The 57,671-nt window shown below is 32.8% G+C and carries 60 protein-coding genes (1 of these 60 cut by a window edge); 26 read left to right on the top strand and 34 right to left on the bottom strand.

Annotated features, from left to right (window positions below; translation table 11 throughout):
* Positions 1 to 153: 153 nt before the first annotated feature.
* Together rplS and trmD are read right to left on the bottom strand one after the other, a co-directional pair.
* On the bottom strand, positions 154 to 504 hold the full coding sequence (gene rplS / locus GQ47_RS13220) for a 50S ribosomal protein L19 (protein ID WP_035649165.1): 351 nt from the start codon (positions 502 to 504) through the stop codon (positions 154 to 156).
* A 226-nt stretch (positions 505 to 730) separates the two neighbouring features.
* A complete protein-coding gene (trmD, locus tag GQ47_RS13215; RefSeq protein WP_035649164.1) occupies positions 731 to 1,411 on the bottom strand; it encodes a tRNA (guanosine(37)-N1)-methyltransferase TrmD in 681 nt (226 codons plus the stop codon).
* Positions 1,412 to 1,682: 271 nt separating this feature from the next.
* On the opposite strand from trmD, the gene GQ47_RS13210 reads away from it, so the two are divergent.
* From GQ47_RS13210 to GQ47_RS13170, 9 genes are all read left to right on the top strand, one after another.
* Complete coding sequence (locus GQ47_RS13210) at positions 1,683 to 2,042, top strand: hypothetical protein (protein WP_035649163.1); 360 nt, start codon at positions 1,683 to 1,685, stop codon at positions 2,040 to 2,042.
* Between the two features lie 372 nt (positions 2,043 to 2,414).
* Entirely contained in the window at positions 2,415 to 2,876 is a 462-nt protein-coding gene (gene tnpA / locus GQ47_RS13205; RefSeq protein ID WP_035649162.1) for an IS200/IS605 family transposase, read from the top strand.
* A gap of 17 nt (positions 2,877 to 2,893) precedes the next feature.
* Positions 2,894 to 3,433, top strand: a complete 540-nt coding sequence (locus tag GQ47_RS13200) for an NADPH-dependent FMN reductase (RefSeq protein WP_035649160.1) — start codon at positions 2,894 to 2,896, stop codon at positions 3,431 to 3,433.
* Between the two features lie 58 nt (positions 3,434 to 3,491).
* Positions 3,492 to 4,364 (top strand): sugar phosphate isomerase/epimerase family protein, encoded by an 873-nt coding sequence (locus tag GQ47_RS13195; RefSeq protein ID WP_035649157.1) that lies wholly within the window; start codon positions 3,492 to 3,494, stop codon positions 4,362 to 4,364.
* 3 nt (positions 4,365 to 4,367) lie between these two features.
* On the top strand, positions 4,368 to 5,276 hold the full coding sequence (locus GQ47_RS13190) for an archaemetzincin family Zn-dependent metalloprotease (protein WP_035649155.1): 909 nt from the start codon (positions 4,368 to 4,370) through the stop codon (positions 5,274 to 5,276).
* A gap of 5 nt (positions 5,277 to 5,281) precedes the next feature.
* A complete protein-coding gene (locus GQ47_RS13185) occupies positions 5,282 to 5,623 on the top strand; it encodes a cupin domain-containing protein (protein ID WP_035649153.1) in 342 nt (113 codons plus the stop codon).
* Positions 5,624 to 5,757: 134 nt separating this feature from the next.
* Complete coding sequence (locus GQ47_RS13180; protein WP_238567982.1) at positions 5,758 to 6,900, top strand: MFS transporter; 1,143 nt, start codon at positions 5,758 to 5,760, stop codon at positions 6,898 to 6,900.
* A 48-nt stretch (positions 6,901 to 6,948) separates the two neighbouring features.
* A complete protein-coding gene (locus tag GQ47_RS13175) occupies positions 6,949 to 7,881 on the top strand; it encodes a peptidylprolyl isomerase (RefSeq protein ID WP_035649149.1) in 933 nt (310 codons plus the stop codon).
* 101 nt (positions 7,882 to 7,982) lie between these two features.
* On the top strand, positions 7,983 to 8,294 hold the full coding sequence (locus GQ47_RS13170) for a cytochrome c (RefSeq protein WP_035649147.1): 312 nt from the start codon (positions 7,983 to 7,985) through the stop codon (positions 8,292 to 8,294).
* A gap of 105 nt (positions 8,295 to 8,399) precedes the next feature.
* Here the strand turns inward: GQ47_RS13170 and GQ47_RS13165 are convergent, their stop codons facing one another.
* On the bottom strand, positions 8,400 to 8,795 hold the full coding sequence (locus GQ47_RS13165) for a GreA/GreB family elongation factor (RefSeq protein ID WP_035649145.1): 396 nt from the start codon (positions 8,793 to 8,795) through the stop codon (positions 8,400 to 8,402).
* A gap of 453 nt (positions 8,796 to 9,248) precedes the next feature.
* On the bottom strand, positions 9,249 to 10,142 hold the full coding sequence (locus GQ47_RS13160; RefSeq protein WP_081909352.1) for an alpha/beta fold hydrolase: 894 nt from the start codon (positions 10,140 to 10,142) through the stop codon (positions 9,249 to 9,251).
* Between the two features lie 130 nt (positions 10,143 to 10,272).
* On the opposite strand from GQ47_RS13160, the gene GQ47_RS13155 reads away from it, so the two are divergent.
* Complete coding sequence (locus tag GQ47_RS13155) at positions 10,273 to 10,608, top strand: tRNA-binding protein (RefSeq protein ID WP_035649143.1); 336 nt, start codon at positions 10,273 to 10,275, stop codon at positions 10,606 to 10,608.
* Positions 10,609 to 10,760: 152 nt separating this feature from the next.
* Here GQ47_RS13155 and GQ47_RS13150 read toward each other — a convergent pair whose 3' ends face one another.
* The 4 genes from GQ47_RS13150 to GQ47_RS13135 form a co-directional block, all read right to left on the bottom strand.
* A complete protein-coding gene (locus GQ47_RS13150) occupies positions 10,761 to 11,309 on the bottom strand; it encodes an RBBP9/YdeN family alpha/beta hydrolase (protein ID WP_035649142.1) in 549 nt (182 codons plus the stop codon).
* 20 nt (positions 11,310 to 11,329) lie between these two features.
* Positions 11,330 to 12,160, bottom strand: a complete 831-nt coding sequence (locus GQ47_RS13145; protein ID WP_035649463.1) for an alpha/beta hydrolase — start codon at positions 12,158 to 12,160, stop codon at positions 11,330 to 11,332.
* Positions 12,161 to 12,294: 134 nt separating this feature from the next.
* The gene (locus tag GQ47_RS13140) at positions 12,295 to 12,663 is read right to left on the bottom strand and encodes a PUR family DNA/RNA-binding protein (RefSeq protein WP_026728980.1); all 369 of its coding nucleotides are present in this window, start codon (positions 12,661 to 12,663) and stop codon (positions 12,295 to 12,297) included.
* Positions 12,664 to 12,732: 69 nt separating this feature from the next.
* A complete protein-coding gene (locus tag GQ47_RS13135; protein WP_035649140.1) occupies positions 12,733 to 14,511 on the bottom strand; it encodes an ABC transporter ATP-binding protein in 1,779 nt (592 codons plus the stop codon).
* Between the two features lie 203 nt (positions 14,512 to 14,714).
* Here GQ47_RS13135 and GQ47_RS13130 point away from each other — a divergent pair, with 203 nt between their 5' ends.
* The 3 genes from GQ47_RS13130 (at position 14,715) to yajC (ending at position 17,265) form a co-directional block, all read left to right on the top strand.
* On the top strand, positions 14,715 to 15,821 hold the full coding sequence (locus GQ47_RS13130) for a Glu/Leu/Phe/Val family dehydrogenase (protein WP_035649138.1): 1,107 nt from the start codon (positions 14,715 to 14,717) through the stop codon (positions 15,819 to 15,821).
* Positions 15,822 to 16,015: 194 nt separating this feature from the next.
* Positions 16,016 to 16,927 (top strand): transcription antitermination factor NusB, encoded by a 912-nt coding sequence (gene nusB / locus GQ47_RS13125; RefSeq protein WP_035649460.1) that lies wholly within the window; start codon positions 16,016 to 16,018, stop codon positions 16,925 to 16,927.
* 62 nt (positions 16,928 to 16,989) lie between these two features.
* Positions 16,990 to 17,265 (top strand): preprotein translocase subunit YajC, encoded by a 276-nt coding sequence (gene yajC / locus GQ47_RS13120; protein ID WP_035649136.1) that lies wholly within the window; start codon positions 16,990 to 16,992, stop codon positions 17,263 to 17,265.
* A 303-nt stretch (positions 17,266 to 17,568) separates the two neighbouring features.
* On the opposite strand, the gene GQ47_RS13110 is transcribed toward yajC, so the two are convergent.
* From GQ47_RS13110 to GQ47_RS13090, 5 genes are all read right to left on the bottom strand, one after another.
* Positions 17,569 to 18,156 carry a YdeI/OmpD-associated family protein gene (locus GQ47_RS13110; protein ID WP_081909351.1) on the bottom strand — a complete coding sequence of 196 codons (588 nt, stop codon included), beginning with the start codon at positions 18,154 to 18,156 and terminating at the stop codon, positions 17,569 to 17,571.
* Entirely contained in the window at positions 18,157 to 19,434 is a 1,278-nt protein-coding gene (gene pepT, locus GQ47_RS13105; RefSeq protein ID WP_035649132.1) for a peptidase T, read from the bottom strand.
* 120 nt (positions 19,435 to 19,554) lie between these two features.
* Positions 19,555 to 20,697 (bottom strand): formylglycine-generating enzyme family protein, encoded by a 1,143-nt coding sequence (locus GQ47_RS13100; RefSeq protein ID WP_035649129.1) that lies wholly within the window; start codon positions 20,695 to 20,697, stop codon positions 19,555 to 19,557.
* Between the two features lie 101 nt (positions 20,698 to 20,798).
* Positions 20,799 to 21,791, bottom strand: coding sequence for a DUF6515 family protein (locus GQ47_RS13095; RefSeq protein ID WP_035649127.1), 993 nt, complete (start codon positions 21,789 to 21,791; stop codon positions 20,799 to 20,801).
* A gap of 86 nt (positions 21,792 to 21,877) precedes the next feature.
* Positions 21,878 to 23,083 carry an OprO/OprP family phosphate-selective porin gene (locus GQ47_RS13090; protein ID WP_035649125.1) on the bottom strand — a complete coding sequence of 402 codons (1,206 nt, stop codon included), beginning with the start codon at positions 23,081 to 23,083 and terminating at the stop codon, positions 21,878 to 21,880.
* 238 nt (positions 23,084 to 23,321) lie between these two features.
* Here GQ47_RS13090 and GQ47_RS13085 point away from each other — a divergent pair, with 238 nt between their 5' ends.
* Positions 23,322 to 24,356 carry a quinone-dependent dihydroorotate dehydrogenase gene (locus GQ47_RS13085; RefSeq protein ID WP_035649123.1) on the top strand — a complete coding sequence of 345 codons (1,035 nt, stop codon included), beginning with the start codon at positions 23,322 to 23,324 and terminating at the stop codon, positions 24,354 to 24,356.
* On the opposite strand, the gene GQ47_RS13080 is transcribed toward GQ47_RS13085, so the two are convergent.
* Together GQ47_RS13080 and GQ47_RS13075 are read right to left on the bottom strand one after the other, a co-directional pair.
* Positions 24,342 to 25,058 carry a DUF3307 domain-containing protein gene (locus tag GQ47_RS13080; protein ID WP_035649121.1) on the bottom strand — a complete coding sequence of 239 codons (717 nt, stop codon included), beginning with the start codon at positions 25,056 to 25,058 and terminating at the stop codon, positions 24,342 to 24,344. The two genes, GQ47_RS13085 and GQ47_RS13080, sit on opposite strands and share 15 nt — an antisense overlap.
* Positions 25,055 to 25,666 (bottom strand): hypothetical protein, encoded by a 612-nt coding sequence (locus tag GQ47_RS13075; protein ID WP_035649119.1) that lies wholly within the window; start codon positions 25,664 to 25,666, stop codon positions 25,055 to 25,057. Before GQ47_RS13075 ends, GQ47_RS13080 begins: the two co-directional genes overlap by 4 nt.
* A gap of 281 nt (positions 25,667 to 25,947) precedes the next feature.
* Here GQ47_RS13075 and GQ47_RS13070 point away from each other — a divergent pair, with 281 nt between their 5' ends.
* The 5 genes from GQ47_RS13070 to guaB all read left to right on the top strand — a co-directional run bounded on the left by GQ47_RS13070 (position 25,948) and on the right by guaB (position 30,893).
* Positions 25,948 to 26,814 (top strand): beta/alpha barrel domain-containing protein, encoded by an 867-nt coding sequence (locus GQ47_RS13070; protein WP_035649117.1) that lies wholly within the window; start codon positions 25,948 to 25,950, stop codon positions 26,812 to 26,814.
* A 13-nt stretch (positions 26,815 to 26,827) separates the two neighbouring features.
* Complete coding sequence (locus GQ47_RS13065; RefSeq protein ID WP_035649115.1) at positions 26,828 to 27,154, top strand: hypothetical protein; 327 nt, start codon at positions 26,828 to 26,830, stop codon at positions 27,152 to 27,154.
* A gap of 127 nt (positions 27,155 to 27,281) precedes the next feature.
* A complete protein-coding gene (locus GQ47_RS13060; protein WP_035649113.1) occupies positions 27,282 to 27,839 on the top strand; it encodes a hypothetical protein in 558 nt (185 codons plus the stop codon).
* Complete coding sequence (locus GQ47_RS13055) at positions 27,836 to 29,236, top strand: DUF5723 family protein (protein WP_035649111.1); 1,401 nt, start codon at positions 27,836 to 27,838, stop codon at positions 29,234 to 29,236. The genes GQ47_RS13060 and GQ47_RS13055 overlap by 4 nt, the downstream gene beginning before the upstream one ends.
* Positions 29,237 to 29,420: 184 nt before the next feature.
* A complete protein-coding gene (guaB, locus tag GQ47_RS13050) occupies positions 29,421 to 30,893 on the top strand; it encodes an IMP dehydrogenase (RefSeq protein WP_035649109.1) in 1,473 nt (490 codons plus the stop codon).
* 55 nt (positions 30,894 to 30,948) lie between these two features.
* Here guaB and GQ47_RS13045 read toward each other — a convergent pair whose 3' ends face one another.
* From GQ47_RS13045 to GQ47_RS12960, 18 genes are all read right to left on the bottom strand, one after another.
* Positions 30,949 to 31,779, bottom strand: a complete 831-nt coding sequence (locus GQ47_RS13045; RefSeq protein WP_035649107.1) for a hypothetical protein — start codon at positions 31,777 to 31,779, stop codon at positions 30,949 to 30,951.
* 61 nt (positions 31,780 to 31,840) lie between these two features.
* Complete coding sequence (locus GQ47_RS13040) at positions 31,841 to 32,983, bottom strand: FAD-dependent oxidoreductase (RefSeq protein WP_035649105.1); 1,143 nt, start codon at positions 32,981 to 32,983, stop codon at positions 31,841 to 31,843.
* Between the two features lie 146 nt (positions 32,984 to 33,129).
* Positions 33,130 to 34,017, bottom strand: coding sequence for a L,D-transpeptidase (locus tag GQ47_RS13035; protein WP_035649104.1), 888 nt, complete (start codon positions 34,015 to 34,017; stop codon positions 33,130 to 33,132).
* A 163-nt stretch (positions 34,018 to 34,180) separates the two neighbouring features.
* Entirely contained in the window at positions 34,181 to 34,423 is a 243-nt protein-coding gene (locus GQ47_RS13030; protein WP_035649102.1) for a hexameric tyrosine-coordinated heme protein, read from the bottom strand.
* Positions 34,424 to 34,585: 162 nt separating this feature from the next.
* Entirely contained in the window at positions 34,586 to 36,079 is a 1,494-nt protein-coding gene (locus tag GQ47_RS13025; RefSeq protein ID WP_035649100.1) for a S41 family peptidase, read from the bottom strand.
* A 39-nt stretch (positions 36,080 to 36,118) separates the two neighbouring features.
* Positions 36,119 to 36,700, bottom strand: a complete 582-nt coding sequence (locus GQ47_RS13020; protein ID WP_035649098.1) for an NUDIX domain-containing protein — start codon at positions 36,698 to 36,700, stop codon at positions 36,119 to 36,121.
* Positions 36,701 to 36,756: 56 nt separating this feature from the next.
* On the bottom strand, positions 36,757 to 38,028 hold the full coding sequence (locus GQ47_RS13015; RefSeq protein ID WP_035649096.1) for an adenylosuccinate synthase: 1,272 nt from the start codon (positions 38,026 to 38,028) through the stop codon (positions 36,757 to 36,759).
* Positions 38,029 to 38,124: 96 nt separating this feature from the next.
* On the bottom strand, positions 38,125 to 38,580 hold the full coding sequence (locus tag GQ47_RS13010) for a Fur family transcriptional regulator (protein ID WP_035649453.1): 456 nt from the start codon (positions 38,578 to 38,580) through the stop codon (positions 38,125 to 38,127).
* Between the two features lie 184 nt (positions 38,581 to 38,764).
* On the bottom strand, positions 38,765 to 39,307 hold the full coding sequence (locus tag GQ47_RS23190; protein WP_081909350.1) for a hypothetical protein: 543 nt from the start codon (positions 39,305 to 39,307) through the stop codon (positions 38,765 to 38,767).
* A 66-nt stretch (positions 39,308 to 39,373) separates the two neighbouring features.
* A complete protein-coding gene (locus tag GQ47_RS13000; RefSeq protein WP_035649094.1) occupies positions 39,374 to 41,593 on the bottom strand; it encodes a RelA/SpoT family protein in 2,220 nt (739 codons plus the stop codon).
* 160 nt (positions 41,594 to 41,753) lie between these two features.
* Positions 41,754 to 43,292, bottom strand: coding sequence for a serine hydrolase (locus tag GQ47_RS12995; protein ID WP_035649092.1), 1,539 nt, complete (start codon positions 43,290 to 43,292; stop codon positions 41,754 to 41,756).
* A gap of 17 nt (positions 43,293 to 43,309) precedes the next feature.
* Positions 43,310 to 44,101, bottom strand: coding sequence for a TrmH family RNA methyltransferase (locus GQ47_RS12990; protein ID WP_035649090.1), 792 nt, complete (start codon positions 44,099 to 44,101; stop codon positions 43,310 to 43,312).
* 167 nt (positions 44,102 to 44,268) lie between these two features.
* On the bottom strand, positions 44,269 to 45,354 hold the full coding sequence (locus tag GQ47_RS12985; protein ID WP_035649447.1) for an alkaline phosphatase family protein: 1,086 nt from the start codon (positions 45,352 to 45,354) through the stop codon (positions 44,269 to 44,271).
* A gap of 114 nt (positions 45,355 to 45,468) precedes the next feature.
* Positions 45,469 to 46,800, bottom strand: a complete 1,332-nt coding sequence (locus GQ47_RS12980) for a DUF58 domain-containing protein (RefSeq protein WP_035649088.1) — start codon at positions 46,798 to 46,800, stop codon at positions 45,469 to 45,471.
* Between the two features lie 89 nt (positions 46,801 to 46,889).
* On the bottom strand, positions 46,890 to 47,903 hold the full coding sequence (locus GQ47_RS12975) for an AAA family ATPase (protein WP_035649086.1): 1,014 nt from the start codon (positions 47,901 to 47,903) through the stop codon (positions 46,890 to 46,892).
* Between the two features lie 41 nt (positions 47,904 to 47,944).
* On the bottom strand, positions 47,945 to 49,150 hold the full coding sequence (locus GQ47_RS12970) for a DUF4350 domain-containing protein (RefSeq protein WP_035649084.1): 1,206 nt from the start codon (positions 49,148 to 49,150) through the stop codon (positions 47,945 to 47,947).
* Positions 49,143 to 49,916: a hypothetical protein gene (locus GQ47_RS12965; protein WP_035649082.1), complete on the bottom strand. Its 774-nt coding sequence runs from the start codon at positions 49,914 to 49,916 to the stop codon at positions 49,143 to 49,145. Before GQ47_RS12965 ends, GQ47_RS12970 begins: the two co-directional genes overlap by 8 nt.
* Before the next feature lie 22 nt (positions 49,917 to 49,938).
* Entirely contained in the window at positions 49,939 to 50,910 is a 972-nt protein-coding gene (locus GQ47_RS12960) for a stage II sporulation protein M (RefSeq protein WP_035649080.1), read from the bottom strand.
* Positions 50,911 to 50,930: 20 nt separating this feature from the next.
* On the opposite strand from GQ47_RS12960, the gene GQ47_RS12955 reads away from it, so the two are divergent.
* The 7 genes from GQ47_RS12955 to GQ47_RS12925 all read left to right on the top strand — a co-directional run bounded on the left by GQ47_RS12955 (position 50,931) and on the right by GQ47_RS12925 (position 57,649).
* Entirely contained in the window at positions 50,931 to 51,680 is a 750-nt protein-coding gene (locus GQ47_RS12955) for an RDD family protein (protein ID WP_035649078.1), read from the top strand.
* 154 nt (positions 51,681 to 51,834) lie between these two features.
* The gene (locus tag GQ47_RS12950) at positions 51,835 to 52,689 is read left to right on the top strand and encodes a hypothetical protein (RefSeq protein ID WP_035649077.1); all 855 of its coding nucleotides are present in this window, start codon (positions 51,835 to 51,837) and stop codon (positions 52,687 to 52,689) included.
* A 78-nt stretch (positions 52,690 to 52,767) separates the two neighbouring features.
* Positions 52,768 to 53,370 carry a trimeric intracellular cation channel family protein gene (locus GQ47_RS12945; protein ID WP_035649075.1) on the top strand — a complete coding sequence of 201 codons (603 nt, stop codon included), beginning with the start codon at positions 52,768 to 52,770 and terminating at the stop codon, positions 53,368 to 53,370.
* A 7-nt stretch (positions 53,371 to 53,377) separates the two neighbouring features.
* On the top strand, positions 53,378 to 54,325 hold the full coding sequence (locus GQ47_RS12940; protein WP_035649073.1) for a FemAB family protein: 948 nt from the start codon (positions 53,378 to 53,380) through the stop codon (positions 54,323 to 54,325).
* Positions 54,322 to 55,413 carry a DegT/DnrJ/EryC1/StrS family aminotransferase gene (locus GQ47_RS12935; RefSeq protein WP_035649071.1) on the top strand — a complete coding sequence of 364 codons (1,092 nt, stop codon included), beginning with the start codon at positions 54,322 to 54,324 and terminating at the stop codon, positions 55,411 to 55,413. The genes GQ47_RS12940 and GQ47_RS12935 overlap by 4 nt, the downstream gene beginning before the upstream one ends.
* Positions 55,414 to 55,416: 3 nt before the next feature.
* On the top strand, positions 55,417 to 56,910 hold the full coding sequence (locus tag GQ47_RS12930; protein WP_035649069.1) for an oligosaccharide flippase family protein: 1,494 nt from the start codon (positions 55,417 to 55,419) through the stop codon (positions 56,908 to 56,910).
* Complete coding sequence (locus GQ47_RS12925) at positions 56,903 to 57,649, top strand: acyltransferase (RefSeq protein ID WP_238567981.1); 747 nt, start codon at positions 56,903 to 56,905, stop codon at positions 57,647 to 57,649. The genes GQ47_RS12930 and GQ47_RS12925 overlap by 8 nt, the downstream gene beginning before the upstream one ends.
* Position 57,650: 1 nt before the next feature.
* Here GQ47_RS12925 and GQ47_RS12920 read toward each other — a convergent pair whose 3' ends face one another.
* Positions 57,651 to 57,671: the 3' portion of a glycosyltransferase family 2 protein gene (locus GQ47_RS12920; RefSeq protein ID WP_035649067.1), read on the bottom strand. The gene runs 879 nt beyond the window's last position; the window shows 21 of its 900 coding nt (coding positions 880-900); its start codon lies off the right edge, out of view — the gene reads right to left on this strand; the stop codon is at positions 57,651 to 57,653.

Genomic DNA, 57,671 nt, shown 5'->3' with positions numbered 1-57,671 from the left:
ATTATCAGATTGTTATTTCGTGCTTGTTAAATTGTCAAATCGATGATTTTGATATTAAAAAATTACAGTTTTGATATTGGTTCAAAAGAAGACATAAAAAAAACTCGTTTCAAGTAATATGAAACGAGTTTTTTATAACAGATTGATAAATGATTATCTTCTTTTATCTTTAATCTTAGCTTTTTTACCAGTAAGTTCTCTGAAGTAGAAAATTCTAGCTCTACGTACAGCACCTTTCTTGTTGATTTCAATTTTTTGTAAAGCTGGTAAGTTTACTGGGAAGATACGCTCAACTCCAATAGCTCCAGACATTTTACGGATTGTAAAAGTTTCTGTGTTACCAGAACCTCTTCTTTGGATTACAACTCCTTTGAAAAACTGAGTTCTAGTTTTTTCACCCTCTTTAATTTCGTAGAAAACTGTGATAGTGTCTCCAGCTCCGAAAACAGGGAAATCTTTTTTAGCAACGAATTCGTTTTGAACGAATTTTAATAAATCTGCCATGATAATTTTATTATTATAGTTTTATATCGAGCAACATTCACGGATCTCGCCAGAGGTTGGTCAAATTCGGGTGCAAATGTAAAAAATAATTATGAATTATAAATTGTAAATTGTAAATTATTTTAAGTTGCTGAAAAAAAGTTGTTTAAAGTGTTTTTATTTCAGGTTTTTGCTTTGTGAATTGGCCTGAAACTTGAAACCTGAAACCTGAAACTTGAAACAGAAATTAATGCCCTTCAAGCAAATCTGGGCGTCTGTTTTTAGTATGTTCAAAAGCCTTGTCTTCGCGCCATTTGTCAATTTTGGCTGCGTGGCCGCTGGTTAGTACTTCCGGAACTTTCCATCCTTTATAATCTGCGGGTCTTGTATATATTGGTCCTGAAAGCAAATTATCCTGAAAACTATCGGTCAAAGCAGAAGTTTCATCACTTAAAACACCAGGAATTAATCTAATTAATGCGTCAGATAAAACGATAGCGCCTAATTCTCCGCCAGATAATACATAATCACCAATCGAAATTTCTTTGGTAATAAAATGATCTCTGACTCTTTGGTCAACACCTTTATAATGTCCGCATAAAATAATAATGTTTTCATACATCGACATTGTATTGGCCATTTTTTGATTCAATGTTTCTCCGTCAGGTGACATATATATGATTTCGTCATATTCACGCTGACTTTTCAAGTGTGTAATACAGTCGTCAATTGGCTGAATCGTCATTACCATTCCTGCACCGCCTCCAAAAGGATAATCATCAACACTTTTTTGTCTGTTGGTGCTATAATCACGAAGATTGTGAAAATGTACTTCGACTAAACCTTTGTCAATAGCACGTTTCATAATAGAAGCCTCAAACGGGCTTCTTAATAATTCAGGTAAAAGTGTGATAATATCAATTCGCATTTCTCTTTTTCAAAAGTTTGGGTGCAAAGATACAAAGTAAATATGGAGAAATTTTAAAAATAGGAATTCAAAAAAAGAACCACTTAGTTTCAGTGAAATGTTGTGATTTGGGATATTGTATTTTTGTATTTAAGCTATTGTTTATCAAGTGGATAAATAATAATTATATAACATTAAAAAGTTTTTATGTAATTTGTTTTTCTTAATTTTAATTAGTATTACATAGTTTTTTACTTACAGAATTATTGCCTTAAATCTAAAACTTGATCTAATGAAAAATATAATTTTATGTTTTGCTGTAATGACATTATGTGCATGCGCAAGTTCCAAAAATACTGGAGATAAATGGATTGGAATGACTAAACAAAGTCTTATGAAAAGTTGGGGAACTCCAGTGAGGACTTTTGATAATGCTGCAGATGGCGAAATTCTGGTTTATGCAGATCAGGTTTATGAAAAAGGAGAAAATGAAGATTCCAGAATTGCTGGTCCGCTGCACTGGAATTATACTTATATGTATGTAGACAAAACGGGAAAAATAACTTCTTTTAGAAATGAAAAACAAAATTATTCTCCTCAATCTATTGATTCTGATAAATTAGCGGGAATGAGTTTGTTGACGGTTAAATAAATGTAGTCCCTATGGGACAAATTTTACGGCGTTAATTTTTTTCTACCAATATTTAGTTCCTAGCGGAACTATGAGAATTTTGTTTTAGAATGTATATCCTCACAATTAATATATTTCCTAGAAGGACAAATTCCTTTGTCGTCAATTATATATTTTTTTCTACCTATATTTTATTCCTAACAGAATATAGATTCAAGCTCTTCTAGTTATATTTAAAGCACAATTATACTTCAAAAGGTTAATATAAGAAAAGAAGGAAAATTCTTTATTTTTTGATAATTTTACGAAATTATATTTATTCCGTTAGGAATAAAATATGGGTAGAAAAAGAAAATTAATCAAGAATTGATGTCCCGTAGGGACTATATAATAATGGCAAACACATATACGCAAATTCATATTCATTTTATTTTCGCTGTAAAATATAGAAATGCAATCATACAGAAAAATTGGAAAGATGAATTGTACAAATATATTTCAGGGATTATTAAAAACAATAATCATAAGCTGCTAGCGATAAATGGAGTTTCAGATCATATTCATATTTTAATTGGAATAAGACCTGCACAATCTATATCAGAATTAATGAAAAGTGTAAAACAAAATTCATCAAAGTGGATAAATGAAAATAAATTTATAAACGCTCATTTTGAATGGCAAGAAGGATATGGAGCATTTTCATACAGTAAATCTCAGTTGAATGCTGTTATAGATTACATTCAAAATCAAGAACAACATCATAAAAAGAAAACATTCAAAGAAGAGTATATTAATTTTCTTGAAAAGTTTGAAGTTGATTATGATGAAAAGTTTATTTTTAAAGAATTAATTTAAAGTTTTTTAATCTGAAAATGCCTTCTCAAAAAATAAAAATCTTCGCCATAAACGGGAGTACACGAAAAAACTCCAGCAATTTTAAAATTCTAAAACATATTTCTGAAAATATAAAAGAAGAATTTGAAGTTGAAATTTTTGAAGAATTAGATCAATTACCACATTTTAATCCTGATTTAGATCAGGAAATCCCGCCAGAAAAAGTTATTCAATTCAGAAATAAAATTGCTCAGGCTGATGGTGTCTTAATTTGCACGCCGGAGTATGTTTTCAGTTTGCCCGGAACTTTAAAAAATGCTTTAGAATGGTGTGTTTCGACCACTGTTTTTTCTGGAAAAAAGTCAGGACTTATTACTGCGTCGGCTTCAGGAGAAATGGGTCACGAACAACTTTTACTAGTAATGAAAACACTTGAAGCGAAATTTGACGATGCCTCACAACTTTTAATACAAGGCATTCGCGGAAAGATAGATAACGAAGGAAAAGTTACAAATCCTGAAACCGAAAAGGCTCTTGAAAGCTTTATAACGAATTTTGAAAATCAATTTTTAAATTGAGTTGTACAGCGTTCAAATAAAAAGACTAGTTTTACTTTTAGACTTTTTCAAGATAAAAATGACAACAAGAAGAAACTTTATTATAAACACAAGCTTAGCTGCAGCTGCAGTTTTAGCTGCGCCATCATTAGCTTTTACTATGAATAAAAAAGAAATTGGATTACAGTTATATACGTTGCGTGACGAACTTCCTAAAGATGTAAAATCAACTTTAGAGAAAGTCGCAAAAGCAGGCTATACAACCGTTGAAACGTATGGCTTTTCTATAAAAGACCAGTTTTGGGGATTATCACCAAAAGAATTGAAGAAGATTTTGGATGATAATAATCTAAAGGCTGTAAGTGGGCATTATAATTTAGGAAGCTTTTTATACGATGGAAATACTGTTGAACTTATCGCGGCAATTGAAGCAGCAAAAATCTTAAAAAATGAATTTTTGACTGTTCCGTGGGTTGAGGAGCATTTTAGAAAAAGCATCGAAAATTATAAAATAATAGCTTCACGTTTAAATGAAGCTGCCAAAATGTGTAAAAAAGCGGGTTTGAAATTAGCGTATCATAATCACGATTTTGAATTTCAGAAACATGACGGCGTTACAGGTTATGAAATCTTGTTGAATGAAACCGATAAAGATTTAGTTTATTTTGAATTGGATTTATATTGGGTCGCACGATCTGGAAATGATGCTTTAAAGTTGTTTAAAGAAAATCCAGGTCGTTTTAAAATGTGGCACGTAAAAGATATGGACAAAGTAAATCAGGCATTGAATACTGAAATTGGCTCAGGATTAATCGATTTTAAACCTTTATTCAAAGAAGCAAAACAATCTGGAATGCTTCATTTTTTTGTAGAACAAGAAAATAATTATGTGCCAAATTCTTTTGAATCTATAAAAACGAGCTGTGATTTCATTTCAAAAAATCTAATTTAATTTATGAAGAAACTTCTTTTTCTGATAGTTGCAATTCTTTGTTCATGTCAATCAAATAAAAAAGAAAATTCACAGGTAAACCCGGAATTGAATTTACCTCCAAATCCCTATTTTGCAGAAATTAAAGTTAATGATGTAAAACTTCGTACGCCGGTTTTTGGTGATTGGCTTTATTCTCATCCAGAAAAAGGACAGAGTTTTGAGCAATTTATGAATACAAAACATGTTGTGCCAACAAAAGAAGAAGATATAATTTATTTGCAGCCAATCGGGAAATTCGACGAATTGCAAGTCAAACAAATTGAATTGGTTCGTCAATATTTAGAAATATTTTTTCAGTTGAAGACAAAGGTTTTAAAAGAGGTTTCAAATGATATTATTCCAAAAAATGTTAGAAGAAGTGGTGATCTTGGCCAAGAACAATTTTTAGCAGGATATATTTTAGACAGCGTTTTAAAGAAAGAAAAATATGAAAAAGGAATCGCATTAATGGCGATAACGGAAAAGGATTTGTATCCAAAACCAGAATGGAATTATGTTTTTGGGCTTGCATCTTATAGGGATAAAATCGCAGTAAGTTCGATTCATAGACTGTATGACAAAAAAATGGAAGGAGCAGATTTTAGTTTATGTTTAGAACGATTACTTAAAATTTGTTCGCATGAAATTGGACATATGTTTGGCCTGCATCATTGTATTGAGGCCGATTGTGTAATGAATGGTACAAATAGTTTGTCTGAAACAGATGAACATTCGCTTCGATTGTGTTCGCTTTGCCAAAGAAAACTAAATTCGGGGTTTAAATATGATAATGTAAAAAGGCTGAAAGAATTGGAAAAGTATTTTAAAGAAAATAACTTGGCAGAGGGATTAGAATTAATGAAAAAAGATATTGAAAAAATTAAAAAATAAATAAAATGACAACCAGCAAAGAATTTATAAAAGGAGACGAAATCGAATGGGAAGTAGTCGGAGAAGGAATTAAACGCAAAATTTTGGCTTTTGATGACCGAATTATGCTTGTAAATGTTCATTTTGAAAAGGGCGGAATTGGCGTTTTACACGATCATTATCATTCGCAGGTTACGTATATCGCAAGCGGAAAATTTGATGTAACAATCAGCGGCGTAACTCAGACTTTAAAAGAAGGAGATAGTTTTTATATTCCGCCTCACGCTGTTCATGGCGTTGTTTGCCTTGAAACAGGAATGCTTACCGATGTTTTTAGTCCGGTTCGTGAGGATTTTTTAAAATCTTAAAAATCAATGAAATTGGTGCAAAAATATCCTGATCTTAACTTGAATTTGAAAAATTTATAGATTTTTTAAAGTTTTGCTAAAGATTAGATTGGTATTTTTGCATCATGAATTTATCAAAAACTAATGTACTGTTTATGGCAGTTTGCACTGGTCTTATAGTTGCAAATCTTTATTACTGCCAGCCTTTGATTGTTTTAATTGCCAACGAATTTAAAATTCCCGAAGCCAGCGCCGGAACAATAACGTATCTTACGCAGGCAGGTTACGCAATTGGTCTCTTTTTTATGGTGCCTCTTGGCGACAAATTAGAACGTAAAAAACAAATTTTAATAACCACTTTTGCTTCGGTAATCGCACTTTTGATTGCTGCAACAGCCAAAAGTTTTCTCATTTTACAAATTGCTTCTTTATTAATCGGAATCACATCGATTGTGCCACAACTTATTTTGCCTTTGGCAGCGTCATTAAGTACGCCAGAACAACGCGGAAAAGTTATTGGAACAATTATGAGCGGTTTATTGGTTGGTATTTTGCTTTCCAGAACTTTAAGCGGACTTATTGGCCAGGTTTTAGGCTGGAGATCGATGTTTTACATTGCCGCAGGAATTTGTCTTTTAATCTTTTTTGTGATCCAAAATAAATTTCCAGTTAATAAACCACAGTTTCAAGGAACTTATGGGCAATTGATTCAGTCCTTATTTACACTAATAAAAACACAGCCAGTTTTGCGTGAGGCTACAGCAATCAATGTTTTCAGTTTTGCTCAATTTGGCGCTTTCTGGACAACTATGGTTTTGTTGCTTTCGGGTAAACCGTTTGATTTTAATAGTGCCACTATTGGTTTATTCGGAATTGTGGGCGCTTCTGGAGCTTTGGCAGCGCCTTTGGTTGGTAAAATCGGAGACAAAGGAAATTCTAGAATTGCTGTTGGTTACGGATGTTTATTGATTTTGATAAGCTTTTTAATTTTTTATTTTTCGATAGAAAGCGTAATCGGAATTGCGATTGGAATTGTATTTATTGATATAGGAATTCAAGGTGTTCACATTTCAAATCAAACCCGAGTTTATTCCTTATTGCCAGAAGCCAGAAACAGACTAAATACAGTTTTTATGTCGTTTAGCTTTTTAGGAACCGCTGCTGGATCTGCATATGGATTATTGCTTTGGAAACTGGGCGGATGGCATGCAGTTGCTATTGGTTGCGTTGGCTTATCAGCATTGGCATTTACAGTTTACGGACTTACTTATAAATCTAAAAATAGAAAGACAAATTGATAAATAATTAATTTGTAAATTTGCATTCGAATAAAAAAAAATACAACAATGGAAAACGGAATATACGCTAAATTCAATACTAGCAAAGGTTCGATTTTAGTAAAATTGACACACGATTTGACACCAGGAACTGTAGGAAACTTTGTAGCTCTTGCAGAAGGAAATATGGAAAATAAAGTGAAACCTCAAGGACAAAAATTCTATGACGGATTAAACTTTCACAGAGTAATTGCTGATTTTATGATTCAGGGAGGATGTCCTAAAGGAACTGGAACTGGAGATCCTGGATATAAATTTGATGATGAATTCATTCCAAGTTTAAAACACGATCGTCCGGGAGTTTTGTCTATGGCAAACTCAGGCCCTGGAACTAATGGTTCTCAATTTTTCATCACGCACGTTCCAACTCCTTGGTTAGACGGAAAACACACTGTTTTTGGACATGTTGTTGAAGGACAAGATATAGTTGATGCTGTAGCTCAAGGTGATGCTCTTGAAACTTTAGAAATTATTAGAGTTGGTGAAGAAGCTGAAAAATGGAACGCAATTGAAGCTTTCATTTCTTTGAAAGGTGCTCGTATGAAAAGAGAAGCAGCTTTAAAAGCAGAATCTGAAGCAAAAATGGAACAATTAGCTGCTGGTTTTGATAGAACTGAAAGCGGTTTACGTTATAAAATGATTCAAAAAGGTGAAGGAAAAAGAGCTGAAGCAGGAAAAACAGTTTCTGTTCACTACGAAGGTTCTTTAGAAAACGGAAAAGTTTTTGATTCTTCTTACCCAAGAAAAAAACCAATCGAATTCAAATTAGGAATTGGACAAGTTATCGAAGGATGGGACGAAGGTATCGCTTTATTGCAAGTTGGAGACAAAGCTCGTTTTGTAATTCCATCTGATTTAGCATACGGACCATCTGGTGCAGGAGGAGTAATTCCACCAAACGCAACTTTGGTTTTTGACCTTGAATTAATGGACGTTAAATAAGAATTTCAAAGCAATTTAGTATTGTTTTAAATAACAATCCCATATGCTACGGCATATGGGATTTTTTTATATTTACTTCAAATAAAACAAAACCAAGAGCGATGAAATCAAAAATTTTAACTTTAGCCGCTATAGCATTATTTGTAGCATCATGCGGTACAAAAAAAGCGCCTGCAACTCCTCCAGCTGTACCAGCGGTTACAGAAACTGCAAAAGCAAAGGAATTGACTCCTGAACTTGCAGCAGGGAAAAGCTTATATGAAAACAGCTGTGCAAAATGCCACAAGTTGTATGAACCAACGAAATTTACGAAAGAAGAATGGCAGCCAATTTTGGTTCGCATGCAGAAAAAAGCAAAATTAGATGATACTAATATGGCTTCGATAACAAATTATATTCACTCGCAATTGTAATAATTTGCGGTTAAACAAATAAAAAAACTATTCAGAATTGAATAGTTTTTTTGTTTTCAGACAGATATAAAAAAACACCTTCATAAAAATGAGGTGTTCAAAAAATTATGAAGTATGTACTTCTGAATTGTCAACGGCAATTATTTTTAAAGTTTTGATTCCGGCAGGCAATTCCCAGTCAACCTGATCATTTTCTTTAAAACCAATAATAGCAACACTCAAAGGCGCAAGAATCGAAATTTTAGATTGTTTTAAATCAGCAGACGATGGTAAAACAATTTGTATTTTCATTTGTTTTTGAGCTTTAACATCTTCAATAGTTACAAAAGAATTGATTCTGATAATCGACGGGTCTAAATCACTTTCTTTACTGATGACAGCGCGATCTAATTCCTGCGATAGCTGATTTGCTTCTTTAGTATTGGTTGCGTTTTTGCTTTTTAAAATTAATTCTCTTAAAAAGTTATATTCTGATTTACTAAAAGTGGGTGTTGGTTTCATATCTGTTTGAATTTATTGTTTTGTTTTTTTTGAATGATTTTTCTTCTTTTATAAATTAAAGACTGAGTTTTTTCATAACCTTGCTTGAGGTTAAATTTTTGAAATGCTTTAAATGTGGGAAAACAAAAAAATATCTGACCAAAATTGTTTTTGTCAAATAAAATAGATGTTTTAAAATGATGTAAATCCTCCGCCTGAAAGAAGAAATGAAATAGACGGAGGCCTAATTAATAAAGGCCTTACTATGTGAAATAAATACAGCAGAAAGCGGTTTTCTTGTAGAAGAAAACAGGGAAGCCGAAACTGTAAATAATTGTATAGTGTTCACAATGAGTATTTATTGCTTGTTTTGCAAAGATAAGAAACTTTTTTAAATGTTTATTTCCATTTAATATTGCAGCAATAGTATTTTTTTTGCCACTCTAGATAACTATCGGGAGTGGCAAAATTTATTTATGAATTCAGAAATTCAAGTAAGTCTTTGTTCAATCTGTCTTTTTCGGTATAAAATAAGCCGTGTGGCGCTCCTTCATAGGTAATGAAAGTATTGTTTTCGATTGCTTTGGCTGTTTTTTCTGAACTGATTTCAATAGGAACATTTTTATCATCGGTTCCGTGAATTATTAAAGTTGGAACTTTAATAGTGTGAAGTTCATCTCTAAAATCAGTTGTATTTAAAGATTCTGCACATTGCAAAGTTGCTCTTGGTGAAGCTACAGAACATAAATTTCTGTAATATTCTAATAAAGGCGTGCTTAAAGGTTTATTGATGATGTTTACACCAAAAAAGATTTTGCTAAAATTATCCAGAAAACCAATTCTGTCTTCTTTTATTGAAGCTGCAGTTGCTTCGCTTTTTTCTTTCGGACGACCTTCAGGATTATCTTCTGTTTTTGCTAAAAATGGAATAATAGACGAAATTAGAACCGCTTTGGTAACGCTTTTTCCCTGATATCGGCTAAAATAACGAACAACTTCGCCGCCTCCCATAGAAAAGCCTACTAAAGTTACATCTTCCAATTGTAATTGTTCGATAATTTCGTTTAAATCATCAGTCAAAGTATCATAATCGTAACCCTCCCAAGGCTGCGATGATTTACCAAAACCACGACGGTCATAAGCAATTACTCTGTAATTATTTTGGACTAGAAATTCTGTCTGATATTCCCACATTTCGTTTGAAAGTGGCCAGCCGTGAATCAAAATTACTGGTTTTCCTTTTCCGTAATCTTTTACATAAAGTTTTACATCTTTTGCAGTTTCAATATATTTATCGCTATTTGATTTATTAACCTCATAATCAAAATCTTTAAGAGAAATCCCAGGAGTTATTGCACTATTTTCCATTTTGTATATTTTAAATATTAGTAAAAAAACGAATAGTTAAAATTAAAAGGATAGAGGAAAAACTAATTATAGAATTAGTGCAATTCATTACAAAATTATAGGTTTGTAAATAAACTAGATAAAAGACAAAATGGATTTAACCTGGAATGAATTTGAAAGAACTGATATGCGTGTTGGAACTATTGTTGAGGTAAATGATTTTCCTGAGGCAAGAAAGCCAGCTTTTCAATTAACAATAGATTTTGGTTCCGAAATTGGAATCCGAAGATCATCGGCACAAATTACAAAACGTTATAAAAAAGAAGATTTGGTAAACAGGCAAATCGTTGCGGTTGTAAATTTTCCGAAAAAACAAATCGGGAAATTTATGAGTGAATGTCTGGTTCTTGGCGCTGTAGGCGAGGAGGGAGATGTTATTTTACTAGCTCCGGATTTTAAGATCCCTAATGGACTTAGGATTGGGTAGATTTTTATTAAACACATAGAAACATAGCTCAAAAAACTTAAAAGAAGGCATTTCATTTGTTTAAATACACATAGCTATGTGTGAAGAAACGAGTTTCTTTTTTGTTGTCTTTTTTTAGGTTTTAAATCTATGTTTCTATGTGTTGAAAGGAATTAGGCGTTAATTTTTTCAATTAACTGTTGTAATATTGCTTGCCCTTCTTCCCAATATTTTAAATCCGAATCAGAGTTAATGTGGCCTTGTTGTCCAACGTTTACAAAATCACTTCCCCATTTTTCTGCAAAATATTTTTTTCTTTCGAAAGAGGCATAAGGATCATTTTCGCTGGCAACTACAATTGACGGAAATGGTAGTTTGTAAATTGGCATTGGCGAAAAATTTCTAATAATATCGGGCGTATGTTCTGGCGAATCAACATCGGCAGGCGCTACCAATAAAGCACCGATTATATTTTTATTCGAATTATTTTCTGCCCAATGCAATACCAAAGAAACGGCAAGACTATGCGCAACTAAAATTGTTGGATTCTCTAGTTTTGAAGTTTCTTCATTCAAACGTGCAATCCAATCTTCACGAACTGGTTCGTCCCAATTATCTTGTACAATTCGAATCGAATTTTTGAATTTTTCGTGCCAAAAAGTTTGCCAGTGTTTTTCTCCAGAATCTCCAAGTCCTGGTAAAATTAATAGTTGTGTCTCCATTGCCGTGGATTTTATTTCGTTTATTTTTTGTTTTGCTTTTCTTTTAAAATGCGGTTTACTTCATTAACAAGAAGTGGAAAACCAGGTTCCGTCATTCCGTGTCCGTAACCGTCTAATTCATAAAGTTTGGTTTGTTTATGACCTTTTAGTTTCATCATGCGTGCCATGTATGCGTTTTCTTCATATCGGCCTAACATTTCTAATTCACGGTCGCCGGTAATTAATAATAATGGCGGCGCATCAGCGCGAACATAAAAAAGTGGTGCATAAGCATCAATTGTAGGTGTTGTATCTGGAATTCCATTTTCTCTCCTAATTTCAAAATGCGTAATACATTGCCCGCTAAACGGAATTAATCCAGCAATTTTATTGGCATCAATTCCTTCTTTTTGAAGCCATTTTTTGTCCAAACCAATCATCATGCCCAAATAACCTCCAGCTGAATGCCCTGAGACAAAAATCTGAGAGGAATCACCACCATAATTGTTTATATTATTAAAAGCCCATGCTACAGCAGCTGCAGCATCTTCAATAGCTTTTTCTGCTTTTACTTTCGGCGAAAGCCTGTAATTAACGCCAATAATAGCAAACCCTTTATTTTTTAATGCTTCAGGAATTTCTTTGTTTCCGCCAGTTAATCCGCCGCCGTGAAACCATACAATTGTTGCAAAATTCTTGCTGTTTTTTGGATAATAAATATCTAAAACACATCTTTCGTTAATGTAACTATCTGATTTGTTTGCTGCAGCATTGTAATATTGAATGTTTGATTTTGTTTCATATTCCAGTTTTTGTGCAAATGCTGAAACACTAAAAATAATAAAGCTTAGAAGGAAAAGTAATTTTTTCATAATTGCCAATTTAGCTGAATCCAATGGCGATTCAGTTATAAAGTTCGATTAAAATTATAGAATTTAAATATATAAAAAAAGTCCAAAATGCTATACAAATTGGACTCGTACTTTTTTAAAAAGTTATCTGGAGACTAAATATCGTCAAAATCAATATCGGTAAAGCTAGATCTTTGTGTTTCAGCTTTATCAGAACTGTATTCTTTTTTAAAATCTTTTTGGTGTCTTTCAGAGATTACTTCTTCGCCTTTGTGGTTCAAGACGTATGAAGTCATTTCTTCTAGTATTTCAGCAAATGCACTAAAATCTTCTTTGTACAAGTAAATTTTGTGTTTTTTAAAATGAAAAGAACCATCTTCTTCGGTGAATTTTTTACTTTCGGTAATCGTGATGTAGTAATCGTCAGCTTTTGTAGCTCTCACATCAAAGAAATAAGTTCTTCTTCCTGCTCGTAATACTTTAGAAAAAATCTCTTCTTTTTCTAACATGTCATTTTCTCTCATAATACGTTCTATCATTTTTTGGAATTAATAGTACTCAAAAATCATAAAAAATTATCTATTACACAACAATTAAAGTAATTCTTTTTCCGAAAGTTGTTTTAAATATAACGATGAATAATAACCTTCCTGATTTATTAATTGATTATGAGAGCCTTGTTGAATGATTTTACCATCCTCTAAAATGATAATTTTATCGGCATTTTTAGCCGATGAAACTCGGTGACTTACAATAATTGTAGTTTTATTTTTACAAATTTCAAACAAATTATTTAAGATTGTTTCTTCGGTTTCTGTATCTACCGCAGAAAGGCAATCGTCAAAAAGTAAAATCGCCGGATCTTTGATTATGGCACGTGCAATAGACACACGTTGTTTTTGTCCACCCGAAAGTGTTATGCCTCGTTCACCTAAAATAGTGTCGTATTGTTTGTTAAATGCTGCAATATTATCATGAACTACAGCATTTTTTGCTGCTTCTATAACTTCTTCATCTGTGGCATTTTGATTGCCAAATTTGATGTTGTTTTTAATTGTATCTGAAAATAAAAAGGCGTCTTGAGGCACAATTCCGATATTGTTTCGCAAATCATTTAAATTCAAAGCACTGATTTCATTTCCATCAATTGTTACTCTTCCATCGGTAACATCATACAAACGGGAAATTAGCGAAAGAATGGTCGATTTTCCGGAACCTGTTTTTCCTAAAATAGCTAATGTTTCTCCGTTTTTAACTGAGAACGTCACATTTTTTAAAGCCTCGATATTAGTATCTTCATACGTATAACTTACATTTTCGAAAGCAATAGAACCCTGAATTTCTGATGAATTCGGATTGTTGTTTTTGATTTCTGGCTCGATTTTCAAAAATTCATTCAAACGTTTTTGAGAAGCTTCGGCTTCCTGAACCATTGATGAAACCCAACCCAAAGATGCGACCGGCCAGGTTAACATATTGACATATAAAATAAATTCGGCAATGGTTCCAATATTTGGAATTGTTCCGTTGATGTACATAATTCCTCCAAAATAAATCACAACCAAATTACTGATTCCGATCAAAGCAATCATCAAAGGCCCAAAAAGGGATTGTACTTTGGCTAAATCCAAACTTTTGCGTTTGCTTTCATCAGCAAGATCAATCATATTGTTTTGATGTTGATTTTCTAATGAATAGGCTTTTATAACTCTAATTCCTGAGAAAATTTCTTGTGTAAAACTCGAAACTTTGGATAAATATTGCTGAAATGTTGTGCTTCGTTTATTGATTTCTGAACTCAATTTGAAAATACAATACGACAAAATTGGCAATGGCAAAATCGTATATAAAGTCAATAAAGGCGATACATTATACATATATATGATAACGATCGCAAAACGGATAAACGTGTTAATAGTATACATTACCGCCGGACCTACATACATACGCACTTTTGAAACGTCTTCAGAAATTCGGTTCATTAAATCTCCGGTGCGATTTTGTTTGTAGAAATTTTGAGAAAGCGTTTCGTATTGTTTGAAAACCTCATTTTTCAAATCAAACTCAATATGACGTGACATTACAATCAATGTTTGGCGCATTAAAAAGGTCAGGAAACCCGCTACAATCGCACTTCCAATGATTAACAGTACGTTATGAATTAAATCTTGTCTGTAAAAATCTCTAATTATTGAGGATTTTTGATCTGCTTCAGAGAGTTTTAGAAAGCGCTCAATCACATCAAAGGAATGGCTGACCAATTTTGGAGTGAATAAAAAGAAAATTTGTGCGATTATTGTGATTAAAATTCCAAAAGAGAAACTGAATTTATATTTGATGAAATATTTGTTTAAATAGCTTAATTCTTTCATTTTTTTAAGAAATGTGATATTGAATTGATTTAAAATTATGAATTATTATTAATTAAAATTATAATAAATTACGATTTAATCAAAACAATTATATTGTAAAATTGTTATTTTAAAGATAAAAAATTAGCACATGTGTATTTTTTAATTATGTTTGAGATGTCTTTTTGACAAATTCATAATTTTAACTAATTAATACTAGCGCTATGGATGCAACTTTCACAACTGGAAAGGAACTTCAAAAAATGGATCCTGTTTTTGGTCAATTATCTTTTGACGATCACGAACAAATTGTATTTTGCAATGACAAAGATACAGGTTTAAAAGCAATTATTGGTATTCATAATTCGGTTATGGGACCAGCTTTAGGAGGCACCAGAATGTGGAATTACAACACAGAATGGGAAGCTTTAAATGATGTTTTACGTCTTTCAAGAGGAATGACTTATAAATCTGCTATTACCGGATTGAATATTGGTGGTGGAAAAGCGGTTATTATTGGTGATGCTAAAACACAAAAAACGCCTGAATTGATGCGTAAGTTTGGAGAATTTGTTCACTCTTTAAGCGGAAGATATATTACTGCTGAAGATGTTGGAATGGAGACAAAAGACATGGATACTGTGAGAGATGTAACGCCTTACGTTACAGGAATCTCTGAAGAACGTGGTGGATCCGGAAATCCTTCACCTGTTACAGCTTACGGAGTTTACTTAGGAATGAAAGCGGCTGCTAAAAGTCAATTTGGTTCTGATGTTTTAGATGGCAAAAAAGTTTTGGTTCAGGGAATTGGTCACGTTGGTGAAGCTTTGGTTGAATATTTAACTAAAGAAGGAGCACAGGTTACTATTACTGATATCAACGAAGAAAAATTATATCAAGTAGCTTCAAAATACAACGCAACAATTTATACAGGAGAAGATTTGTATACTGCAGATGTTGATATCTATGCGCCATGCGCGATGGGAGCAACTATCAATGCAAATACAGTTGACAAAATTAAAGCTAAAGTTATCGCTGGTGCTGCCAACAATCAATTAGCTGATGAAAATGTTCACGGTGCAAGATTGCAGGAAAGAGGAATTTTATACGCTCCAGATTTCTTGATCAACGCTGGTGGAATTATCAATGTTTATGCTGAATTAGCAAACTACGGCAAAGCTGAGATTATGAGCAAAACAGAGAATATTTACAATACAACTCTGGAAATCATTGATTTTGCAGCTAAAAATAATATTACTACTCATAAAGCAGCGCTTACAATTGCTCAAAATCGTATTGATGCGAGAAAAATTGAAAACGCTAAAAAATAATAAAAATAAAGTTTATTGTTGAAGAGTCTCAGTCTCGGCCACAATTTTTAGATAAATCTTGAAATTGTGACTGAAAACTGAGACTTTTTTTGGCGATTTAATTTTATTATAAGAATTGAAATTCTTAATTTTGCAGACTAATTTTTAAAAGTTCTTACAAGGTGGTAAACAGAAGACACATACGCGTTAAAGTAATGCAATCTATTTATGCAATGCATCAAAGCGGTTCTGATAATATGGAAAAAGAAGAAAAATTTCTTTTTTACAGCATAGATAATATTCAGGACTTATATCTTATAATGCTTTCTTCATTGATTGAAATTTGCAAAAAAGAATCAGTATTCCTGCATTTATCAAGCAAAAAACACCTTGCAACTGCAGCAGAACGTAACCCGAATGAAAAGTTTGTTAAAAACAAAATTTTTCAACTTCTTGCCGAAAGCAACTCTCTTAGCATCGCTTTAGAAACTCGTAAAATCAACAATTGGTCTTTAAACGACGATTATATCATTTTGCTTTTAAATGATATCAAAGCAAGTGATATTTACAAAAAATACATGAGCAACAATGTGAATACATTTGAAGAAGACAGACAATTTATTATTGATTTGTTCGAAAATGTAATTGTTCCGAATGAGAAATTATATGAATATCTTGAAGACGATAAATTAACGTGGGTTGATGATATTCCGGTTGTAAATACACACATTATCAAACAATTAAAAGCAATCAAAACAGAAGATCCAGATGCTTTTAGAGTTCCAAAATTATACAAAGATGTTGAAGATAAGGATTTTGCAAAAGATTTGTTTCGACGTACAGTTTTGAACGAATCTGTTCTTGCGAAAGAATACGACGATAAAACACCAAACTGGGATAGTGAGCGTATTGCAGAAATCGATACTATTATCTTGAAAATGGCAATTTGCGAGTTTTTGAAATTCCCTTCAATTCCTGTAAAAGTTACTCTTAACGAATATTTAGAAATTGCAAAAGAGTATTCTACACCAAAAAGCAGTATTTTTATCAACGGAATTTTAGATAATCTTGTAAAAGAACTTGAAGCCAATAAAAAAATGGTGAAAGTAGGAAGAGGTTTGATGTAATTTTAGAAAAGACGAATTACAATTAGAAAATATTAATATAAATCAAAAAACAGAATTTAATTATGGGACAATTAGGTCAATTTGCGCCATTCCTTTTAATGTTTGTAGTAATCTATTTCTTTATGATTAGACCACAACAAAAAAGAGCAAAAAACGAAAAAGAATTTGAAAGCAACCTAAAAGTAGGTGATAAAATAATTACAAAAAGTGGTTTTCACGGTAAAGTTGTTGAGCTTGCAGAAACTACAGTTGTAATCGAAACAATGTCTGGAAAATTAAAATTAGAGCGTTCAGCAATTTCTTTAGAATTGAGTGCTACTTTGAATAAAAAAGCTTAATTTTTATTTGAAATTTTCAATTTAAAAAATCCCAAATTCTTAAATGGAGTTTGGGATTTTTTTTTTTTTTTTGATTTTAACTGATTCCTCATACAATCTTGTCATTCCGAGGAACGAGGAATCTTTGTAAGTAGTTCCGCAACGAAAATCGCCAATCTTTGTAGAGTTTCTAGTGGAGATTCCTCGTTCCTCGGAATGACAAACTTTATGTTTAATTCTTCTATGAGGTCAAAAACGAAAAAACCTTTGTCAAAGTTTAAAACTTTGACAAAGGTTTCATATAGCTTGGAATTTGAAATTAAATTACCTGTATTTATCATTCAGCCCAACATTTGCTAAAATCATCGGAATTACTTTTTCGATTCTGGAAATTTTAGTTTTTTCCTGTTTTGCGGTTTCAATATATTCTAAAAACTCATATTGTTTATAAGGGCTAAACTTCTCAAAGGCTTCTTTTAAAGCCGGATTTTTACTCATTTCGGCATTAAGAAGTTCAGAAATAATAGCTTCTTTTTTAGAAGGTTTAATGACTTTTCCTTGTTTCTCGTTTTCAATTGCTTCTTTAATGTATTCTAAAATCACTTTTTCGTTGATTTCATCTTTAGAAGCAAAACGCCATTGTCGCAACGACTTTGTGACTTCTTCCTGAGCGTTAATTAATTTCTTTTTCTCATCTTTTAAGAAAACGCCATTAAAAAACCATAAAGCAAAATAATCTTTAAATCCGCCAATTCCAACAACGTTTTTTTTGTCGTAAACATAAACAGTACCGCCCCATTTTGTGGTTTCAGTCAGTTCAGTTTTATCGATAATGGCTTTAAGCAGAAGCAATTCTTCTTCCCACTGACTGCCGTATTTCCACATGCCTTTATTTTCAGATTTAGCGTCCAATTATTTTGTTTTTTTAGATTTTTCTGTTGTATCAAAAATTCCTGGAATGGCAGTTAATTCAGCAATTTTTACAATTACTTCTGTTGCCTTCTGAATGCTTTCTGCAGGAACATATTCGTATTTTCCATGGAAATTGTGGCCGCCGGCAAAAATGTTCGGACAAGGTAATCCCATAAATGATAGTTGAGAACCATCAGTTCCGCCACGAATTGGTTTAATGATTGGTTTGATGTTTAATTCGCGCATTGCTTTTTCGGCTATATCGACAATATGTTTTACCGGAAGTACTTTTTCCTTCATATTGTAGTATTGATCTTTTACAACTGGAATCACAATATCTTCACCGAATTTTTTGGCATATTTTTTATTGAAGTTTTTCGCAATCTTAAAAATAAGTTCTTTTCGTTTTTCGAATTTCTTTTTATTGTGATCACGAATAATCAGTTCCAAAACAGTTTCTTCGATATTTCCTGTAATATGGTGAACGTGGAAAAAACCTTCGTAACCTTTTGTTTCCTGAGGTGTTTCTCCTTTCGGAAGTTCATTGATAAATTCATTTGCCAAAAGCATCGAATTGATCATTTTTCCTTTTGCATATCCTGGATGAACGCTTTTTCCTTTGAAAGTAATTTTAGCTCCTGCAGCGTTGAAATTTTCATATTCTAATTCGCCAATCTGGCTTCCGTCCATTGTGTAGGCCCATTGCGCGCCAAATTTTTCAACATCAAAATAATGTGCACCACGACCAATTTCTTCATCTGGCGTAAATCCGATTCTGATTTTTCCGTGTTTGATTTCCGGATGCTGAATAAGATATTCCATTGCCGAAACGATTTCTGTGATTCCGGCTTTATCATCGGCACCTAATAAAGTTGTTCCGTCAGTTGTGATGATTGTCTGACCTTTGTATTGAAGTAAATCTTTGAAATAATTTGGAGATAAAACAATGTTTTTTTCAGCATTTAGAACAATATCTTTTCCGTCGTAATTCTTAACAATTTGAGGTTTTACATTCGCTCCACTAAAATCTGGTGAAGTATCAAAATGAGAAACAAAACCAATTGTTGGAACTTCATGCTCAATATTACTTGGCAAAGTTGCCATAATGTAGGCTTTATCGTCAATTGTAACATCTTGTAAGCCAATTGCTTTTAAGTCTTCAACTAATTTATTGGCAAGATTCCACTGTTTTTCTGTACTTGGTGTTGTTTGAGAATTTGGATCTGATTCGGTATCAATTGTTACATAACTGATAAAACGATCTATTATATGTTGCATTTTTTTGTTTTTTTAGCAAATATAGAAATTTTTCAATGGTATGATTTTAAAATTTTATTTGCAGTTTTGGGATAAAAAAAGAGATTTATAAATTTATAAATCTCTTTTAATTTTTTTCTGTTATTTACTTTTGACGCATCTAAAACCAAGATGATTCGCTGCAGATCGAACTTCGCCTTTTCCACGGGTTCCAACCATATATCTTGTACAATATTGATCTGTACATAAGAAAGAGCCTCCACGATGCACCTTTTTAATCTGAGTTGGATCATTTGGATCGTTGTATGCATCTGGTCCTTGAGGATTTTTTGTTACAGCTTCGTTTTCTGCAAGACTTTTGTAATAGTCAACGCTATACCAGTCGTTTACCCATTCCCAAACATTTCCCGCCATATCGTATAAACCGTAAGCATTTGGCGCATATTGTCCGGTAGGGGCGATTCCTTTAAAGCCATCTTCACCAGTATCACCATCTTTAATCGGAAAATGACCTTGATAAATATTAGCTTGAAATTTTCCATTTGGTTTTAATGAATTTCCCCAAGCATAAAGATTTCCTGTTTTTCCGCCTCTGGCAGCAAATTCCCATTCGGCTTCAGTTGGAAGTCTTTTTCCCGCCCATTTTGCGTAAGCGGCTGCATCTTCATATGCAATGTGTACAACAGGATATTTTTCTTTTCCTTTAATTGTGCTTTGTGGTCCATCGGGATGTTTCCAATCTGTGCCTGGTTCATAACGCCACCATTGCAGGAAGTTGTTTAAATTAACGGCCGCAGGAGTAGGAGTAAAAATTACAGATCCTGTAACTAAATCTTCCTCATTGGCAGTAGGAAATTCTTCTTTAGTGGGTTTTTGTTCAGCAACTGTTACATATCCGGTTGCTTTTACAAATTTTTCATATTCTTCGTTTGTTACTTCAGTTTGATCCATATAATAACCGTCAACATAAACACGATGAATAGGAGCGGCGTCTTTTGTAACACCTTTTATGCTGCATAAACTTTCATCTTCAACATTTGATCCCATAGAAAATTCTCCACCCGGAATCCAGACCATTCCTTTTGGTGCTTTTCCAGCAGGTTTGTCTTTGTTTTCAATAGTTGGTTTAAATGCAGATGCTTCGGTAGTACTTGGAGTTTCGGCACAATCCATTGCGACTGGTTTTTCTTGCTTTGGAGCAGCTAATTTAGTGTATCCCAAAGAGGCAATCGAAATGATTAAAATAGTCAGAAGTGCAAATATCCAATAGGTTTTATTTTTCATTATAATAGTTTTTAATGCAGTGGTTGTTAATTGGGTGATAAAATTATAAAAATAACATCATAATAGTCTATTTATTTTATAGAATTTATAGATTATTTATTTTAGCTTTCTTTTTCAACCAAAACTACTTCATATTTATCTTTTCCATCAACTTGCACTGGTTGATAATAGGTTTCTCCAAATTTCACATATTTTACATCGCCAATAGTTACTTCTTCACCTCCTTCAGGTAATTTATCGACTATTGTTCCGGCTGTAGGAGCAACTACGGTGTACTTACTTCCGTCTTTTTCGTAATACGTTCCTCCGTAATAGTAATTATTTACGGTTCCCGTATTTACGGTTTCTGCGCCGCTTGGTATATTATTTACTGTTCCTCCAACAGGTGCGGGAACAGCTGTGTAGCCTCCACTTGTCGATGTATACCAAACTCCTTGATCATAATGATATTTCTGGTTTTCAACACTAACGATGATTGCTGTCGTCGCTAGGGTAGCTACGAAAAATCCCCACGGATGCCAAACAGGTCCCCAATAAAAAGGTACATAAGGACGTGGATAATAAGGGTGATAGCAATTGTATCTGTATCCGCCATAAACATAAGGAGGACGAGCATATGGTCTATAGCCAGGTCTAACCACGGTGTTTCGATTGTTGCGTACGTGTACACTATTGTTGACGTTAATATTAACGTTGTTTCGGTTAATAGTATTGCCGCTTATGTTGGTATTTCTGTTTCCAGAATTGTTGATTCTGTTTCCATTATTTGAAATTCTTCCATTGACATCTTTATTACGGATATTTGAATTTGCGGTTCCGCCATTAATTCGGGTTCCGCTATTGTTTGCTCCTGGGCGAGATATGTTATTTGTTGATGGCCTTGACTGAGTTGGTCTTTGAACGGCTGGTCTTGACTGATTCATTGGTCTGGCTTCTCTGGCAGGTCTAGCTTGTCTGACTTGACCTCCACCGCCACCTGCTCCGTGAAAACCACCGCGTCCGCGTTGTGCAAAACTGTCAATTGAAATCATAAAAAGTGATCCCACGAAAAGTATACAAACCGTTTTTCTTATTGTTTTGGTTATATTTTTCATTTTCAGAGTTTTAGTTTTATAAAGTTATTAAAAAAATGATTTCTCTTTTAAAATTTAACTATAATTCAGTTAAGCAAGTTTACCGGCTATAATGAGATATCCCATTGAATTCTAAAGCGCCAGCCTTGTTCTAAAGGCAGCGTTTTATCCTGAAAACTGAAATAACTAACTTCTGAAGTTAGTTTGTTTTTATGTCCATTAAAAAACCAGTTAAAAGCAATAGTTGTTTCTTCTTGTTTATTTTGTTTGATTGAATCATCAGGACGATATCCAGCATGTCTGGCGGCCATTTCTAATTTTTTTGGCCACCATTCAAAAACATTACTAAAGAAATAGCCTGCCTGAATATAATAACCTCTTAATGTTGTAGTCTGGTCAAAATTTAATTTATCGATGATGTCTTTTGTATGCAGTTCGCTTTGCCAGGAAAAACCACGGTACATAAAAGCAGTTTCAATATTCCATTGATTTACTCGATATTGACCAGGTAATCCATTTTCAAAACCCTCTAAAGATCCTCCGCCTGATTGTGAAAATCGGGTATAAGGGCTTCGATTTGTTAAACCTGAGATTGCGATAATTGGTGTTGGTTTTTCATGAAATTCCAAATCACTTCCTTCAAAATCTAAAAATCTCCCTAGAAAATTCCATTGAGCGCGTCCAAAATACATTAGATTTCCATCGTCGTTTGCTGTATTCCCTCGTCCGGTTCCAGTAAGTGCTGCGGCCCAATAATTAAAATCTGCAATTCCGGCGCCCTTAAGATGTCCGTAAACTTCAACTCCCATTTGCCTGTCAGCAGTAAAAGGACGGTTTATTAAAGATCGGTCAACGGTTTGCTGTTCGCCGCTGCTTATAAAACGTTCTCTTGTATATTCGACTTTCCATTGGCCGGCTTTAAAACTGAGCCATTCCCATTTTTCAACCATCAGCCTAAAATCTAATAAATTAGACTGGCTGAGTTCGTATTCCCAATAATATTTCAACCAAGGATGAAAAGCGTGTCCTCCAACTTTTAATCGGGCTCTGTTGATTTTAAAAGTTGTTTTTGCTTCCTGACTGTAATCGTCATAAGTTAGAGGATCTGTATCATTGGGAGTAGAAAATCGGAATTGGAGTCTGCTTTGTAATTGAAAAAGAAATTTATTGTCTCTGGTTCTTAGCTCGATTCCTTTGGAACCATAACTAACATTGATTAGTTTCGTTGTGTCTTTTTCTAGTTGAGCATTAGAGCAAATGGGAATGAAGAACAATAAAAATGCAGGCAGGTATTTTGTGATTTGGTTAAACATATGCTTGATTTTATTATTGATTCTTTTTTATTTATCAAATTTTTGAAATGAATATTATGGAAAAAATTTCTTCAATATTTCAAAATTAAATAGAAAAGACTTTAATAAGTTTAATATAAAGTCTGACTTTGTTTCATTTTATAACTTGAAACGTTTTATAATTTGTTTTCTATAAAAAAGCACCTTTTTAAACTATAATATTTAAATTTGCACCCGAAAACAACACAACAAAATTCTTATGTATAAATTGATAATTCGCCCGATACTTTTTTGGTTTGATCCAGAAGAAGTGCATTACTTTACTTTTTCATTTGTAAAATTCATTTCAAAAATCCCAGGAGTTTCGTCAATTATAAGAGCCATTTATGAAGTGAAAGATGCTCGATTAGAGCGAGAAGTTTTCGGAATTAAATTCAAAAATCCGGTTGGACTTGCAGCAGGTTTTGATAAAGATGCGAAGCTTTATAAAGAACTTGGAGATTTTGGTTTTGGTTTTATTGAAATTGGAACTGTAACTCCGGTTGGTCAGGAAGGAAATCCTAAAAAACGTTTATTCCGCTTAAAAGAAGATCAGGCTATTATTAACCGAATGGGATTTAATAACGGCGGTGTTATTGAAGCTGTAGAACGTTTGAAAAAGAATTCAGGCGTTTTGATTGGAGGAAATATTGGAAAAAACAAAGTAACGCCAAACGAAAATGCTGTTGATGATTACATCATTTGTTTCGATGCCTTGTTTGATCACGTTGATTATTTTGTAGTAAATGTGAGTTCGCCAAATACGCCAAATTTAAGAGCGCTTCAAGATAAAGAACCTTTAACGGCTTTATTACAAACATTGCAGGACAGAAATGTTGAAAAGCAAAAAACAAGCACTCAAAAAGTAAAACCAATTCTTTTAAAAATTGCTCCAGATCTTACAGATGAGCAATTACTAGATATTATTGATATTGTAAAAACGACTCAAATTGCGGGTGTAATTGCAACAAATACTACGATTTCAAGAGATGGATTACAATCTGCAAATCAATCTGAAATGGGAGGTTTGTCAGGAAAACCATTAACAAAACGTTCTACTGAGGTAATTCGTTTTCTTTCAGAAAAAAGCAACAAAGCATTCCCAATTATTGGAGTAGGAGGAATTCATTCTGCCGATGATGCGATCGAAAAACTAAACGCAGGAGCAAGTTTAGTGCAATTGTACACTGGTTTTATTTATGAAGGTCCAGCGCTGATAAAAGCAATCAATAAAAAAGTTTTAGGACAATTGTAAAAGAAGCGCCTGAATAACAAGTCCGGCCACTATTGCAATTCCAAAACTTATTAAAGTTCCAATCATTACATATTCAGTAAGTTTTCTGTCTTTGGCTTCTTTTAGATCTCCAAATCTAAAAATAGATTTTGCAGCCAGTAAAAATCCGATTGCTTCAAAGTGATTGGTTAAGATAAAACAAACAATTAGGAGACGTTCCAATATGCCAATGTAATTACCTGCATTGGCAAGCGAATTATCCTGATGGCTGTTTTGGCTTTCCGGACTCCAAATTGAAATGATGGTTTTGATAAAAATGGAAGTGGGTTTAGTTACTAATAAAAATCCCGTGATTAAAATCCAAAAATCATTCAAACCAAAAAAAGGAATAATGCTATTTCTGTGATAAAAGAGTGCAACTCCAATTAAAATTAGAAGATGTGCAATTTGATCAACTACAAACCAAGTACGTTTTGTTTTTGCTTTCTGAAAATTCAATTTAATTAAATCGATAATTCCATGTGTAACAGCTATTAATATAGCATAAGGAATAAAACCTATGTCACCAATTAAAACTGCAGCTAAAACCCCGTGAAGTAAAATATGTAAGTATAAATAAATACTTTTATGTTTATTTGCTTCTTTATCTTTCACCCAAGAATTGGGTTGCCAAATAAAATCGCCTAATAAATGTGCCAAAAGCAGTTTTACGAATAAAATCATAGGGCAAATTGTTTTATTTGTGTTCTGAAATATCGATCTAAATTCATTACTAAATCAAATTGAGCGCGTTTTTGTCTTCGGCTTACTGCAGCTTGATTAATGCCTAATTTCTGTCCAAGTTCTTCCTGAGATAAACTCGGATTTTCAATTGCCAAAGCAACAAACTCAGCGGATTGTACCAGCCAACTATCCATAAAAGTCAAAGCGAGTTGCAGCATCAAATTCATTTTTTCATCAAAAGCCAAATCTCCTGTTCGCAGAGCCAACGTTACTTTTTGCTTTTTTAAAGTATCAAAAAGTTCACCTGAATTAATAAAAGCTGAGCCGTTACTTTCGGATATTTTTTCAGCAGTATGTGTTTTATCTCCAAAACCAATACTCATACGTGCATCAGATTTTATAGCTCTTAAACGGGCTTTTATCAAAATTGCGGTCAACAAGGCATCTTCAGGATTATTAACTTCAATTTGAAATTCATCGCCTCTGTAAACTTCCCATTGACTTGGTGTCGCACCAAAGGGAGCCAGAATTTTTTTCAAATCTTCTACCCAATGATTTGATTTCTGCTGTCTTGAACCAATAATGTCGCCTGTAATTACACTAGTCATAACCAAATATAATTAAAAAATAATAAACTTTCTATTACAAATATAAGTAATATTTTTTATTATTACGTTTTTTGGTAATATTTTAATTTATTACACTTTTTGGTAATTTTTAAAACTATTACCACTTTAAGTAATGTGTTTTATATTAGCGTTACAATTTATTAAGTTCTTATTTAAATGAGCTTATATGACTAATATGATTAAAAAAATCAATCTGGAAAAGACTATAATTTTTATTTCTTTAAAAAAGAAACTAACTTAGCATTACAAAAGAAAAAGTTTTGAATAAAGAAATCAAGATTATCGAATGTCCGCGAGATGCAATGCAAGGCATCAAGGACTTTATTCCAACAAAAAACAAGGTTACTTATATTCAGGCATTGCTTCGAGTAGGTTTTGATACTATTGATTTTGGAAGTTTTGTGTCTCCAAAAGCAATTCCGCAAATGCAGGATACAGCCGAGGTTTTGGCACAACTTGATCTTTCGGAAACTTCAAGTAAATTACTTTCTATAATTGCCAATACCCAAGGCGCAGCTCTGGCTTCAGAATTTGAATCTATTCAGTATTTAGGGTTTCCTTTTTCGATATCTGAAAATTTTCAGATGCGTAACACACACAAAACGATTGCAGAATCTTTAATTACTTTAGAAGAAATTTTAAACATTGCTGATAAAAAAAATAAAGAAGTTGTAACCTATCTTTCAATGGGTTTTGGAAATCCTTACGGAGATCCCTGGAATGTGGAAATAGTAGGAGAGTGGACAGAAAAATTGGCAGGAATGGGCGTTAAAATCCTTTCGCTTTCTGATACCGTAGGAAGTTCGACGCCAGATGTAATAACGTATCTTTTTTCGAATTTAATTCCGAAATATCCTCAAATTGAGTTTGGAGCGCATCTTCATACTACACCAGACAGCTGGTTCGAAAAAATTGATGCAGCAGCAAAAGCAGGCTGTACACGTTTTGATGGAGCGATTCAGGGATTTGGTGGTTGCCCGATGGCGACAGATAAGTTGACAGGAAACATGCCTACAGAAAAATTGATTTCGTATTTTACTGCCAATAAAAAAATAACAGGCTTAAATTCGTTGAGCTTTGAAAGTGCTTATAATGAAGCTTCTAAATTGTTTGGTAAGTTTCATTAATTAAGAATGGATTATGAAGAATTTTAAACTTTGGTTGGAATTTGAAGAAGTAGATCCTGATAATTGGAACGTTAACAATGATTTTTGCAACATACATGTCGAATTGAATGATGGACGAAAATATGGATTAAATATTTGGACTTATAATTTTCTTAAAACTGCAGCTGATTATAATGTTGTTTCTGGTGAAAATTTAAAAGGTTTATATATAATTCCGCCAGATTTATTTGTACAAGAATTAACTAGAGATTGTATTGAAAAAACAATTGATGATCTGCTAAAAAATGGTAATTTGGAAGAAGTGCTAAACTTAAGTATAATTTCAAAAAATGAAGATTAATTAATTCCCTTTCTTTAAGCTTCTAAATTGTTTGGCAAGTTTCATTAAAAAAATTCTTATATTTACTTATCAAAGCAATAAAAGCAACAGTCCCCAGTTGTTACTATTATCTTAAATTCTTTCAACCATGAAATTGAATTGTATCAATAGTATCTTAAGGGTTTTTGCAGTAACGATTTTGTTTGTATCGTGCTCAAGTGACTTAGATTTTGATCAGGTAAATGATTTGAAATTAGAACCCGTTTTTATTGCAAATCTTGCCTATTTTGATATTCCAGCAAATGAATTAGTAGCAGATGGAGGAACTCAGATTATATATGACTCCAGAAATTTTGATATTTTTAAAAAGCAGTTTCTTAGAGATTATCTAAAAAAAGCTGAATTTGATGTTGAAATTGAAAACACTATTGAACGCGGTTTTGTAATCAACATGCTGCTTCTTAATTCTCAAAATCAAATTCTAACGACTATTTCTTTTGTTGTGCCCGCTTATAAAGGAAGTCCAAATGTTATTAAATATCCTACTGAAGTTTTTGAAAATCAAAGATTGGAACTTTTAAAACAAACTCAAAATATTGGTTTTGTTGCCTTAATGACTTCAGGAGTTCCACTCGATGAAAACAGTTTAGGTAATCTGAAGTTAAGATCAAGTACAACAACTTATTTTGAAATAGAAGCGAAATGAGGGCAAAATACTTAATTTTAGGACTGCTTTTTCAGCTTTCTTGTTTTTCTCAAAATAAGGAAGTCCTTTATAATTTTACTTCCATTCCTCAATCTTTATTAGTAAATCCAAGTGCCGATGTTTCGTACAAATATTATTTTGGTGTTCCTGTCTTGTCTGGAGTTTCAGTAAATTTAGGATCAAGCAGTTTTTCTGTCTATGATTTATTTGCTGACAATGGTGTTGATTTTAATGATAAAGTCAGAAATATTGTAAACAAATCTTCTCGAAATGATAAAGTCGTTACTAATCAACAGCTTGAAGTATTTTCGGGAGGTTTTAGAGTAGGAGGTAGCGAAAGTCGTTCTTATGTTTCTTTTGGAGTTTATCAGGAATTTGATTTTTTTATGTACATGCCAAAAGATCTGGCTTTGCTGGCTTTAGATGGAAATAAAGATTACATGGGAAAAGTTTTTCACCTTGACGATCTTAACGTAAAAGCCGAAGTGCTTTCTGTTTTTCATGTTGGCTTTCACAAAAAAATGAATGATAAATTGGTACTTGGAGGGCGTGCTAAACTTTATTCCAGTGGCGCAAATGCAGTTTCTACTCATAATTCCGGTTACATATTTACTGGGCAGCAGCCGGGAACGGTTAATCTTTATAGCCAAATTATTTCATCTAATTTAGAACTTAAAACATCAGGAATTTCACGTTTTACAAAAGATGAATATGATGGAAATATTGCCAGAGACATTGCTCATAATACTTTTTTTAATGGAAGCTTAGGTTTGGGTGTAGATGCCGGCGTAACGTATTATCCAAAAGAAAATTTTCAGATCACTGCAAGTATTATTGATCTCGGATTTATAAATCAGTCAAAAGATATTGAAACGCTTACTTACAAAGGTACATATCAATATCAAGGTGCAAATCCTGATTTTTCGGGTACTGATGATCCGGAGAATGTTTTTGCCGAATTCAAAAAAGCAATTCCGAGAGATACCTTATATAATAAGTACACGACCTGGCGTCCAACAAAAATATATGCATCACTCCAATATTCATTTGGATACTTTCGCTCCGATAATGATTGCAATTGCAAGGAGAATATTAAAGAACGCTATCGGAATGCAGCAGGAATTCAGCTTTTTGGTATGACAGCTCCACGAGAACCTCTCGTTGCAGTAACTGCTTTTTATAAAAGAAATATTTTTGAAAAATTAGATTTAAAAGCTACTTATACTATTGATGAATTTTCAAGCACCAATATTGGTCTCGGACTTTCAGGAACAATCTGGAAACTGAATATGTATGCTTTAGTCAATAATGTTTTGGAATATAAAGATATTTCTAAAGCTAGTAGCGCAGCATTTCAGTTGGGTATAAATTTCGTTTTTCAGGATTCAGAAGATTAATTTTTAATTCTGATAAATTAAGATTTAGGCCGTATTTATTGGTAAAATTGGAAATTGGAATTTTAAAAATTCATGTTTATTTTTTGAAAGGTTTTTCCTGTAAATACAATTTTATGAATTAGTTAGTATTCAAGTTAGCAATTTATTCACTATATTTGCACGCAATTCAACTAGAAATTGCACCATGATAGCACACAACTCCAAGATTATCGGCGAAGGTTTAACTTACGACGATGTATTATTAGTACCTAACTACTCGAATGTGCTTCCTCGCGAAGTGAGCATTAAATCAAAATTCTCAAGAAACATCACATTAAACGTTCCAATCGTATCTGCTGCTATGGATACGGTAACAGAAAGTGCAATGGCAATTGCTATGGCACAAGAAGGCGGAATTGGTGTTTTACATAAAAATATGACTATCGAACAACAAGCAGGAAAAGTTCGAAAAGTAAAACGTGCTGAAGCAGGAATGATTATCGATCCGGTAACATTACCATTAACTTCTACTATTGCAGACGCAAAAAATGCGATGAAAGAATTCGGAATCGGTGGTATTCCAATCGTGGACGAAAACAGAATCTTAAAAGGAATTGTTACCAATCGTGACTTACGTTTCGAGAAAAATGGTGCAAGACCAATTGTTGAGGTTATGACAAGCAAAAACTTAGTAACTGTTGCTGAAGGAACTTCATTAGAACAAGCAGAAGTTGTTTTACAAGGTCATAAAATTGAAAAATTACCAGTTGTAAATGCTCAAAATGAATTAGTTGGTTTAATTACTTTTAGAGATATTACAAAATTAACTCAAAAGCCAATTGCTAATAAAGATTCTTTTGGCCGTTTGAGAGTTGCTGCTGCAATTGGAGTTACTGGAGATGCAGTTCAAAGAGCTGAAGCTTTGGTTGCTGCCGGTGTAGATGCAATCATTATCGATACAGCACACGGACACACAGAAGGTGTGGTAAATACATTAAAAGAAGTAAAAGCAAAATTCCCTCAAATAGATGTAATTGTTGGAAACATCGCAACGCCAGAAGCTGCTAAATATTTAGTAGAAAATGGAGCAGATGGAGTAAAAGTTGGAATCGGACCTGGTTCTATCTGTACAACTCGTATCGTTGCAGGTGTTGGTTTCCCTCAATTCTCTGCAGTTCTTGAAGTTGCTGCTGCAATTAAAGGAACTGGAGTTCCGGTTATCGCTGATGGAGGAATTCGTTATACAGGAGATATTCCTAAAGCTATCGCTGCAGGTGCTGACTGTGTAATGTTAGGTTCGTTATTAGCAGGAACAAAAGAATCTCCGGGAGAAACAATTATTTTCGAAGGAAGAAAATTCAAATCATACCGTGGAATGGGTTCTGTAGAAGCGATGCAAACAGGTTCTAAAGATCGTTATTTCCAGGATGTTGAGGATGATGTTAAAAAATTAGTTCCGGAAGGAATTGTTGGACGTGTTCCTTACAAAGGTGAATTAAACGAAAGTATGCTTCAGTTTATTGGAGGTCTTCGTGCCGGAATGGGTTACTGTGGATCAAAAGATATTCCAACTTTACAGGAAACAGGACGTTTTGTTAGAATCACATCAAGCGGAATTACTGAAAGTCACCCACATAACGTTACAATTACAAAAGAAGCTCCAAATTATTCTAGATAATTTTTAGTTTTCATGTAAAAGCAAAAGGCGTAAGAAATAAATCTTACGCCTTTTTTTATTTTTTTGAAATTTTGCACGTTTGCTTAAAATCACTTTTTGATTTCAGTTGGAAAGAAAAATCAGTATGTTTTAGTCCGAGGCTAAATTCCATATCTAAATTATTTTCAGTAGCAAAATGATTCGGAATGTCATAAATTAGATTTCCTTTTCCAGTTCCAGTTCCACTTGTTTCAAATCTGTTGTCTGACATTTTCATTGTGTACGTTTGTAGAATATCAAAAAAGGCATTTTTTGAATCCATGCTTTTTAAGGTGTATGTTGTTGTAATCACCATTTCAAAACTGATTCCTGCAATAGGTATAACTAGCGGATTATCTTGACTGAAAGATTCTCCAATTTTTAGTTTTTTCTGTGGCAATATTAATTGCGAAAAGGTACTTTGGACCATTTGGAAAATTGTATTTTTCAGGCTTTCTTCCATGCCTTTGGCAACAATAGAATCCATTTTAGGCATTGTAGTTAAAGAAGTTTTTCCATAAAGAAGAGTGCCACTCGGAATTATGGTTTTTCCATTTGCATCATACGATTTTAGATATTCAATAGTTATTGGGAAATTTCCATCTTTACCACTTTTCCCTGTTTTAGAGATCGTTTCGACATTAAAGGACGTTTTTATTTTTGTTGGATTTTCAGTTCCGTTTTTCTTTAATGCTTCCATAAATTTTTCTGATCCTGAATAAGTAATTTCATAATCTGAAGAACTATTTGTGTTTTGATTATAGATGGTTTCAGGAGCATAACCTGCTTTAAAATCTAAAATTTGATTTGCCTGACCATAATTTAAAGCGGTTACGAAAATAAAAAGAAGTAAGAATGTTTTTTTCATCGTTGTTTTTTATGCAGTTTTTTCTGCTTATTCAAAACGAAAGTAAGAATTTTAAATTGTTTTATTCTACACGACTATTCAAAATATCTTCCGCTGTAATATCAGAATGCAATAAATCTTCCATTTTTTTAGTCATGCGTTGCGCTTCCAATGCATAACCAAACATCTTTTTCTCATAATCAGCAATAGCATCATCAATTGTTTCAAATTTTCCATTGGTCAGGTTTTCAGTTAAATGAAAAGCATCAAATAATCCCATATTTACGCCTTCACCTGCAAACGGAGGCATTAAATGTGCCGCATCACCAACAAGCGTAATATTTGAATGCTCTTTCCAAGATTCTTCTAAAGAAAATAATCGTAGAGGTAAACCTGAAAACTCGGTTGAAGCTTCAAAGAATTTTTTGTAATCGTCACCCCAGTTTTTAAATTTTTCGTTTAAAAAAGTGATAACGGTTTTATCGTCTTCAAAGTTAATTCCGTTGTTCAAAATCCAGTTTTCATCGGCTTTAAATGAAACACCAAAATGGACAGAACCATCGCCCATAGTATGCGTATAAAACATTTTTTGTTCACCCATGGCCATAACATTTCCGTTTCCATATTTAGGTTTGAATTCTGGATAATCTTGTTCAGGATTTACAATTTCGCCTTGAATAATATAAGTTCCCGAAAGTTGAGGTTCCTGATCGCTTACAAATTTTCTGGCGCTTGATCTTCCGCCGTTTGCAACAATTACAAAATCTGCTTTTGCTGTTGTTCCGTTCTTGAATTCTAAAATATATTGATTTTCAACTTTTTCAATATTAACCAATTGGCTATCCCAAAGAACTGTATTTTTTTCAAGATTTTCCAGCATAATTTTTCTTAAATCATTGCGATCGATTTCTGGCCTTGAATAAGCATTGGTTTCGTCTGGCATTTCATCCGAAGTAATATTTCCATCAATATCGGCCATTTTTTCACCTGTCGGTCGTGCGTATTTGTAGAATTCTTCCATCAATTCTGCTTTTTGAATTGCATACTGACCTGAACCTGAATGAATATCAAGAGTTCCTCCAGAAGTTCTGGCTTGAGCATTAAGATCTCTTTCGTAAACGGTAACATCAGCACCATTTATTTGTAAAATTCGAGCAGTTGTAAGACCGACCGGTCCGCCACCAATAATGGCTATTTTTTTATTTTTTAGTAGAGAAGCATTCATTTTGTATAAAGTTTGATTCGGATTTAATTTTTAAAAATGATTTAAATACGATGCAAAGATATAATAATAAATGAATGTTCATTTATTTATAACTAAAAAAAATCAGAATATTGAAAAATATTCTGATTCTATCTGTAGAAATAATTTTATAAAGAAGAAGTTTGTTCGCTCTCTCTAAGTTTTTGATTTTCTAATATTTGAAGTAAAAAAGGTTTTACTTGACTTTCAATTTCTGATTCTGAAATATCCAAGGCTTTTGGATCAGAGGCTAATTGCAACCACGGTTTCGGTCCATCAAAATTATAACTTCCAAAAACGATAACGGGCGTTCCTTTGACTTTTACGTTTTCTTTATCTTTTAGAATCCATTCGTCTGCAAATTTGTAAAGATATTTGGCATCTTTTTCTAATAACCTCAAGCATGAATGTGAAGCTGGATAACCCGGCAATTCATATTGGTGAAAACCAACACCGAGTTTATTTTCAATATTAAAGTTCCATTTCAAGTCCCATTCGTCATTAAAAGTGCTTGTTGTTTTTTCGGCTTTCCAGTTCGTAAAAAACAAACCTGTTGGAGTAGGATCTTTTTTTCTTCCCATATTGGTCGGGCCGGTATAAACTAATTCGCCGTTTTCATAAGCGGCAAAAGTTTGCGTCGGATAAGAAAATAGAATGATTTTAGAAACCTCTTCTAAAGCCGAAACATGTAGTGGAAACGGAAGATAGTAAACCAAATCACCACTAAAATCTGCTGGAATTACAACAGAATCCAGTTTTTTGAAATTGGCTTTATCGGTTCGGTTCAAAGCATAAACGATATCCATTTTACTACTGTCAGCTTCATTTAATTTTAGCCATTCTTTCGTATTTTGAATTTGATAAGAAACAGATGATTCTGGTTTCTTATATTCTATTGCTTTTTTTTGCTTTTTTGTATTCTCAGTCAGATTTGAGTTTTCGCTTTTTTTGCAAGAACCTAACAAAACCAACATCAATATAAGTAGGGCATTTGCTGAATAATATAACTTTTTCATAGGTCTTATTTTTATGAAAATAAAGTTACAATCTGTCTAGCGAAAACACCTTACATAATTTTTTATATTGTTTTCGGGATTTACATTTTAGAATCTCTTAAGATGTTTTTTGAGATAATAAAATTGTTAATGATTAAAGACTTGTGCTATCCTGAAAGAACTCTTATTTCCTCCAGTAATTATTGGCAGCAGCAATAGTCGCAAATTCAGTTGCTACAGTTTGTCCTACAGCAATAAGCATTGCGGCATCTTCTGCATAAATTGGTCGTAACTTTTCTCTAATTACAGCATCAGGTTGAGTGATTTTTATGATTAAGCGAGCCATTTTTACGGCTAATTGACGACCTTCTTCGGGAGTATTGGTAATCAATGAATCATTTGGAACTAATTGTACTTGATCAGACATAATTATTATTTTTTGGTTATTATTCTTCCCATAAAATTAATTAAAATTATGCTCAATTTAAAAGTAAGTTTATTGATTATCAGTGTTTTGTTTTAAATCAATAATAATTCTAAATTAGGATTTTGTAATAGTATTTAATGTGGATTTTCTAAAATGTTCGTTTTATTTCTTTCCAATTAATTTCAAAGTATATGTCAATTGAGTGTCCTTATTCTGCATAAAATCTTCAAAAGTCTGTTTGACTTCATAATCCGGAATTATTCCTCTTCCAAAAATCTGATTGGACTTTTTTGGCACATCCTGATCCAGATTTACAATAGAAAACTGGAATTTGATTTTGGTATTTGGCAATTCATATTCAATAGGTGTGTGGCCATTGTGTCCAAAATAACCGCCCATAGTTTCTTCTCCAATAACAATGGCGTTTGTGTTTCCTGCAACCAAAGATGCAAAAAGAGAACCTGCAGAGGCAATTCTTGGACTTATTAATAAATAAATTTGTCCTTTAAAATTGTTTTTATCAGGTTGTAATAAGGCATTGAATTTTTCGTCCTGAATATATTTTCCATTTTCTACTTTTGGAAATTCTTCTTTTAATTCCTCTTCAAAATCTTTTTTCTCTTCCTGTTTTTTCTGCGGTTCCGTTTCTTCATAAACTAAATATTCTGAAAAAGGAATTTCCTGAAAATTGACATAAGCCGAAGCATTTTCCCGATATGGTTTTTGCGTGAGATAGGAGAAAGTTACAATATCATTTGGGTCGGTTCCACCGCCATTATTTCTTATATCAACAATTAAATTTTTTATCTGATTGTTTTTTGAAAGTGACTCAAAACAACTGTCCAGGTATTTTTTATAGGCTAAATGTTCCTTATGTTTTGCATTTCTGCCAATTACAAAAGTATGAATTGAAAGCAGTGCAGTATTATCTGAAATTACTTTAAAAGAATATTTATTTTTTGCACGATTGTATTGTAAACTATCAATTGGTAGAGAGTGGCGTTTTTTAAAATTCTCTTTTCGAATTTCGTTTGAAACAGCAGAAACAACCTTTTTTATTTTTTTTGTCTGATTCGGAAGCGAATATTCTATTGTAAATTTCTTTTGTGGTCCATATTCCAAATTGAAATATTTAGCAAAAGAGCCTCCAATTCCAATTGATTTTCCTGTAATATTATAACCGTCAGTAGTATAATATTTATAGAAAGAAGATAATATTTTTGCAGTTTCGATTCCGTTTATGCTAATGATTTGAGAGCCCAGCGGAATTTCAGGATTCTCAAAATTAAGTACCAACTGATTATTAATAAGTTTTACAGGGTATGGAAAGAAAACATTTCCTGATGAATACTTTTTTTCGAAATCATCAGGAAGTGTAGTGTCATTATGAAGGCTGCCTTCAAAATCAGTAATTTGAAGAATTATTTTATAAAATTCAATCAGTGTTTGAGGCTGATTTACTTGCGTAAATGCCCAGGAATAAATGCTGTCAATTTGTTGTTTTGTTCTGTATTTATAAAGTCCTGAATTTGCTTTTTCTCTTATTTCTTTAAAAATAGTGAGATCTTGTTTGAGCTTTTCAGTTGATAATTTTTCTTTTTGGGAGAATAACAAAATCGGAAAGCAGAAGAGAATGACTATTTTTAATTTGAGCATTTTAGATTTTTTAGTAAATCTAAAATACTCAAAAATCTTTTAAATCAACCCTTTAATTTTTGCATGTTGTAACAACATAATTGTTTTGGCATCTGTAATTTCTCGCGATTCAATCATAGCGTATGCCTGATCAAAAGTAAATTCTAAAACTTCAATATTTTCCTGTTCAGTATCAAGTCCGCCGCCTTCGCTTACTTTCATGCTCTCGTCATATTCGCCAACAAAAAGATATAAAATCTCTGTTACAGCGCCTGGAGACATGTAAGTTTCAAAAACTTTTTGAACTTTCGAAATACGGTATCCCGTTTCTTCTTCAGTTTCACGAATTATTGCCGTTTCAGGATTGTCTTTATCTAAAAGTCCAGCACAAACCTCAATCATCATTCCAGTTTTATTTCCGTTTAGAAAACTCGGCAAACGAAATTGACGTGTTAAAATAACTGTTTTTTTCGTTGAATTATAAAGCAAAATTCCGGCTCCATTTCCTCGATCATACACTTCACGAGTATGTATTTGAGGAGCTTCATTTTCTTTTTGATAACTAAAGGTTACTTTGTTTAAAATATACCAATTGTCTGATAGCAAAGAAGTTTCTGTAATTTTGATTTCTGGATTTTTCATAAGGCGAATAAATTTGTATAAAAAAACGCTCTGAAAATCAGAGCGTTTAAAATGTATTATTTTGTTATTGTTTGCTTTCTATCTGGTCCAACCGATACAATTTTGATTGGCACTTCGATTTCTTTCTCAATAAACTCAATATATTCTTTTAGCTCAATTGGCAATTGATCGTAAGTTGTCAATCCAGTTAAGTCTTGTTTCCAACCTTTAAATTCTTTGTAAACCGGAGTAACGTTTTCTGGTTCAATATTGTATGGGAAGTGAGAAATGTTTTGTCCTTTATAGTTGTATTCCGTACAAACTTTTAAAGTTTCGAATCCAGAAAGAACATCACCTTTCATCATCATTAACTGAGTAACTCCGTTAACTTGTACAGCATATTTTAAAGCTACTAAATCTAGCCATCCGCAACGTCTTTGTCTTCCTGTTACAGAACCAAATTCGTTTCCAACTCTTGCCATTGTAGCACCAACTTCGTCAAAAAGTTCAGTTGGGAAAGGTCCGCTACCAACACGAGTAACGTAAGCTTTGAAAATTCCGTAAACTTCTTTGATTTTGTTAGGCGCAATTCCTAAACCAGTACAAGCACCTGCAGCAGTAGTATTTGATGAAGTTACGAAAGGATAAGTTCCGAAATCAACATCTAATAAAGATCCTTGAGCACCTTCGCAAAGAATAGATTTCCCAGCTTTTTGAGCTTGGTGCATGTATTCTTCACTGTCAATGAAATCTAATTTTTTCAATTCTTCGATAGCTTCGAAAAATTCTTTTTCAAGTTCAGCTAAATTGTATTGAATATTTACATCGTAAAAAGCAATCATAGCTTCGTGCTTGTCTGCCAATGCTCTGTAACGCTCTTTAAAATCTTCTAATTCGATATCTCCAACACGTAAACCATTTCTACCCGTTTTGTCCATGTAAGTTGGTCCAATTCCTTTTAGAGTAGAACCAATTTTTGCTTTTCCTTTTGAAGCTTCAGAAGCTGCGTCAAGCAAACGGTGCGTTGGTAAAATTAAGTGTGCTTTTCTTGAAATGATTAATTTGCTTTTGATATCAAGGTTGAATTTCTCTAAACCTTCGATTTCTTTTTGAAAAACTACAGGATCAATTACAACTCCATTTCCGATGATATTTACTGAATTTTTATGAAAAATTCCAGAAGGAATAGTTCTAAGTACGTGTTTAATTCCGTCAAATTCTAATGTATGTCCTGCATTTGGTCCTCCTTGAAAACGTGCAATAATATCATAATTTGAGGTAAGTACGTCAACAATTTTTCCTTTACCTTCATCTCCCCATTGTAATCCTAGTAATAAATCTACCGTCATTCTGTTTTAATTTGCGTTGGGACAAACCGAATTGTCCTACTGATTAATGTAGTTAATTTTCTTTTTTTATTTTTTGAATAATGCCTTTCCGGATTATTATTTTTGCTTTTTGTTTCCGTAGAAATAAAGTGAATGATTCGTAATTTCGATATCAAATATTTCTTCGATTGTTTTTTTGATGGTCTGAATTCTTGGGTCGCAAAATTCAATAACTTCTCCAGAATCAGTCATGATGATATGATCATGCTGTTTGTCGAAATACGATTTTTCGTAGTAAGCCTGATTTTGTCCAAATTGATGTTTTCTAACCAAAGCGCAGTCTAACAATAACTCGATCGTGTTGTACAATGTAGCTCTGCTCACACGATAGTTTTTGTTTTTCATTTTGATATATAAGTTTTCTATGTCAAAATGCTCTTCGCTATCGTAAATTTCCTGAAGGATAGCATAACGCTCAGGAGTTTTGCGATGCCCTTTTTGTTCAAGATACATTGTAAAAACATTTTTTACAATTTCTTGATTCTTAGTGTTGTCAGTTGAAATAAGTGTCATATCCTGCAAAGATAATTTTTTATTTTTAATCAATAAAAGTTTCGGCTTTAAAGTTTAACGTTCAAAATCATATCAGAACAGTCAAAGTGTAATAAATACAGGGTTTAACAGTCGTATGTTTTGGAGAATCTAAAAAAGCTTAATTAACATAAATATTTTTAATTACAATAAAATTAACAAATTCCTATTTGCTTTTTGTCATGTACATATACCAATTCCATTCCCAGGTTTTCCCGTTATCATCAGACATGGCCTGACTCCAAACCGGATTTTCTTTGTCTCTGGCGTCCCAGCGAAAAACCTGAATCACATTTTTTCCTTCATAAATATCTTTCGAAAAAAAATGTCCAATATTATTTTCGAATGAACCCACAACAGGTTTGTCTAAAACGCCAGTATTTGAATCGGACCAATAAATGCTCCATAATCTGGTTTTTGGATTAAATAATCGAACCGTCATTCCTTCAAAAGGTTCACCGTCAAAAGTGGCCAGGAAATTATCGATATTTCCAATTCCATTCAGGATTTTATACATTTCCTGAGTCGATGGAAATTCGATCCATTCGGTACAATTTGCAAATCTTTGTTTTAATTTTTTATTTCGAATGAAAGACTTTCCCTGAAAAAAATCAAAATCATCTTTTGAAGAGGATTCAGAAGCGATAATAATAAGTTCACCATTTTCATCAAAATGTATTTCGGGAATTTCTAGGTTTTCATTTTCCATAAAAAATATTTAAATAGTCAAAGGATTGTATTCTTTTGACTTTAAGACTTTAAACTTTTGACTTATTTAAGTTCGATATTCTCTTGTTACTTTATCAACGCCATCTATTTTTTTGATAGCACTGATCATTTTTTTCAAAATGGTATTGTTTTTAACAATTACCGCAACCTGCCCGTGAAAAATTCCAGCATCAGTACTTAACGAAATGCTTTGAATATTCACGTTCATATTGTTCGAAATTACTTTTGTTAATTGATTTGTAAGTCCTAAAACGTCCATTCCGGTAATATTGATAATCGCTTTGAATTCTTCTTGTGAAGAGTCAATCCATTTGGCGCTCATGATTCGGTATGCATAATTAGACTGCATTCCAATAGCGTTTGGACAATCTTTTTTATGCACTTTTATTCCTTCGTTAATGGTAACAAAACCAAAAACGTCATCTCCAGGAATTGGGTTACAACATTGCGAAAGTTTATAATCCAACTTGTCATGCTCCGTTCCAAAAACCAGCATATCATAATTACTGCTGATAACAGGTTTGTGGATATCTTCGTCTGCAGTATCTTTATTTCTTTTGATTTTATTTTTGAAGAAATTGATAAATGAATTGCTTTTCTGAGCCGCATAATCTTTTAATTGCTGATTTTCGATGGCTCCAATTCCAACTCTGTAAAATAAATCTAAGCTTGTTTTTAATTTGAAAAAGTTAACTAACTCGTTTGTAACTTGTTCGTTTAGTGTGACTTTTAAGTGTTTTAATTTTCGGGTAAGAAGTTCTTTTCCTTCTTCGCCAATTTTTTTCGTGTTCTCGTTAAGAACGTTTTTGATTTTGTTTTTGGCACGAGAAGTCGTTACATATTCAAGCCAGTTTACAGTTGGTTTTTGACTTGCCGATGTAATTACTTCAACCTGATCACCACTTTTTAATTCGTGATTTAATGGAACCAAACGTCCATTGACGCGCGTTCCTCTGGTTTTAATTCCAATTTCAGAGTGAATGCTAAACGCAAAATCTAATGAAGTTGCACCTTTTGGCAATGATTTTATTTCTCCTTTTGGTGTAAAGACAAAGATTTCTTTTGAATATAAATTCATTTTGAAATCCTCAACAAAATCTACTGCGTTGGTTTCAGGATTTTCCAATGCTTCGCGAAGCAAATTCAGCCAAGTGTCCAATCCGCTTTCTTCCGTAGCGCCATTTTTATATTTGTAATGAGCAGCATAACCTTTTTCAGCAATTTCATCCATTCGTTCGCTTCGAACCTGAACTTCAACCCAGCGTCCTTTTGGGCCCATAACGGTAATGTGAAGTGCTTCATAACCAGTTGATTTTGGCGATGAAATCCAATCACGCAAACGACTCGGACTTGGTCTGTAATGATCTGTTACAATCGAATAAATTTTCCAGGCGATGAATTTCTCGTCGTGAGGGTCTGATTTATAAACAATTCGAAGTGCAAATTTGTCATATACTTCATCAAAACTCACATTTTGAGCACGCATTTTTCTGCGAATTGAATAAATAGATTTAGGACGACCTTTTATGATATAGTCAATGTTTTCAACATCCAGCGATTTTTTTAAAACATCTGAAATGTCTTTAATGTAGGCATCCTGTTCCTCTTTTGTTTCTCTTATTTTGCTTACAATGTCATTATAAATAGAGGGTTCAGTATATTTTAATCCTAAATCTTCTAGTTTTGTTTTGATATTGTAAAGTCCCAAACGATGGGCAAGGGGAGCATAAATATAAAGTGTTTCCGAAGCAATTTTCGTTTGTTTATATTCTGCCATCGAATCCATGGTCTGCATATTATGAAGTCTGTCAGCCAGTTTTATCAAAATAACGCGCACATCATCGTTCAGGGTCAGGATCATTTTTCTAAAATTCTCGGCCTGCATTGAAGCATTCAAATCTTTTTGAACCAAAGAAATTTTAGTTAAACCTTCCACTAATTGAGCAACTTTTGGATTAAATAATCGCTCAATTTCCTGTACCGTCATTGGTGTGTCTTCGACAACATCGTGCAATAAAGCCGCAGCAATAGAGGTCGCTCCCAGACCAATTTCTGAGGCAACAATTTTTGCAACTGCAATAGGATGAAAGATATACGCTTCTCCTGATTTGCGTCTTTGTTCTTTATGAGCATCAACAGCAACGTCAAAAGCTTTCCGAATTAATTTTTTATCGGCTGGGGTTAAAGTCTGATAACTTATTCGAAGTAATTCCTTGTATTCCTGCGCAATCGCTTTGTTTTCTTTTTCAATATCTATTTCTATCATAACGGCATATTCAAGTACTAAAAATACGCATTAGTTTGAATATACGCAAGGCTTTAGATTGTTGATTTTTGAAAGGAATTATTTTGTTTCAGGTTTCAGGTTTCAAGTTTTTAACGATCGTTTTAAGTCTCATTTTTTAACTTGAAACCCGAAACAAAAATCACTCTTTAGAAAAATCCAAGTCTTGAAAATCATAGCTAAAATCAGTCAGTTCAGAGATTGGAAGCATTTTTAGATTAATAGCTTTTCCGCTTTCATCATATTTGAAGAGTAAATGAGCATCGGCATGGAAAAAAGCATTGTTCCATTTTACAACATAATTTCCATCTTTATAAAAAGAAACTTCGCCTGCCAATTGCGGAGAGCGTTTAGAGGCAAAATATAATTTTCCTTTTTTCTCTGTAATCGTAATTTCTCCAAACCAATTGTCTTTATAAGTTCCAACAATTTTAGAAAAATCAGTTTTTATTTTATCTTTTTTATTCTTAGCAACAACTGCCCAAACTTCATCTGTAACTTTATCTGCCTTTTCTTCGTTGGCCTTCATTCTGTTGCTGTAAACGGTTACGTAATCATCTGATTTTATGCCTAAATAACTGTCTTTTATAGTATTTGTAATCGCATTAAAAGCAGCACCAGACTGCTGATTCGTTAAAACAATAATTCCCAAACCAATTTCTGGAATCAAGGTTGTTTGCGTCACATTTCCCTCTAGACCTCCTGTGTGAGATGCTTGTTTGTATCCTTTTACATCGCTTAAAAACCAACCTAATCCGTAACCTGAAAAATGAGTATTGTATGGTGGTCTGGTTTTGGCAGGAATAATGGTTTGCAATTGCCACATTTCATCATGTTCTTTTTCAGAAAATAATTGTTTATTATCGCCGTATTTTCCATTATTGATTTGTAGAATTGCCCATTTGCTCAAATCATTTACACTTGAGTAAATTCCGGCCGCACCATCAAAAAGCTGGTTTTCGTAACGTTTTATTGTTTTTAGTTTTCCATCAATCGGAACGTGTGGTGTAATTACATTTGAAGTATCTTTTAAACGTTTTATGGATGCCACACTGTTAGTCATTTCCAAAGGTTTCATGATGCGCTCTTCGACAAAATCTGCCCAGGTTTTTCCGCTTACAACATGAACAATTTCGCCAGCAATAATATACATTAGGTTGTCATAATCATATTTTGTTCTAAAACTCGAAACCGGTTTCAGGTAACGTAAATTATGAACTATATCTTTTGCTGTAAAATCACTTCCGTCTGGCCAGATCATTAAATCTCCGGCGCCAAGACCAAGTCCGCTTCTGTGTGTTAGTAAATCACGAATGGTGAATTCACGAGTTACAAAATCATCATACATTTTAAAATCAGGAAGATATTTGACCACTTTATCATCCCATTTTATTTTGCCTTCATCTACCAACATTGCCAATGCTGCACTGGTAAATGCCTTACTGTTTGATGCAATTCCGAAAAGTGTATTAGCATCTACTTTTTGTTGCGTTACGATTGATTTTACGCCATATCCTTTAGCCAGAACTACTTTTCCGTCTTTTACAATAGCAACTGAAATTCCGGGAACGTCAAATGCTTTCATCGTTCGTTCTACTAAATTGTCAACTTCCTGATTGGTAATTTGTGCGAAAGTTGTGAAACTGAATAAAAGTGCTAAAAACGATAATTTGTACTTCATAACTTGGTAGTTTAAGATTATTTAAATTCTCTTTGGCGTTTGGCTTCAAAAATCAAAATTGCAGCTGCTACAGAAACATTCATGCTATCAATTTCTCCCTGCATCGGGATGATGATATTTTGGGTTGCGGCGTCGCGCCATATCTGGGTTAAACCTGTTGCTTCTGTTCCAACAACTAAAGCGGTTGGCGTGGTGAAATTTTGAGTGTGGTAGAAAGTCGAATTTTGTAAAGTTGCGCTATAGAAATTGATCTTTTTTTCCTTTAAAAATGCAATGATTTCTTCTGATGTTCCGGTTGCAATTTGATTGGTGAAAAGACACCCAACGCTGGAACGCACAATATTCGGATTGTATAAATCACTTTTTGGATTGGCGATTAAAACGGCATCTAAATTGGCAGCATCAGCTGTTCGTAATACAGCACCTATGTTTCCTGGTTTTTCCAAAGATTCAACAATTAAAATCAATGGATTATCAGATAATTTTAAATCAGATAATTTTAGGGATTTGGTTTTGGCTACAGCCAAAATGCCTTCAGTTGTATCGCGATAAGCCAGTTTTTGATAAACTTCTTTATTGATTTCGATTAGTTGAAACGGAGGGGAAATCAGTTTATTTATTTCTGTTTCAGAAACCAATTCAGGTAAAAATAAAACCGTTTCAATTTCGTAACCGCCTTTTATAGCTAATGAAATTTCGCGTAATCCTTCGATCAAAAATGTGCCGGTTTGTTTTCTAGCTTTGGATTTTTCCTGAAGCAAAACAAGCGATTTTATAAACGGATTTTGAACTGAAGTGATTTGTTTCATTTTTTTGAGCGACTAAGATTCTAAGGCGCTAAGGTACTGAGATTTTTTTTAAAGTTCCAAAGCGTCAGAACGGCAAAGGTTTTTTCGCCACGAATTCACGAATTATTTTTTCAAAACTTTGCGTGGAAAAAATAATTCGTGAATTCGTGGCGAAAAAAAAAAGAAAACTATTTCTCAAAAACTTCTTTTACCTCTTCATTAACAGGATGATCCGTTTTAAAATCATATCCCATCAATTTTGCTAATGTTTGCGCAAATTGCTTTTGATACAGCTGTGATTCGGTTTTGATTTCGCCTTTTGGAGCAATTTCAGGCCCTATTGTTGCGAACCAAATTTGCGAAGCACCTTCAACATCAGCACCGTGATCTGTCCATTGTTTTTTTATTTTATCACCGCGACCGTGATCAACTGTGATAAATAAAGTGGTTTTGTTTTTGTATTGAGGATCGTTTTGCACAAAATTCCAGATTTCCTGAATCCATTTATCCACTTGGTTTGCGGCATCAAGATACGAACGATATTCAGCATGATGTGCCCATTCATCTGTTTCTCCGTAGGCGATATAAAGTACTTTTGGTTTTTTCGTTTTAAGTTCATCCATTCCCTGATAATGTGTGAAAACATCCAGGCATTCATCTTCATGAAATGGCTTATACGAGTTATCGCGCATTTCGTTTAATAATTTTTGAGCTGAAGTTGGCTTGTTTCCGCCTACTTTATCAAATGCAGAAATTACAGGAAATCCGCTTCTTTCTTCGTTTAAAATTCGGTCAAAAGCATCCCAAGCGCCAAATGCGGCAACTTTTCCTTTAAGTTTGGATTGTTTATTTAAAAACTCTAAAACATTCACATTTGGATTCGCTTTATAACCGTTTGAGTTGACTTTAATATCTACATTTCCAGTCATAATTTCACTGTAGCCAGGATAACTAAACCAATACGGATTGGCAACATCGACTTTGTTTCCTAGATCCCGATTGCCATAAATTTGTCCTTTGGAAGCAATTTCAGACCAGAAAAAAGGCATTAGTTTTTTGCGTGCTTCTTTGATTTCGGCACTTCCATATTTTTTATAAATGTAAGCGCTGTCTCCCTGATTGAATTTTTTATCATTGGCAATTGCCGGATCTATTCCTTTGAAAACTTCCTGCCATCTAAATCCGTCAGTAGTAATTATGATAATGTTTTCTGTTTTTTGAGCTTGGGATTTGAAACTTAATAAAATTAACAGAGTTAAGATTGCTTTTTTCATTTTTGATAAGTTTGAAATTTGTTCAGATTTCATATTTATTCCAAAACTAATTTATAAAATTGATCAAATTGGATTCTTTTTGTAAAATAACAATAAGATAACAAATATTGAAACTTACAAAATCCCTCTCGCTTTAATTTCCAAATACTTATTTATAGCATCCAAAGTAAGATTTTCAGGCTGTGTTAAAACCGAATGAATTCCATACTTTTTAAGTTCATTTGCGATTAATCGTTTTTCGAACATGAATTTTTCAGCAATTACTTTATCGTAAACTTCCTGAATGGTATCTGTTTTTTTGTTGATGATCGAATTCAATTCCGTATTCTGAAAGAAAACCACAACTAACAAATGGTTTTTAGCAATTCCTTTTAAATAAGGTAATTGACGATTTAAACCATCCATCGTTTCAAAGTTTGTATAGAGAATGATTAAACTTCTTTGATTTATATTTTTCTTGATATCAACATACAAACGACTATAATCGCTTTCGAAAAAATCGGTTTTGATGTTGTATAAAGTCTCAAGAATTTTTTGCATTTGCGAGCCTCTTTTTTCAGCAAAAACACGATTTTCTACTTTTTTAGAAAATGAAAAAAGCCCGGCCTTGTCTTGTTTTTTCAGAATTACATTCGACAAAACCAATGTTGAATTGATCGCATAATCCAGCAAACTTAATCCGTCAAAAGGCATTTGCATCACGCGACCTTTATCAATTGCCATATATACCGATTGCGATTTTTCATCCTGAAACTGGTTGACCATCAAAGCATTTTTCTTTGCTGTCGCTTTCCAGTTTATAGTTCTTAAATCATCGCCCTGAACATATTCTTTAATTTGCTCAAACTCCATTGTATGACCAATTCGGCGGATTTTCTTGATTCCGTATTGAAATAAATTATTCGAAAACGCCAATAAATCGTATTTTCTTAATTGAATATAAGAAGGATACGTAGGCACCATTTGATCGTTATTAAATATAAAACGTCGTGAAATTAATCGCAAAGGTGAAGAAACATAAATGTTTAGATAACCAAAATAATATTCTCCACGCTCAGTTGGACGCAAATCATAACCTATTTCTTTTTGTTCCGAAGCTTTTAAAGTTTTAATAATTTTGAAATCACGAACCTGAAATTGAAACGGAATTTCATCAATTATTTTTACCGAAACCGAAAAGGTATAATGATTTTTTAAAACAAGATTTATAGGATTTAAATCTCCATTTGATAATTTTTCCGGAGTAATTCGGTCTGCTTCAAATCCAGTTTTGGTCAGGTATAACAGCAAAATATCGAGACCTAAAAAAGTAATCAAAATCAACACTCCAAACCAAACCGCGTCGTAAATATTCGGAAAAATAAAAGCACAAACAAATAGTCCTACAATGCCAGCAAGCACATAGAAAAAGAAGTTGTTGAGATATAGACTTTTTATAAACTTCATTTTTTTGTTTCAGGTTTCAAGTTTCAAGTTTCAAGTTCTTCAGTTAATTGCCATTTCACATTTTACAATTAACCATTAACAATTAATAATTATCGAGGTATTTCTACAGTTTCGATAATTTGTTTGATAATTTCTGAGCTTGTAATTCCTTCCATTTCTCTTTCTGGTGCAACAATTACACGGTGTTGTAAAACCGGAATCGCAGCTTCTTTAATATCTTCAGGAGTAACAAAATCACGTCCTCTGATGGCAGCAAAACCTTTAGCAGCGTTCAAAATCGCAATCGAAGCACGTGGTGAAGCTCCTAAATACAAAAATGCATTTTCTCTTGTATTCACTACAATTCGGGCAATGTATTCCAATAAATTTTGCTCTACTCTAATTTGTTTTATTAAAGCCTGATATTCTTTTATTTCTGAAGCAGAAAGTACGGCTTTAATGGCTTCCAATTTTCCATGATCCTGTAATAAATGCTCACGTTGAATAATCAGGATTTCTTCGTTTAATTTAGGATAATCAACCGCAATTTTGAATAAAAAACGGTCTAATTGTGCTTCTGGCAAACGATATGTTCCTTCCTGCTCAATTGGGTTTTGAGTTGCAATTACTAAAAAAGGAGTGTCAAGTTGATAACCAGAACCGTCAATTGTAATCTGGCGTTCTTCCATAACTTCGAAAAGAGCTGCCTGTGTTTTTGCCGGCGCACGATTGATCTCGTCAATTAAAATCAAATTAGAGAAAATAGGTCCTTTTTTAAATTCAAATTCAGAATTTTTTAAATTAAAAATTGAGGTTCCTAAAATATCCGAAGGCATTAAATCTGGTGTGAACTGGATTCGGCTAAAATCAATATTTACGGTTTTTGCCAGAAGTTTTGCCGTAATTGTTTTCGCAACTCCTGGAACACCTTCTAATAAAACATGTCCATTTGATAAAATAGCAACTAAAAGCTGATCAACCATTTTGTGCTGACCAACAATTACAGTTTCGATTTCTTTTTTGATGGCATTAACGTGTTCTAAAAGCGGCGTTAAATTTAGTCTGGTTTCGAAATTTACATTTTCATTTGTGATTTCGTTTTCTGTGATGCTATTTTCGTCCATGTTTTGGTATGTTTTCTTTTGGTGAATTTCGGTTAAAAATACTAATGTATAACTTTTTCAATTGCATTATTAATTCGGATTAAATCTTCTTCAAGACTTCCGTGATAACTCTTTCGATGTTCGTTGATTAAAAAGACAAGCTCCTGAATATCGGCAACGTTTTTCCCTGTTTTAAGTTGCAGTTTTTTAATAAAATCATCATCCAGTTTTGTGGTATCAAGCAAATATTCGGTTCGCATTTTTTCAAGAAAAAAGATGATTTTCTTGTCAATAATATTGGTGTGATCGCCTTCCTGATAATATAAATTTCCAATTGTTTTGGTAAAATCGACTGTTAAATTGGCAAGCGGTTTTACAATTGGTACAATTCGCTGTTTTCGTTTGGCATTAAAAAATATGAAAATCAAAATCCCAAATATACTCATCAAATAAGCCCATTTTAATCCCGGCTGGCTAAAAATATAACGCAAAGGCGAACCAGAAACCGACTCATTATTTTGTCCTTTTGTGTACCAGAAAATATCTCCTTTAGGAATTTGTGACAATGCATTTTCGGCATATTGATAATGATTCCCTTTCAGTAAATGATAATTCGTAAAAGCGGCCGGCTGTGTATGCAGATAAAAATAACCGCTGTGATAATTTACTTTTATGAAATTTATATGCTTTTCATTTTTTGCTGAACTCTGATAACCTAAAACAGTAGTATTTGCCGTATCAATTTTAGAAAAGTAATCCTCAACTGACTGCGTAAAAATGTATTTTTTGTCATTTACTTTTCGATTTGCCATCCAAATCAAAGTTTTATGAGGTCTTTTTAAATCGTTCTGAACATCAAGTTTTAAACTGTCTAATAGAATTTGAGGAAAGCTTCGCATACTCAAAAATGCATTATTTCCTCGCGAAACAAAATAAAAAAGCTCTTTTACAGATTGTTCGTCAATATCACCATTTGCAGCAATATTCAGGAATGTGCCTTTTATTCTGTAGTCTTCAACTAAAGTATCTGGATTGTATTTAGAATCTAAATATTCGTAAGGCGTTACAGCCGTAATTCTTTCGATTTTTTGTCCTTTCAAAAGTCCTTTGATTTCTTTGTCAAAAACATATAATCCGTACGGAATCTTGTCATGTACAGAAAAAGTAGGGCGCCAGTCAATTGGTTTTGGCTGTTTCTTGCCTGCAAATAAAATCAAGCCGAAAATAAAAACCAGAACACCGATATAAATTTTAATAGATTTATCCATGGTTAAAGGTTTTTATAGCTTTTTTAAATCGGTTTTCAGCTTTTAGGAAAATAGGCTCATTTATATCAAATTCACCGTACCAAATGTAATTGTACAAATAAGATAAATAGGTAAATTCCTCTCTATGTACGGGACTTTGAATTTCATATAAATAATCAGAATTGGTTTTTTCAATATCCCATTCTATGTAATGATTTTGCGCCATAACTTTTAATAGCCACAAATAGTAATAACGAATCGCAATCCTTTTTTGATCCGATTGAATATTTTCTGCAATCAGTTTTTCGAAATCTATAAGATGAATATTTTTTTCGGCATCCGAATAATAAATAGTTCTTTTCTTAGAATTTTTGCCAAAAATCCATTGTCCTTCTTTATTAATTAAGGCTTTTACAATCAGGAAAATAACAATGATGACAATTATTGCCGCCAAAGTTTTAAAAAGAATTGCAACAAAATCTATTGATGCTTTTTGATTGCTGAACGTGAATATTTTGCTGAAAATACGGGCAAGCCATTCTAAAAAATCGTCCCAAAATGTTTTTTCAGGAGGTTTAACTTCATAAACAAAATCATCGCTTTTGTATCTCTTTTTGAAATCTTTTTCAAAAGTCTTAGAAGGAATTGTAGCCGTATCAACCTGGATGTCTTTTTCGGTATATTTAATAGAAACGGCTTTTGGCGGTTCTTCGGTCACAAGAGAATCTTGTGCATTTGAAAAACTGCAGCAAAAAAGAAAAAGTAAAATGAAGAAAATCTTATTCATTATGGTTTCCGATTAAGTCAATTTAGGCTGAGAATTGTTGTGTTTTTTTGTGGACAATAAAAGGATAAACCAAATAGTAAAATGAAATTATTCCTAATGTAAATAAAATGATAAAACTGCTGAGCCAATTTGGCATATCAATAGAATATCGTGTAATAAAACCTTCCAGAAAACCAGCGCCAATTGTAAAAGGAAATGTACTCAAATAGATTTTGAAACTATTCTTAAAACCAATTTTAAAAGAATTGATTCTTGAAAAAGTCTTTGGAAATAATATTGAAGCGCCTAAAATAAATCCGGCCGCGGTTTCTATCACAATTCCAAAAATTTCCATTGCGCCATGAATCCAGATTCCTCTGACGCTTTTCCAAAAAACGCCTTGTTCATAAAAGAAATATTGAAAAGATCCCAACATAATACAGTTGGACATGCAAATATAGAAAGTCCCAATTCCGGCAAAAAGCCCAAAAAAGTAGCATTTTGCGCCAACAAAAAGATTGTTCATTGTAATAGAAACAAAACTTCCCCAATTACTTCCCGATCCATAAACGGCCATTGGATTTCCTTTTTTGATGTTTTCCAATGTTTCGTTTACATAATTATCGCCAAGAATAAGACGAACAAAATTAGGATCGTATTTTGCCGAAATAACGCCTATAGAAACCGTCGCAAAAAATAAAATAAAAGCATATACTAAATAACGCCTGTATTCGTAAACCAGTAACGGAACTTCGGTTACAAAAAATTCGACAACCCTGTTTTTCTCCGTTCTCTTGGTTTTATAAATTTTCTGATAAATTTGTGATGCAAGGTGGTTTAAGTAAATAACTGTTTTACTTTTAGGATAATACGTTTGTGCATACGACAAATCATTCATCATCTGAATGTACAAATTAGCTAATTCGTCAGGATTTTTTTTAGCTTTACCAAAAATAGCTAGCTCAAATTCCAGCCATTTTTCTTTATTTTGTTTTATGAAGGCAACTTCTCTCATTGAAGGCTAAAATATAAAATATGTCAGAATTATCTATTACTACAACACAAAATGTTAAAATAAATTTTATATCGGCTTCGATTGGAGAACGGTTAGGGGCTTATTTTATTGATGCTGGAATCAAAATTGGCTATATGCTGATCGTGTATTTTATCTTTTTTTACTGGCTAAAAATAGGTATTTTAATGGATGGTATAGATGGCTGGTCAGAACGAGCGATTATGTTATTTTTTGCTGTTCCGCTGATGTTTTACTCGCTAGCCTTTGAAAGTGTTTTTGAAGGACAGTCAATCGGAAAAATATTGCTTAAAATAAAAGTGGTCAAAATTGACGGCTATCAGGCTGGTTTTGGCGATTATTTGATTCGATGGTTTTTTGGTATCATTGATTTTTTCATCCCGCCATTTTATGGGCTTGTAGCATTGATTACCGCAATATCGAGTAAAAAAACACAGCGTTTTGGAGATATGGCAGCGGGAACAGCCGTAATTACTTTAAAAAACAATATCAATATAAGTCACACGATTTTAGAAGATATCGGAACGGCTTATGTACCAACTTATCCTTTGGTTATTAAATTGTCAGACAATGACATGCGAATTATCAAAGAAACTTTCAAAAAGGCAGTTATTAAAAATGATTTTGAAATTATAGGCAAATTAGTTGCAAAAATTGAAAGTGTGACCGGAATTAAAAACCAATCCGGAAATAACAGTGATTTTATCAGGGTTATTTTAAAAGACTATAATTTTTATACGCAGAATATGTAAAAAAAGATTCTAAGTTTCTGAGTTCCTAAGATTCTAAGTTTTAAATGGTTGATTAGCTACGTTTTGGATTTAATTTTTTAAATTTAACAAGTTTAATATTTAAAAAAGGAGTAACCGAAAAGCCAAAGAGTAGGAAAACCTAAGCGTAAATACCATGAAAATTAAGAAAGTCGCCGCGTTATTAATATTGTTTTTTGTTTCTGTTTTTTCTTTCGCTCAAGGCGGAAAAAAATTAGATAAAATAATAAAAAGAGATTACACGATTATTGAAGGTACAGTTTCTAAAATATCGGATAAAACTATCGAATATTCACTGCCGGGCGAAACACTTCTAATAGTTCTCGATGTTTCGCAAATTGCCCGAATTGATTTTGCAAACGGGCGCTCACAAACATTTGATGTGAGTCAGGGAAGCAGTTCTGCGGCACCATCTTCAGGTTCTGGATATGTTGCCGCGACAGAAATTAAACAAAATACAATTGCCGTACTTCCAGTTCCGTTTTTAAATTCAGACACTCAGCAAAGTTCTGAAGAAATGGCAAAATTTGCTCAAAACGATATGTATAATAAATTGCTGGATAAATCTGGAAATATTGCTCCGTTGACGGTTCAGGATTTGAGAACAACCAACAGTTTATTGAGCAAAGCAGGAATTGATTATCACAATATTGATTCAACTCCGATTGAAGATCTTGAAAAAATATTGGGCGTTGATAATATTGTTGCAGCAAAAGTTTCATACACAATTAACTCAGGAACAACGTCAACTACATACAACAGCGGTAACGCTACGATTAGCAATAATGACAAAAAGGTCAAAACAAATGATTATTCAACAACTACTGCAAATAATCAGGTTTATTATTACTACACAGTTTATTTTGACATGTATAAAAATACTTCAAAAATATATTCTCAAACGCGTAAACCCTTTTTGGCAATAAAAGACAGTTGGATGGAATCTGTTCAGTATTTATTGAAAAGAAGTCCGATTTACGTAAAAAAATAAATAAAAAAGGAGAGTTGTATATTAAGAAAAGAAATCTTTGCACCTTTGTAACTCTGAACCTTTGCACCTAAAAAAGAAATGTTTCATTTACTAGATATTATCGGTACAATGGCTTTTGCCATGTCTGGAGCTTTAACGGCAATGCACAAAAAATTAGACCCGTTTGGGGTTTTTATAATTGCATTTGTAACGGCTGTTGGTGGCGGAACTTTGCGTGATGTTTTAATTGGACGAACTCCCGTTGGTTGGATGCGCGATATGCAGTATGTTTATGTTATAATTTTAGGTTATTTACTTGCTATTCTTTTCAGAAAAAGCTTTGATAAACTTCGAACTTCATTGTTTCTTTTTGATACCATTGGACTTGGCGTTTTTACTTTGATTGGTCTTGAAAGAGGATTAACAACAGGACTTCATCCGGTAATTTGTATTGCTTTAGGAACGATGACAGCTTGTTTTGGAGGCGTTATCAGAGATATTTTATGCAACGAAATTCCGAATGTTTTCAGAGAAGAAATCTATGCAACAATCTGTATTTTAGGCGGAATCGTTTTTTTTGGTTTGCGAAAATTAAATTTGAATGACGATGTTTTATATCTGGTTACTTCATTAGTGATAATTGTAATTCGATTAATGGCAGTGAAATACAAATGGAATTTAAAAGCATTCGATCATAAGTAATTTGAAAATGACATTTACCGTAAAAAAATACGATCAAAAGGATTATCAGCTCTGGAACGATTTTGTCGCTTTGGCAAAAAATGCTACATTTTTGTTTCATCGTGATTTTATGGAATATCATAAAGATCGATTTGAAGATTTTTCGCTTTTAATTTTTGAAGATGAAAAATTAAAAGCCGTTTTGCCTGCCAATAAACAAGGAAATTCGGTTCATTCACATCAGGGACTTACTTATGGCGGATTGATTTTTTCTTCCAAATTAAAAGCAGAAAAAACAGAAATTATTTTAGATGAAATTCTGGTTTTTTTGAAAGAAAATAAAATAGAAGTTTTTCATTATAAGCCAATTCCCGATTTTTATTTTTCAAAAGGAAATCAGGAAATGGACTTTTTTCTATTTAAAAGAAATGCAATTCCAGAAAGAAAAGAAATGAATTTGGCGGTTAATTTGCAATTGCCTCTAAAGATTTCTAAAAGCAAAATGAAACATTTCAGGAGAATTGAAAATCTCGATTTGGATATTGTCGAAGAACAAGATTTCGAGCCTTTTTGGGAATTAATTCTGGAACCAAGATTATTTGAGAAATTCAATGTAAAACCTGTTCATTCAAAGGAAGAAATCAAACTTTTAAAACAAATTTTTCCTAAAAATATCAAACAATATTCGGTTTACCAAAATGACGAAATTATTGCAGGAATTACCCTTTTTGAAACCGAAAATGTGGTGAAATCACAATACGGTGCAACTTCGAAGAAAGGTGAAGAAGTGCGCGCTCTCGATTTTTTATTCATTAATCTGATTCATAAATACAAACGAAAAGGAAAGCATTTTTTTGATATGGGAATTGTAAATGCTGATAATGAAAGCGGTTACCATTCAGGTCTTTTGAAACAAAAAGAAGAATTGGGCTGTGCAATTTACAATCAGGATTTTTATAAAATCGATTTAAAATGATATCATTTTTAGACCTGAAAAAAATTAACGAACCGTATGAAACTGCATTTCAGGAAAAACTGAAAAAAGTTTTAGAAAACGGCTGGTACATTTTAGGAAAAGAAGTGGAAACTTTTGAAAAGGCTTTCGCCGAATATTGCCAATCAAAATATTGTATAGGAGTTGGAAATGGATTTGATGCTTTAGTCTTAATCTTTAAAGGGTATATTGAGCTCGGAAAACTAAAAAAAGGCGACGAAGTAATTGTTCCGGCAAATACTTATATAGCAAGTATTTTAGCCATTTTGCAAGCCGATTTAGTTCCGATTTTGGTCGAACCGAAATTAGAAACCTACAACATAAATCCTGATTTAATTGAGGAAAAAATAACTTCAAAAACAAAAGCGATTTTACCAGTTCATCTCTACGGACAATTGGCTGAAATGGACAAAATAAATGAAATCGCAGAAAAACATAATTTAATTATTGTTGAAGATTGTGCACAATCACACGGCGCAATTCACAATTCACAATTCACAATTCACAATTCAAGAGCTTACAGTTTTTATCCCGGAAAAAATCTGGGCTGTCTTGGAGACGGCGGTGCGATTACAACAAATGATCCGGAATTGGCAAAAGTGATTTTTTCACTGCGGAATTATGGTTCAGAGAAAAAATATTACAATGAACATATTGGCATAAATTCAAGATTAGATGAACTTCAAGCTGGATTTTTAAATCTGAAATTATCAAATTTAGATGCTGACAATCAAAAACGAAGAGCAATTGCAAAACGTTATTTGACAGAAATTAAAAATAAAAAAATAACCTTGCCGTTTTGGGATTTTTCGAATAATCATGTATTTCATTTGTTTGTTGTTCGAACTGAAAACAGAGAAGATTTACAAAATTATTTGGCAAAAAATAATATTCAGACTGTTATTCATTATCCAATTCCGCCACACAAACAAAAAGCGTTTTCTGAGTGGAATAATTTGTCATTTCCAATTACAGAAAAAATTCACAATGAAATTTTGAGTTTGCCAATGAGTCCAGTTTTAACCGAAACTGAGGTGAATTTTATTATCGAAATTTTAAATAAATATTAATTCGTGTCTGATAAAAAATCATATCAGCAGATTTTAAAAACGACTTCACTTTTTGGAGGCGTTCAGTTTTTTTCGATCTTAATTTCAATTGTTCGTACCAAATTAATTGCCGTTTTTATCGGGCCAGCCGGAATGGGAATTATCGCTTTGCTGAATTCGACTTTAGGCGTTTTAAGCAGTGTTTCCGGTTTCGGAATCGAAACGAGTTCCGTAAAAAACATCTCTGAAAATTATAAAAATGATGATTTAAAAAGAGTTTCCAAAACCATTCAAATCGTAAAAAAGATTGTGTTTTTTACAGGGATTTTTGGAATGGCAATAACGCTGGTTTTTTCAAAAGTATTGAGTATAATAGCTTTTGGAGATTCAAGTCAGACATTTGCTTTTGCAATACTTTCAGTTACGGTTTTGTTTAAACAATTAAGTTCAGGACAATTAGCAGTTTTACAGGGTTTGCGGTCTTTTCGTTTTTTGGCGAAAGCCAATTTATTTGGAAATCTTTTCGGGCTTCTTTTCTCAATTCCGCTTTATTATTTTTTGAAAATTGATGCCATTCTTCCAACAATTATAATTGCTTCATTTTCAGCTTTGATTTTTTCATTTTATTATGCTAACAAAGTAAAATTTGAGAAAGAAAAAATAGACAAATCCACTTTGTTTTTAGAAGGAAAAACGATTGTGAAATTAGGTTTTATGCTTACAATCAGCAGTGTTTTGACACTTTTGTCCACTTATTTAATTCAAATTTACATTGGAAAAACTGGCAGTTTGGAGCAAGTTGGATTTTATAACGCCGGATTTACTTTGCTAAATTCTTACGTCGGAATTATTTTCACGGTAATGAGCACCGATTATTTTCCAAAATTAGCTTCAATTAATATTGATAATGACAAAGTTAGAGAAAGTGTTGAGCAACAAGCTTTTATTTCAATTTTGATAATTACACCTATTATTGCTTTGTTTTTAGCGTTAAGTCCGATAATTGTCAAAGTAATTTATACAGATAAATTCGATGCCATTTTGCCTATGATTACGATTGGGATTTTGGGAATGCTTTTTCGCGCAGTTTCCTGGTCCATTGGCTTTATTTTAATTGCCAAAGGCGATTCGAAAATGTTTGTAAAAACCGCGATTGGTTTTAATATTTTGTTTCTGATAATGAATATTGCGGGTTATTATTTTTATGGTTTAGAAGGTTTGGGTTTCAGTTTCTGTCTTTACTTTTTTTTCCATTTTATCGGACTGAAAATCATCACTAAAAACCGATATAATTTTTATTTTGAAAATGATTTTTACAAAATATATCTGGTTTGTTTTCTAATTTGTATTTCGGCATTTTTAATCAAATATGTCGAAATTCCAATTTTGAAATTCAGCTTGATGGCTCTCTTTGTTTTGATTTCGTTTGTTTTTAGTTTGTACCAAATCAATAAAAAGATAAATTTAAAAGAAATATTTACGTCATTTGCTGAAAGAAAAAAAGATAAAAATGATTAAAAGCAGTTACAGAAAATGCCGTACTTTTTATCACAAACTCAAGTTTTACTGGTCGGTAAACTGGACTAAAACATTGTATTTTAATTTCAAAAAATTCCCTTTTGAAACGGCCAAAAAACTTCCGATTTTCTTTTATAAAAAAGTAAAATTCACTTCAATTTCCGGAGAAATCAAAATCGATGGAAAAATTCAAAAAGGAATGATCGGTTTTGGTCAGCCTTATGAATTGAACACCGTTCATCGCGGAATTGCAGAAATCAATATTCAGGGAAAATTAATTTTTAAAGGAAAATTTCAATTCGGGAAAGATTATTTTCTTTTTGTTGGCGAAAATGCCGTTTGCGAATTAGGAAATATGTCCTCAATGGCTTCAAACGCAAAATTAATTTGCCTTGAAAAAGTTGTTTTAGGAAATTATGTTCGTTTAGGCGCTGAGAGCCAGATTATCGATACTAATTTTCATGATATGATTGATACTGTTTCTGGTGAAAAACAGAAAAAAACAGGACCAATTTTTATAGGAAACTATAATTTTAGCGGAAGCAGGATTTCGATTATGAAAAATACCAAAACGCCTGATTTTTGCACCATTGCGACTAATTCTTTCTGTAACAAAGATTATACTTCGTGGGGAAATAATATTTTAATTGGCGGAATCCCCGTCAAATTAATCAAAACAAATATTTCGCGTGATTGGGAAGAAGAAAAGCAACAACTAGATGATTTTTTGACGATTTGATTCAACTAAAAATAATTCTAAA

It is taken from the genome of Flavobacterium sp. ASV13 (genome assembly GCF_000745775.1).
Taxonomy (GTDB): Bacteria; Bacteroidota; Bacteroidia; order Flavobacteriales; family Flavobacteriaceae; genus Flavobacterium.
This window is presented reverse-complemented; position numbering and strand designations above follow the sequence as displayed.

Excerpts from the sequence above, each read along its gene's own strand:
- rplS (WP_035649165.1), bottom strand. The coding sequence starts at position 504 with ATGGCAGATTTATTAAAATTCGTTCAAAACGAATTCGTTGCTAAAAAA.
- trmD (WP_035649164.1), bottom strand. The coding sequence starts at position 1,411 with ATGCGAATTGATATTATCACACTTTTACCTGAATTATTAAGAAGCCCG.
- GQ47_RS13210 (WP_035649163.1), top strand. The coding sequence starts at position 1,683 with ATGAAAAATATAATTTTATGTTTTGCTGTAATGACATTATGTGCATGC.
- tnpA (WP_035649162.1), top strand. The coding sequence starts at position 2,415 with ATGGCAAACACATATACGCAAATTCATATTCATTTTATTTTCGCTGTA.
- GQ47_RS13200 (WP_035649160.1), top strand. The coding sequence starts at position 2,894 with ATGCCTTCTCAAAAAATAAAAATCTTCGCCATAAACGGGAGTACACGA.
- GQ47_RS13195 (WP_035649157.1), top strand. The coding sequence starts at position 3,492 with ATGACAACAAGAAGAAACTTTATTATAAACACAAGCTTAGCTGCAGCT.
- GQ47_RS13190 (WP_035649155.1), top strand. The coding sequence starts at position 4,368 with ATGAAGAAACTTCTTTTTCTGATAGTTGCAATTCTTTGTTCATGTCAA.
- GQ47_RS13185 (WP_035649153.1), top strand. The coding sequence starts at position 5,282 with ATGACAACCAGCAAAGAATTTATAAAAGGAGACGAAATCGAATGGGAA.
- GQ47_RS13180 (WP_238567982.1), top strand. The coding sequence starts at position 5,758 with ATGGCAGTTTGCACTGGTCTTATAGTTGCAAATCTTTATTACTGCCAG.
- GQ47_RS13175 (WP_035649149.1), top strand. The coding sequence starts at position 6,949 with ATGGAAAACGGAATATACGCTAAATTCAATACTAGCAAAGGTTCGATT.
- GQ47_RS13170 (WP_035649147.1), top strand. The coding sequence starts at position 7,983 with ATGAAATCAAAAATTTTAACTTTAGCCGCTATAGCATTATTTGTAGCA.
- GQ47_RS13165 (WP_035649145.1), bottom strand. The coding sequence starts at position 8,795 with ATGAAACCAACACCCACTTTTAGTAAATCAGAATATAACTTTTTAAGA.
- GQ47_RS13160 (WP_081909352.1), bottom strand. The coding sequence starts at position 10,142 with ATGGAAAATAGTGCAATAACTCCTGGGATTTCTCTTAAAGATTTTGAT.
- GQ47_RS13155 (WP_035649143.1), top strand. The coding sequence starts at position 10,273 with ATGGATTTAACCTGGAATGAATTTGAAAGAACTGATATGCGTGTTGGA.
- GQ47_RS13150 (WP_035649142.1), bottom strand. The coding sequence starts at position 11,309 with ATGGAGACACAACTATTAATTTTACCAGGACTTGGAGATTCTGGAGAA.
- GQ47_RS13145 (WP_035649463.1), bottom strand. The coding sequence starts at position 12,160 with ATGAAAAAATTACTTTTCCTTCTAAGCTTTATTATTTTTAGTGTTTCA.
- GQ47_RS13140 (WP_026728980.1), bottom strand. The coding sequence starts at position 12,663 with ATGAGAGAAAATGACATGTTAGAAAAAGAAGAGATTTTTTCTAAAGTA.
- GQ47_RS13135 (WP_035649140.1), bottom strand. The coding sequence starts at position 14,511 with ATGAAAGAATTAAGCTATTTAAACAAATATTTCATCAAATATAAATTC.
- GQ47_RS13130 (WP_035649138.1), top strand. The coding sequence starts at position 14,715 with ATGGATGCAACTTTCACAACTGGAAAGGAACTTCAAAAAATGGATCCT.
- nusB (WP_035649460.1), top strand. The coding sequence starts at position 16,016 with ATGCAATCTATTTATGCAATGCATCAAAGCGGTTCTGATAATATGGAA.
- yajC (WP_035649136.1), top strand. The coding sequence starts at position 16,990 with ATGGGACAATTAGGTCAATTTGCGCCATTCCTTTTAATGTTTGTAGTA.
- pepT (WP_035649132.1), bottom strand. The coding sequence starts at position 19,434 with ATGCAACATATAATAGATCGTTTTATCAGTTATGTAACAATTGATACC.
- GQ47_RS13100 (WP_035649129.1), bottom strand. The coding sequence starts at position 20,697 with ATGAAAAATAAAACCTATTGGATATTTGCACTTCTGACTATTTTAATC.
- GQ47_RS13095 (WP_035649127.1), bottom strand. The coding sequence starts at position 21,791 with ATGAAAAATATAACCAAAACAATAAGAAAAACGGTTTGTATACTTTTC.
- GQ47_RS13090 (WP_035649125.1), bottom strand. The coding sequence starts at position 23,083 with ATGTTTAACCAAATCACAAAATACCTGCCTGCATTTTTATTGTTCTTC.
- GQ47_RS13085 (WP_035649123.1), top strand. The coding sequence starts at position 23,322 with ATGTATAAATTGATAATTCGCCCGATACTTTTTTGGTTTGATCCAGAA.
- GQ47_RS13080 (WP_035649121.1), bottom strand. The coding sequence starts at position 25,058 with ATGATTTTATTCGTAAAACTGCTTTTGGCACATTTATTAGGCGATTTT.
- GQ47_RS13075 (WP_035649119.1), bottom strand. The coding sequence starts at position 25,666 with ATGACTAGTGTAATTACAGGCGACATTATTGGTTCAAGACAGCAGAAA.
- GQ47_RS13065 (WP_035649115.1), top strand. The coding sequence starts at position 26,828 with ATGAAGAATTTTAAACTTTGGTTGGAATTTGAAGAAGTAGATCCTGAT.
- GQ47_RS13060 (WP_035649113.1), top strand. The coding sequence starts at position 27,282 with ATGAAATTGAATTGTATCAATAGTATCTTAAGGGTTTTTGCAGTAACG.
- GQ47_RS13055 (WP_035649111.1), top strand. The coding sequence starts at position 27,836 with ATGAGGGCAAAATACTTAATTTTAGGACTGCTTTTTCAGCTTTCTTGT.
- guaB (WP_035649109.1), top strand. The coding sequence starts at position 29,421 with ATGATAGCACACAACTCCAAGATTATCGGCGAAGGTTTAACTTACGAC.
- GQ47_RS13045 (WP_035649107.1), bottom strand. The coding sequence starts at position 31,779 with ATGAAAAAAACATTCTTACTTCTTTTTATTTTCGTAACCGCTTTAAAT.
- GQ47_RS13040 (WP_035649105.1), bottom strand. The coding sequence starts at position 32,983 with ATGAATGCTTCTCTACTAAAAAATAAAAAAATAGCCATTATTGGTGGC.
- GQ47_RS13035 (WP_035649104.1), bottom strand. The coding sequence starts at position 34,017 with ATGAAAAAGTTATATTATTCAGCAAATGCCCTACTTATATTGATGTTG.
- GQ47_RS13030 (WP_035649102.1), bottom strand. The coding sequence starts at position 34,423 with ATGTCTGATCAAGTACAATTAGTTCCAAATGATTCATTGATTACCAAT.
- GQ47_RS13025 (WP_035649100.1), bottom strand. The coding sequence starts at position 36,079 with ATGCTCAAATTAAAAATAGTCATTCTCTTCTGCTTTCCGATTTTGTTA.
- GQ47_RS13020 (WP_035649098.1), bottom strand. The coding sequence starts at position 36,700 with ATGAAAAATCCAGAAATCAAAATTACAGAAACTTCTTTGCTATCAGAC.
- GQ47_RS13015 (WP_035649096.1), bottom strand. The coding sequence starts at position 38,028 with ATGACGGTAGATTTATTACTAGGATTACAATGGGGAGATGAAGGTAAA.
- GQ47_RS13010 (WP_035649453.1), bottom strand. The coding sequence starts at position 38,580 with ATGACACTTATTTCAACTGACAACACTAAGAATCAAGAAATTGTAAAA.
- GQ47_RS23190 (WP_081909350.1), bottom strand. The coding sequence starts at position 39,307 with ATGGAAAATGAAAACCTAGAAATTCCCGAAATACATTTTGATGAAAAT.
- GQ47_RS13000 (WP_035649094.1), bottom strand. The coding sequence starts at position 41,593 with ATGATAGAAATAGATATTGAAAAAGAAAACAAAGCGATTGCGCAGGAA.
- GQ47_RS12995 (WP_035649092.1), bottom strand. The coding sequence starts at position 43,292 with ATGAAGTACAAATTATCGTTTTTAGCACTTTTATTCAGTTTCACAACT.
- GQ47_RS12990 (WP_035649090.1), bottom strand. The coding sequence starts at position 44,101 with ATGAAACAAATCACTTCAGTTCAAAATCCGTTTATAAAATCGCTTGTT.
- GQ47_RS12985 (WP_035649447.1), bottom strand. The coding sequence starts at position 45,354 with ATGAAAAAAGCAATCTTAACTCTGTTAATTTTATTAAGTTTCAAATCC.
- GQ47_RS12980 (WP_035649088.1), bottom strand. The coding sequence starts at position 46,800 with ATGAAGTTTATAAAAAGTCTATATCTCAACAACTTCTTTTTCTATGTG.
- GQ47_RS12975 (WP_035649086.1), bottom strand. The coding sequence starts at position 47,903 with ATGGACGAAAATAGCATCACAGAAAACGAAATCACAAATGAAAATGTA.
- GQ47_RS12970 (WP_035649084.1), bottom strand. The coding sequence starts at position 49,150 with ATGGATAAATCTATTAAAATTTATATCGGTGTTCTGGTTTTTATTTTC.
- GQ47_RS12965 (WP_035649082.1), bottom strand. The coding sequence starts at position 49,916 with ATGAATAAGATTTTCTTCATTTTACTTTTTCTTTTTTGCTGCAGTTTT.
- GQ47_RS12960 (WP_035649080.1), bottom strand. The coding sequence starts at position 50,910 with ATGAGAGAAGTTGCCTTCATAAAACAAAATAAAGAAAAATGGCTGGAA.
- GQ47_RS12955 (WP_035649078.1), top strand. The coding sequence starts at position 50,931 with ATGTCAGAATTATCTATTACTACAACACAAAATGTTAAAATAAATTTT.
- GQ47_RS12950 (WP_035649077.1), top strand. The coding sequence starts at position 51,835 with ATGAAAATTAAGAAAGTCGCCGCGTTATTAATATTGTTTTTTGTTTCT.
- GQ47_RS12945 (WP_035649075.1), top strand. The coding sequence starts at position 52,768 with ATGTTTCATTTACTAGATATTATCGGTACAATGGCTTTTGCCATGTCT.
- GQ47_RS12940 (WP_035649073.1), top strand. The coding sequence starts at position 53,378 with ATGACATTTACCGTAAAAAAATACGATCAAAAGGATTATCAGCTCTGG.
- GQ47_RS12935 (WP_035649071.1), top strand. The coding sequence starts at position 54,322 with ATGATATCATTTTTAGACCTGAAAAAAATTAACGAACCGTATGAAACT.
- GQ47_RS12925 (WP_238567981.1), top strand. The coding sequence starts at position 56,903 with ATGATTAAAAGCAGTTACAGAAAATGCCGTACTTTTTATCACAAACTC.